Here is a 46,557-nt window from a genome sequence, read left to right as displayed (position 1 = left end):
TCATTTTGGTGCAAGCGTAATTCATGAGTAACGTAGCAATATTTTGCGCTTACCTTCAAACCGACTATAACAATATGCTTACAGCCATCATTGATCTACTTGACGGTGCTAAGTATCTGTGGGAAGGAGAACATCATGAAACAAAATAACCCTTGTTACCTGTTTAGCATGTATGAACCTGATACAGATTCCGTTATTGTTAATGCCATCAATGATACATATACTGGCACACCTCTTTCTATCAGTTGTAAAAAATATAATTCATCTGTCTTGCTTGATACGCCTGATGATATTGTGTATCTGTACCGACTGGCACATGAGAATCCTCTGCTATATGCTGAATTAGCTTGTAAACCTAATGGATTACAGGAATATGTGAACGCTATGAATGAATTCAATTAACACCTAAAACAGTCCTTTCACACAACTTTGTTAGGACTGTTTTTTACTCGCAAATTACTTTCTCATATTTATGATATGTAATTGAAACCCCTGTCATATTTTCTAAACTATATGTACCCTTTTTTAAAATAATTGTTTCGTCTTGTATTTCACAACTCATAACCACAAATTTACCATCATAATTTGATACTATAGCTCTATTCTGTTCAATAACCTCATACTCTTTCTTATCAGCAATTTCATAGTTAATTTTTATTGTAATCCCGATAGCTACATTTAAAACATATAGTATCAACGCTATTGCTAATATTATCTTTCCGCACACACTGTATTTCTTATTTTTCCAGAAGAAATTCCTTATGATTATAAAATAAGCTATCACTATGTCGACAATTAAAAACACGCCAATTGTTGCATAATTATCTATAAATCGTCTCAACCATGCCCAAGGAATAATTTCTATTAGGTTAATCGTATAAGAAAGATTTTGAAAGAACATAATATATACCGTTATAATAAATGTAAATATCACATATAATTTGCTATTCATTTTTTTATTTATGTATGAAAATATAAATGGGTAAGCAAACAATGCCAATGCACAAAAAATAAAAATCAATTTATTCTTGAACATTTCTGTTCCATCAAAGTATTTTCCATCTATTCCATAAAAATTCGAACACGAAACAGAAAAGTTTTTTGAAATTACCAAATTTATCATTTCTACTAAAGTTATACTTGTAGCCAAACCTGTACTCAAAATATTCCATATATTATCTTTCAAAAATTGTTTAGTCTTATTATCTTTTATACTTTTAATAACATTTCCTTGACTGTCAACTATGTCCCTGTTTTTTTTATCCTGCATATCTGCTCTTCCTTACACTTGCTTCATCATCCATAATAATACCCAAGAATATATGAATGTTATAAACAAATTTAACCAATTTCTTGAAATATCATCCCCGTTTCAATTCTATATCATAATAAATAATTTAACTTGAGACAAGGATATTCATTTCAATATTCTAATACTGTAAATTCACAAATCTTTGCTTTCTAACACAATGTTCTTTTACTTTTCATTCGATTTCTGTGATATTTTCTTATTCATTATCCATTGGCTATAAGTATAATAATTTTCTTTTCCAACAAGTTCCATTAAAAATTCTTTAAAAGTCTGATCTATAGGAATCGTCACAAAGAAAAATAACCGCTTTCTTGGTCTTGAACAACAAACATAAAACAAATTACGATTTCGTTCAAAAGAAATCTGCTTCCCACTCGGAATGGAAGCCTTTCCAGTTATCATAGGTGCATATGTTTCAAACTGGTACATATTCCAGCCCCTACTAATGACAAAAATAACATTGTCATATTCTTCTCCTTTGACTCCATGTTCTGTGGAAAATAACGCTTCAGGATATAAAAATTCTATTGCCGAAATGAATTGCGTATAATCCAACTCCAAAAATGCTTGAATTGACGCATTAGATGAATATATTGTTCCCGGTGCATTACGATACAAATGATACCATCCATCCAATTTAGGTGGAAAAGGAATTAATTTTGTTTCATTTATAACCTCAATAACATCAATTGCTCTTTTCTCTCTTGCTTCTCGTAATTTCTCTTGAAAAATTTTCCACTTCTCTTTCTCCGATTTTTTAGTAATTGGATATCTCTTAATTCCTAAAGTATCAAAAAGCAACTGCATATTTAATGTTTCTAATGCATGGTAAATTGGTTCAACGGTGTCCATAAAAAACAAAAGAAAGGGATCTTCCTTGTCACGTAAACCATCGTTAATGATACTTAAAAGTCGTTCATATCCCTGTTGTGCAGCCAATACTTTATGTGTAATCATTAAAATTTTTAATGTATCAGAATCCGCTGTATTTTGTTTTATTTCTTCGAAGATTTTATTTAAACGTATTTTTAACTCTTCTGGTGGCAATTCGCCTTGAAAATTACGATCAGTACGACGTTCTCCGTCATAATCCTCACATGTGATTACAACTACTTCACCCTGAAAGTTATCTATCGCAGATGTTTGTGGCAAATCTGGTCGTATATCATTCAAAAGTTGAACAATTCTTGGAGAAGATCTAAAATTTGCACCTTTTTTTATCACTTCTAAATTTTTATGTTCTATAATCCCACAAGCTTTATTTGACTGATAAATAGTTTGCCACGCATCTCCGAAAAAAGCAAATTGTGGAGATTTCTTTTCAGCAATAAAATATTTAATAAAGCGTTCGATAATCGGTTTATATGAGTCTTGATATTCATCAATCAGAATCAAAGGATATTTATCAGAAAATACACGTCTAAATTTCGCATTATCCAATAGTTTACAAAACAGCTTAAGAACATCATCATGATAAAGGTACTGAACTCCATTTTCCTTATATCGATGTCCTAAAGTATATGTAACTTCATTAACCTTAAAAAAGTCACTTTCATCTGGTAAAAAATCAGGGTCTGTTGTTACAACATCCACAAGATAGCTTTGATATTGTTTGATTGCATTCCAAGCAAACGAATGAATTGTAGATGGAATAATAAATGAATCTTTTGATAATCTTTCTGTGATTACCTCTACAGCAGCGTTCGTATATGTAATACAAACTACATTTTGCTTTTTTCGACTATATTTAGACCACATATTTTCTTGTATCCATTCAATGACTCTATTAAGCGAATAAGTCTTTCCTGACCCCGCACCTGCTTCAACACGAAAACTATGTCCATCCCGTAATGCTTCAATAATTTTCTCGTCTACTTTATCAGCTTCAGCTTTTGCTAATTCATAATTTGCACCATGATAATTTTCACACATAATCCATCATCCTTTTTATTCAAGTACCTTTTGGTTATTAAGCCATATTAATCCAGATCTAATGTATGTCGGAATGTTATAATCAGTACACTCATAAATAAGTTTAAGTGCAAAATCTGTTTTACATTTTCCAGAAAACTCCAGATCATCTTCGGTCGGGCTATCACTTAATCCATAATGTGAACGATTGACATTCCGAATAGCTTCTTCTAAAGAATGTCCACATAATTCATTCTCTTTTGTTTGGAATTCAATATGACATTTTCCTCTGGTTTTATCGTCAGAAGACATTGATATTATATCTGCCAAATCAATTTGGGTTTTGTCATCGTTCGACAACCCTTTATTCTTTCGAACCCACCATTTTAAAGTTTCATTAGATGTTGTTTCACCACACGAAACCGGAACAGATTTATAATATATTTGTCCATTTTTACCTTCTTGCCCCAATACAGAATCTACATCCGTAAGTATAAGACACGGAATACCTAAAAACTCAATAAATGGAATAAACTTATAAGCATACGCACCACCTATTTCAATTATAGTATAATATTGAGCTGGTAATTTATATTTCTGTGAACTAAAATCTCCTGACTTATTGCACTTATCTATCATATCAGGTATTAATAACCGTTCTGATGCTCCTTCAACCAAGATTGCTTTATCCGCAAAAAACAAATCACATTTGGTTAATGTAAGATATTTTCTAATAAAATCACTATTATCTGGATTTTCCTGTGCAAATGAATTTAAATTTCTATAAATAACTCCTTCTTTTGTTTTTTGTGCATATCGAACTTTTGAGAAAGCCATAGTATTAGCAACTTGAGCAGAATGTGAAGTTAAAAGAGTCTGAATTCCTACAGAAGTAATTTTCCCAAGAAACGCTTCTAAATATTCCGCAAAAGCATGCTGCATCTGTGGATGCATATGAGATTCCGGTTCCTCAATAAAAAGTAATGGTATACAAGCATTTCCGCACTTTTCTATCTTCTTCGCAAATGCCGCAAGAAGAAACTCCATTTTAATTAGATTTTTATAGCCCAATCCATTATATGTACCTGGAAGACATTCATTACTTGTACCTACTGTGTATGAAAGCTGAGTTTGATTTTTTATCTGATCATCAATACTTAATTGAGTAGTAACTCCTAGTTGAAGTTCTTCTCCGTTTGGATACCCAAACCCAACCGAATCATTTACAAGTGAACTTAAAATGCTATCACTTTGTTTCTGAACATTTTTATTTGCTTTCTCAACAATAGCACGCAACTCCTTGACTTTTTCTGCAACACTTGGATCCAGTTCTTCTTCATTCATTTCGAAAAATTCTGAAATAAGCGAAGAAAGAGAACTATTCTGTGTTCCATCCTCTCCAAGGAGACGTTCTGCCGGAATAATATGAAATGGGAAAAGTTCTTCCAATTCTTTATGTTTCTTTATTTGTGTTTCCTTTGGATTTTTAGGATTCACTGCATAAATTACTAATTCAAAAAGTTTTGAAAAATTAGTACTGATAACATCCCGAGCCTCATCTGATGGTACAAAAACACCATTTGGGTAATAGCTTTCTTCCAATGTTCTCCATAACACTTTTTCATCTGGCTTTAACCGAAATTCCACACGAATTAATGCAGTGGTAGTATCTACATCCACATCTATAATAAAAGGCGATAGTGCCCCTAAATTATCCTCTAAATCTTCTAAAGAATAATCTACAAAGAACTCTATAGATATTGGTTCTAATTGCTCACATAACGATTCAAAAGAAATTTCTTTTGCCATAAATGAAGCTATTATTTCATACAATGTTTTTCTTTTAACCAACGGATAGTCATCAAAGGAAAACGGATGTCCATTCAACACATTTTCTATACATGCCAAACATGATGTCTTAGCTGTATTATTTCGACCAACAATTAACGTAGTCTTAGCATCAACTTCTAATTCAGCATCTATAAGCAATCTGTAGTTTTTTATTTTTATTTTCGATATATACATATTTGCATCCTTTCCACTGATACACGCAGAAGTAATCTGTGTACTATCTTTATCCCGAAATACCTTTTATATCATTTACAAAAATATTTTTCTATTTACTCCATCCCTCTATGTAGTACTGATGAATGCAATCAATTTGACCATTAAAACTGCCATCCTGCACCAAATAATTTTCCAACACATTCCAAACTACAACAAATGCATTATGTGTAGGCGGAAAAATATCTGCCGTTGTATAACCAACATATCTTTTTACTTCAAAACCAAAATCATACACTAATGAATACATATAATCATTAGAATTTATTCGATATGTTATGTTGTTTACACCTGCACTTTTTGCGTTATACCAATCTAAAAATTCTGATGATAAATACGCACGTTCCCCATAATAATGTATTCTTCCTTCTTTTCCCCATGCCCCTTGATTATCATTACTTTCAAAGTGAAGTTCTATCAATCCTGAATCATTTATATTCCTATAATGCAACCTATTTGCCAAATACCCAAGAGCAAACGCAAATGCTTCCCATGAGCTGTATCTTATTCCTGAATGTTTCCAACGTGGATTATATGTTGTATAATCTAATGTAATCATAATATTTCTCCTATCATCATTTTTTATCTTCTACAATTTGTCTAAGTTCCTCTACTGAAACCATATAATTTCTAAACCTATGTAGCATCCTATGGCAATTTGAACATACACATATTAAATCTGTTGCAGGATTTACCACAACTTCTTCATTTAAATCGGAAAGCGGTTTAATATGATGAACTTCTATATACCCTTTGCCTAATTCTCCATATTTCTTTTCAAAATCGAAACCACATATCATGCATTTTGTTCCATGTATACGTATTGCTTCTTCTCGATTTTGAACACTTCGTTCATACTTTGTTGTGTAGTAAACAGTTTTCTTCCCCTCTGTGCGTGGCTGCGATTCTTCCTGCTTCGTTTCTTCTGTCAAATTAATATCATTTGCAGATATATTTCTCACTCTCTTAACTACTTCACAATTCCAATGATATCCTCGATAAAAATCTTTTTCATATTCTTTTGGCACTGTTCCCAAAACTTTTTCAAGAGACTCTTTGTATAACCATTTAGTAAAATCACTTCCTGTGGGATCAACTTCCTTGGTGAAATAATGATTTTCTTTTAGGTTTTTTACATATTTTGTTTCGCTAATTCTTCCATCTAAACTTGTCTCAAATGCTTTCATTAAGGGTTCTGGTATAGAACTAATATCCACATTTCTTAATAATAATCTCCCTTGTGGTGCCCATGCTCCAGATTTATCATTACTTTCCGTATAAACCCTTATATACTCTTCATCTTTTGCCAGAAATCCTAGTACTTCATAATACTCTCTCTCATCAGCAAATTTTAAAACATTACCCCAATCTAATTTCATAAACATACCTATCCTCTGATTCCTAATTCTTTTGCAATTCTCTTTACCTGCAATATGAAACTATCGCTTTTTCGTTCGTCTGTCATTTCTTTTGTTGTAGTCACCGACCATCTATAAATCTGTTCTATACTGCCATATCCCCTTTTAAATAACCTAGCATATTTCACACAATTTTCTTTTGTAGGTGCGTCAGACAAAATAATTTTCAGTTCTTCATCTGTCCATTTACTACCTTTATTGGAAGTATCACGCTTTTCTTCATTATCCTTTTCGTAATCCACTAATAAATTATGCACAAGTATCATTTTATCGTCATATGACATTCCATCCACAACATTATTCAATGTCTCAAACAATGTTTCCTTAAATTCTTTTCGTTTCATTTCGTATCCTCACTAATAATATTTTTCAATCTTATTTAGCAATCCGTCAAAATCCATCTCCTGCACTTCAAAGAATTCATCTGTTTCTAAGCCTGTATTCAATACATTTTGATACAGATAAAAATCGTATATTACAGGTTCATTCTTATGCCCAATTAAATTGTCTCTTATTGAACCAGTCTTTGCAATTAAACATAAATATTGGTATGCCCGATCAATATACTGAGTATTATTATTTGGATGCGCATAAGTAAAATGTTGTGTAGGAGTTAATGCAATCAGATTTTCTAAATAATCTGCAATCTGTGGATATTCATTGGCAGGAAAAATATGATGCATCTGAGTTGCCGGATCATCTATGTGTCGCTCATCATACACTTCCGTTTTACTATTACGATATACATCATTAAATCTACGAAGATTTCTCTTGGCTCTGTTTATACGATATGTGGTCATATAGTCTTCATCTGGTTTTGGCAATGTAACTTCATAATCTACTCTAGTCATATCTTTAGGCTTCTCCGATAATATATCTCGCCAATTTCTCTGGTTATACATAATTTTATCTTGAGTAATAATATCTTTTGAAATATGACCTCTTTCAGTTCCACACTTTTTGTATTTACATGCTAAGGGATTTAACACTTTTGTAAAAATACGCCCACATTCCTTTGCACCATTAATAGGTGTATTTTGTATAGTAAACGATGTATATGAATCTTTTAATTCTTTGAAACTATTCTTATCTTGTAAACGAAAAAAATACTCAAACATTCTATAAATCCCACTATCTCTGAGCACTTTTTCAATATAAAGACAAAGAAAATTATAGCAGTTTCGTTCTCTAAAGCTTATATATTCTAATAAATCCTGATTGACTATAGAATAAACATACCCATGTCCACTTTTCTCTCCATGAATTATTCCAGCAGCATCTAATAATTTTATCGGCTGACCAAAATACTTATCATATTCATTGGATGCCTTTTCTGTTGGATTTGGCTTGCTAAATATCTGTTGTACATTATCTACTGTATAATCATTGTACCAAATATCATTTACAGTAAAGCTTTTTCTGTTTCTACCACTTGTATATTCAACAATACAGTCTGATACCAGACACACAACGTCCATTGTGCATTTTTGATCTATCCAACGACCATTATGTGTCTTTCTAATATCATAATCATGTTCATCTAAAAACTCTTGTATAGTTGCATTATCCATTACAGCACTCCTTTAGTACACCATAGAAAAAAACACTTGTCGCATCTACATTTAAAGAACGTGTCTGGTAATTTCTCGCTATTTGATAAAATTTTCTATATTCATCAGACGAAAAATATTCCATCTGTTTCTCTGTTAAATGAATATCCTCTTTTGGAATTAACACAGCTACAGAACCATTTACAACAACATTCTTTGTATTACGCATTACTCTTGGTTTATATGTCATATTGGGTGTTAAATATACATTTTGATTACCAACATACTTATAAGCACTCAAAGCCTCCACTGTTTCCTTTTTAATATAAGAATCATATCCTGGTATATCAACTATTTCTTTTCCATCATCACTTATATTTCTTGACTTAATAACTCTTAGGCAATCAGCTTTTTTCTCCTGTGTTGTATTAGAATTTGTTATTTGACGATCTCTAAACACAGTAAACTTATCAAATTCAAGCCTTTGAGAGATATTATCAAAGAATTTATCTCTATAAATAATCCAATACGGATATTTCATATCTGTAATATATTTTTGTTTTTGTATTACAGACTGCTTCAATGTCAATGATTCTACTTTGGTTTCATTTGGTATTCCAACAGTATCAATAAACATACATATTGTCTCAACCAATACCCCTTTAAACCCATTTTCTCCGTAATCCTGAATACAATCTATCTTCTTATGTGAAAGAATTTCCCTTGTATCACTAAATTCTGGTGTGTTTAAAATCGCCTTTGGCATTATCATCGATACATAATCGGAAATAGCTAATGCTTTCTCTAAGAAAAACTCAAATGTATTGGTTGTATTCTTATTTATATTATTCTCCAAATACTTTTTTGCATCCTTTGCTTTCAGTTTTGAAAATGGTGGATTTCCTACAACCAAATCATATCTCTTCTTGAAATCGTACAATAATGTATCTGTGTTAATATAATTTATATTTACATTAGATGGCATCTTTTTCTTCTGCAACAATAACTGAAGAATCTGTAAATTCTTTTTATCAATATCAGCCACATCAATATTAACTCTTTTTACATTCTCATATTTTTTAAATAGAAATGGCAAAAAATTTCCCACTCCAACAGATGGTTCAAGTATGTTAATTTCCTCCTTTTCAAATTCAGGAAGTTGCTTATATATTTCATTCACTATGAACTTGTTTGTGTAATATGCAGCATTGTTCTCTCTTTTAGAATTTGTCAATTCAGCTATTCTAGCCAAAGAGGCACTTCCTAAATTAAGCGGATTGTTTACAATAAAATCAATTAAATTATCAGGACTATCCAACTGGTAATCTTCAATTGTTTTGTTAATCATAGAGTTATCAAAATGCTCCTGCTCCATAAAACCTCTGATATTACATGCAATTTGGAAAAAGATTTCTGTAGGTACAGCCTCTCCTATGCTTTGTCTTATCTTTATCTCTTCTTTTTTTAAAAGAGCTCTTTTATTCTTTTCTGGTAAAGCATTCAATTCCTCTAAAGTCTTATCAATCCACTTAAATTCCGGTGGAATTGTCATAATTTTCATAAGTTCACGAATTGAAAATACTCTGTCTTCTTCTGGATGTACAGTATTCTGACTTGCCAATTGGTCATTTCTTGTATGAATACAAGGTGCAACCTTATCCCAATATTGACGAGTATATTTATCTCCATTTTTTTGTTTATTAGGTACTACTACCCCGTCAACAATCTTATGTGGACGTTTCAATTCATCTTCATTATCAAATGCACTTTGTCCTTGCTTCAAATCATGAATCCAACAACGCATTTCTTCTGGATATGTTCTAAATGAGTGATAAAAATCTGTTGGGCAAATTTCACCCCACTCCAATTTAGGCATATCGCCTATTACATCTCTAAGAGTTCTCTCTTCTACATATGTTGGATACAACTCAATAGGTGCAACATATTCTGCTATATCCTTACTTACACCGATAACAACAGTTCGCGTTCTTGATGAATTTGAACCATAGTTTTTAAAATTAAGAATTCTACTGACAATAATATATTTATCACTCAATTCCTCATAAACCACATCACCTATCGCTTTAACTGTTCCATCAGGCGCTGTACAACCTGTTTTCATAAATGCAGCTACGTTTTCAAAGATAAAAAATCTAGGCGCTACTTTCTGTATTAAATGTACTGACTCAACAACCAAGCTATTACGAACTATTTCATTTTCTGCTTTTTTATGATTTGCAACAGACATTCCCTGACAAGGGGGTGTTGCAATTAAAACATCCACCCTGTCATTTCCAAGCTCTTTCCATCTGTCTATTTCTTTAAATATTTTATTTTTTGTCTCATCTGTAGTTATATCATCGCAAATATATCCTGATTCAAATCTACACTTATTATTATATTTTTGAACGTTTAATCTTCTTTCTATCAGCTCATTCGTAGCTATACACTCAAATCCAGCTTTTTTAAATCCAAAACACCCAACTCCAGCACAACTAAAAAGACTTATATATGTTAATGTTTTATCCTTTAGCATACCAATACACCTCGTTTACTATGATTGTTTTTTCTTGCATCTTCAGGCTTTTCTGCATCACATGGTATAAGCCATGTTTTTCCCTTTTTCACAACGCCATCTATTCGACCTTGCTCGCATAAAATTGCTATCCGTCTCGAGGTAATTCCCCATTTTTTTGACATTTCTATGGTAGTTAAATAGTTCATTGTATTCCTCCAATCATATATTCTATTATATTCACTTATCTGAATAATTACAAGTTTTTTTTGCCAAACATCCGTTCTTTTTATATCTTCCATATGGAAATCATCTGCCTTTTAATACCCTGTTCTTTTCTATAGGTTCTTCTCTATGCTTATCAGCATTTCTAATAACACTCTCATCATAAACCCTCTGAAACTCCTCATAAAGCTCATCTCCATCCAACTTTATGTCCAGCCTTTTCATTACATCCGAGAACAACCTTATGCTGCCGCTTACATCAGCAATATCAAATCCAAATACATCAACCTTAGCAGAATCGTCGACATTCTCATAACCACCAAGCTCTGATATTCTCCTGACAATCCAGCCAGCTTTGTCCACAGATTCAGTTTCTCTAGTTTCCACAAATTCACTTTTACCTGTTACATCAGCAATACTTTCGCCAACTCTTGCCACATTCGTATCCGATAGATTATGGATTTCCGAAATTCCTATACCCTCTAAATCAATCTGCTGTTTTCTAACTCCATCAGTTGGCTCTTTCTGTCTGCCTATTTCATTTTGATTATTGTTAGGATTCATCACCTCAACATTTGCATCAGGCTCAACAACTACTGCCACTATTTCCTCAACCGCAGTATCCTCTTCCATCCCCGGTATCTCAACATCCCTGTCAGCAACAATCTCCTCCTTTCCCGACACCGCATAATAAGCCGTATACAAATCTTCTTTTATAATGTCATCAGCAAGCTGTATCTGCCTCTTAATTTCCCTTTTCTCCTGCTTCAGTTCGTCCAGTTCTTCCTGCACTTCCACATGCCATATCTGATATTCCCGGTACTGCTCTTCATTCTTTATACTGCGTTTCCGACTAGAGCTTTCTCTGTATATCTCATGCTGTCTGTCCTCAATCTGCTGAATCTTTTCTTCATGCTCATTTATGAAATCCACAAGATCCACAACACTTTTGATGTCATTATTTACACTCAGCAGATATTCGTCCTGTAACTGATGAAATCTTTTCAAATCTTCCGTATACTTTGCTCCACCAACTACAAAACGCTTCTGTTCTACAACCCTTAATCTGTATAGCTTTGCATAAAACTTCTTCTGGAATGGTGACAGCTTCGCCCTGTGTAGTCCCCTGATATCCGACGAATAAAAGTAAGGCTTTGCCATCTAGGGCATATCCACATAATGCCGTAACATATCTTCTGAAAACATCTCGTCCAGCTTTGCCAGTTTATGATAATACCGAAATCCCGGTGCCTGCACCTCCATCCATGCGTCTTTCTTAAATACATATCCAAGTCTTTTCATCAGATATTTAAAATGCTCCACATTCCCGGCTGCATATGCACACATCTTGGCATCCCTTAGAATTATCTCTTTCATTGACATTTCCTTTTCCCACTTGTCCCTGCTGATATTTTTTGGATTCCTGCTGTACTCTGCCGGCATAATGGAAAGTCCAAGTTCATCACAATATTTATTTGTAATAGGCTGAAGATGATTCTTCCAGTTGCTTTTCGGTGAATTGTATTTCTTGCCGGTTGTCATGCTGACACTGTTCCAGATCAGATGTCCATGCATATGCTCCCTGTCAGTGTGAACCGCATACACAGCCTCATAATCATCACCAAGCACATCCTTCGCAAAATGCTCCAGCACATACATTGCCTGCTCTGATGTTACTTTTTCCTCCGGTGAAAACGATATGATCACATGATAGCCCTGCCTTTTACCCGTCTTATGAAAAATATTCTTTGTCTCTTCCATCTGCTCAAATGCTGTATCCGGCAGACAGTTAATACTGCCCACCAGTACGCATTCTTCTGTCTTATCCGGATTCTGGATATATTCCAAAGCATTCTTCAGGTGCGATGCCGGATTTCTGCCTTCCGATTCCATGATATTCAGGATCTTTGTAATCGCCATATTTCCAGCACCTCCCCAAATGTTTTCTTTATATCATCCAGACTGCTCTGCAGTTTATCAATATCGCTGTAATATAACTTTCCCTGTGAATTGCCAAGCTTTACTGCCTGATTAATATTATTTGCAATACCGGCAATAACACGGATTACTCTTGCCCTGTCCTCTGGATAACTTGTATCAATGTTGCCGCCTGTCCGGATCAATTCTCTTATATATGCACTTGCTGTCATTCCTGTTCGTTTAAGTGCTGCTTTTAGAATATCCATATCTTTCTCTGACAGCTTCACAGATATCTTATAATCTTTCCTGTCAAACTTGTATCTTCTCTTTCCATCTGCCATACATTTCTCCCCTTTCGTAGTTTTCTAATGCTGTATCAAACCAATCTCTTTTCATCTGTACCATTGCTTTTCCAACCTTTCTTAAAAATGTGTTCATAGGTTTTGCAAGATGCGGAAAAGGTCGGACCTTTTCCCGAAAAAATATAAACGCCATCAGCGTTTATATTTTTTCGTCTTGGCAGGAGCACCTGCACCCTGTATATGATATGTGGTGGTTAATATTCCACCACAATTACTGATATGGTGGCGCTTTTTGCCATCACTTTGCTGTTTTAGTGGCATTTTCCGCCACCACTTTTCCATTTTGATGGCACTTTCCGCCACCATGACTTTTTTCTCGCTTATCCGAGTGGTGGCGCTTTTTGCCGTCACTTTACTGTTTTGGTGGCGCTTTTTGCCCCCACTTTTGCATTTTGACGGCACTTTTTGCCCCCACACTTTTTCGGCTCTGATTTGTGCGGGGGCGCTTTCTGCCCCCACTTTGTGGTTTTGGGGGCGCTTTTTGCCCCCATTTTCACGTTTTGGTGGCGCTTTTTGCCCCCACACTAATGAAACTGCATCACCACATCCATAATAACGATTTCCTCTGCCATCATCCTGGTCTGTGTTCTTAGCTGTAACTGTTCCATAAAAGATTTCGGATTTTTCGGCTTATGCTTTTTCAGCCACTTAGCTTCAATATCATCAAGCAGCTCATATGCTGTTTCATTGACTTCATCTGCTCGCTCTTCAAGCTCCCCGAACCGCACCAGACTCTTATATCTCATTGGATATTCTTCCTTGATATATTTAATCCACATACGCCCATATTTTCCTACATCTATATCTGCCTTCTCTGTTCCTGCGACAAGCACCGGATAAAAGATTCCATCCCTTTCTTCATATGGGATGCCAAGCTTTTCAAATGTTGTCTTACTCATAATGATTACCGCCTTTCTCATCACTTTGCAGAATATCAAGCACATGCTTTAATGGAACCAGCAGTTCTTCAACATCTATACCTCTGTCTGCTTCATCTAATGTCTGTAATTCTTCCAGTATCGTATCAAGATGCACCTGTACTTTCTTTGCCACCTTCATTCCACCAACACCCCTGATTTCATGCTTCAGAAGACATTGGATGATATAATCCTGTTTTGAAAGTCCGCTGAGTGAAACCTTCACATTCAGCTCCTGTGCTTCCTCCGGTGACATACGAAACGCTACTACAACATTTCTCCATCTGTTCTTGGCATCCAGCCTTTTCTCGCTCATAATAATCTGCTCCCTCCGATATAAAATCTATTCTTTTAATTTCTGCTTCATATATCCAGCAAAACTTGTACACGCATTATCAGACTGCCTTGTACTTATCAATGCTTATAATCTTTTCCGCAGCCGCATCCATATCAATCATAGGTGCTGTTTCCTCTGTCTGCATGATTTCTACATCATCATCCTGCTCTTCACAATCCTCAAAGCTTGCATTGACAGCATCAAGTCTGTCCGCCATTGCCACCTGCTTTGACGGAAACAGATGCGAATAACGATATGTGATATCAATGCTCTCATGACCAACCCTGTCAGCTATTGCAACTGCGGAAAACCCGAGGTCGATCAGATGTGAAATGTGCGAATGCCTTAGATCATGGATTCTGATTTTCTTCACACCGGATAATTTGCAGCCACGCTCCATCTCATGATGAAGGAAGCTCTTTGTTACCAGAAAAATCCTGTCTGTTGGTGTCTGGTCATATAACATTGCAAAATATTCCTGCATTTCCTCTGCAAGGAACTTCGGCAGCTTGATTGTCCTGTTGCTCTTAGGTGTTTTCGGAGTTGTAATAACATCCTTCCCCTGCAGCCGCTGATACGATTTATTTATTCTGACTGTGTTCTTTTCAAAATCAAAATCTTCCATCGTAAGTGCAAGCAGCTCACCTAATCTCATTCCTGTCCAGTACAGCATTTCAAATGCATAAAATGAAACCGGCTTGTCAATCACCGCTTCTGAAAACTTCTTATATTCCTCAGTTGTCCAGAAAAGCATTTCCTTCTTTTCTTCCCTGCCCATATTTCCGGCCTGTCTTGCCGGATTTGATTTCAGATTATAAAACCTGCATGCATGATTGAATATCGCACTTAAAATGTTGTGCATTGTCTTCTTGTAAGTCTGGGAATAACTCTTCCCATTCTCATAACGAAATGCTACCATCTCATTCTGCCACTTGCGTACATCTCCCGGTGTAATCTCATTCATCTTAAGATTCTTAAAATATGGAAGTATCTTTGTATCCACAATGTGTTCTTTGGTAAGCCATGTGTTGAGTTTGACATAATTTTTCATATCCTCCGTATACAGCTTCCAGAACTCTCCAAATGTCATATCCAGATTATTCTCCTGCCGTATTTTGTAATTACGCTCATAATCCAACGCTTCTCTTTTTGTTGCAAATCCTCTCTTCTTTATCTGTTTATTTTCCCCAGTCCAGTCCTTACAATAGAATTTGACAAACCAGGTGCCTGTCTTACTGTCTTTATAAGCTGGCATATTCATCATCTCCTTCTTTCCATATGCAGAAGCAGATGCCTAAAACCATATAACTTTTGCACCTGCCTCTGTCTCAATCTTCTTACCTGTTGCTTACCCTGCATCACTCATACCATAAATGCGTTCTTCAAAATATTTTCTGCTTACTTTTCCTCGGATTACAATATAACCCTTCTTTTCAAGTTCACTGTTGATCTGTCTCATAAGCTTGTATGCTGCTGATCTTGAAATCCCAAGAATCTGCATCACATCTCCTACTTCTAAAAACTTTTCGTTCATGCCCTTTCACCACCTTTCCATTAAAATTTGTTTTGGCGTTTCTCCATACCAGTTCTGCTGATGTCACAACCAGCCTCCTTACCTGAGATAATCTCCTGTAATACCGCCCGCTCCTGCTCGAGGTACTCGGTCCGCTTGGGGGAGTGTCTACATTCGCTCGATTCCTATGAATGTCCTGGCAAATGCCTGTTAGATTTCTGATACCGCTCATTCAGTTGTTTTTCAATACAATATCGTATAGATAATTGAATTGATATTATTCTATACCGTATTGTATTGTCAAGAAGTTTTTCTAATGTTCTCGTATAGAAAAACTTCCATTTTCATTTTTTCCGTGTTATACTGTCTTTAACAATCCATCAGGGACAGATAAACGGAGGTGACTACACTATGACAATTGGTGAAAGAATAAAGAAAATACGGGTATTCCGTAAAATGACAATGGACGAGCTTGGCGGTGCACTTGGATTTGAGGGCAAAAATATGTCTGTCCGCATATCCCAGTATGAAACCGGTGCCCGCATTCCCGGTGAAGATATGATTCTAAAACTTGCTGATGCTTTGCACTGCAATTACAAGGCAATATCTGATTACAGCCTTGGTGCTGCTGAAGATATCATTGAAACACTTTTCTGGCTTGAAGAAAGTGCCACATCACTTCCTGCACGTGGAAAGGGCACAAGATTTCCAGAGTATACTGCACCAGGTAATCTGATTCACTTAACTGCAATGACACCTTCAAAGCCTTCTGAAACAGCAAAACCAACTTATTGCGAAGATGATTATGACTGCGCAGGTGCACCCATTGCATTAACTTTTGAATATGGATTGGTAAATGACTTCTTGTCAGACTGGTGTGAAATGAAAACGAAATTAAATAATGGAGAGATTTCTCCAAACGAATACTTTGAGTGGAAAATTACTTGGCCGCAAATATAAGGAGATATCTACTATGAATCTTAAAAAAACTCTTAAAAGAAAATTTTACCTTAAATATTTTACTTTAGTATTTTTATTACTACTATATGTACCTATAATCGGACTAATCGTTACTCAATTTGCTTATAAAGATTATTTTATGCATTTTTTCATTACTTTTATTGTAATGTTCGCTATTGCTATATTACTTAATATAATTTACGAAAAACGATTTGGATTACCTCAAATCAGCAACATACGCGATTTGACAAATTATTTAGAATATTTTTCTTCATCAACAATTTCTGATTTAGAATATACAGAAAGTATAACTTGGTTTTCACGAATAATCCATTCTGCCTATCTACAAAAAGCAGAAACACAAGACATATTTACCGAAATTATAAATAAATTACATTTAATACTTCGTCCACAAAATAATGATAGATTATGCATCGCCTTTAAGCACAAAAAGTCTTTTATTAAACTTTCACAAGACTTATGCAATTCATCTGATGATATGCAAACACTTGATTTTAATATAAATGCAATATTAGATGAAGAACCTGAAAAGTACAAATTCATAAAAATTACCTTAGACAAAAATATACTCTTTTACTTATTACTGTTTCCAATACACATCTTTGGATGCTTTTTACTTACAAAATCCGATAATAACACTTTCAACGTAACTGCTTTTGTAGCAAATCTTGCCCTATATATACCTGCGGACATATTAGCAATTCTAATATATACGGGTTTTATCAAAGATACAAAAGTTTAATATGTAGTACCATTTTAGTACCAATGAGCAAAAAACAAGCTCGCAAATGCCCATTTTACTAGGCTTTGCGAGCTTTTGAAAATTATTCAAACTCTACAAAGACTAACGCTTTTTGTTTAGGAATTATTCTCTGTAATGTTTCTCGTTCTTTTGATTATTTGATATATCCATATTATCCTGCCTATACGAGCTAATGTTATCATTTTGTTATCGGCATTGATAACACCTACTCGATAACTGTGGATAATAACTATATGTAGCATGTCAAATTATAAGCTATTTTGCTTAGAGATTCAACACAAAACTGAAATTTTACTTTTCCTTATATTCATCTGGTATTGCTATTTGAAATGTTTCACACAACAGCATCACATCATGCACATCATTTTTATCGTGTTCATATCCCAAATGAAGCATTACCTGACTCAATGGTTCAATACAAGAAACAGTTATATCTCCAACTTTTCCAATACCGGAAAAAGTTTTTGATGGAAATATATCTCCCTCATAAACAATTCCGTCATCTGTAAATTCAAAACAATGTAAATCAATGATTCTTTGTTTATCATCTTTCCAGACAGTATGACCATCCGTTGTATAATCAGTATTTACTTCCTCAAATCCATGCTGCTTAATCACATAAATATAATCATGATAATGTTTCAGTTCAACAAACAAATCAATATCATTGTGTATTCTTGATTCTCTTTTAAGAAGTGCATCAACACCCCATCCGCCATCTAAATATACTTTAATTTCGTTTTGCAAAGCATATTTTATAATTTCACATGCATCTTCTGTACGTACCATAATCTATCCTCCAAATTCAAATCTTTGTATGCTTTCCAACTCACTAAAAGCCTGAAATTTGTCAGTCTTTCATCCTTTTTGTTATCAATCACCAATTAGCTGTAATCCATTAGGATTTAGCTGATATATTTTATCGCACACCTCTTCAATATACTTTCTATCGTGAGAAATGCTAATGACAGCCCCCGGAAATTCTCGGAGCATTTTTCTTATTACCGGACCGGACAATGGTGAAAAATTTCTTGTCGGTTCATCCAGAATAAGAACATTTGCACCACTTAAGCTCATCCTCAAGAGAAGCACTTTCGCCTTTTGTCCGCCTGATAACTCCCGAATCGGATGCTCCATTTCATCTGGTGTGTATTTAAGTGAACCAAGGTATGTTCTAATTCTTGTACGCTCTTCTTTATCTCCTGTTTTATCAAGGTAATCAACCGGTGTAACATCCAAATCCAGCAGGTCTTCATAAGTTTGAGGCATATATTCTGCTTTAATGTCATTCCGATTTAGGAGTTCTTCCGCTATCTTTTTTAGAAGAGTCGTTTTTCCTGCCCCGTTGGCTCCTATCATACAGATTTTTTCTGAACCTTTTATTTTTAAATGAATTCCTTCTGCTAAAATTCTTTTGCCATCCGGAGTCACAAGCTTTGAAAGTTCATATTCTATGACCGTTTTTCCTGCGGGAATGTGTGAGTTTTCATCCCCTAATTTGACAAAGATTGCTTCTTCCTGTTCCGGCATCTGAGTCATATTTTCATCTTCTTTTTCAAATCTTCGTTCCATTGCCTTAACCGTATGCATTTTGTCCTTTAAGTTTTTGGCAACAGACGGTGCTTGTCTGGTACAACTTCTTAATGCACCTTGTACACTCTGCATAACTCTTTGATATTTTTCATCGCGAATCTTTTTCTCCCTACGGTCACTCAGTGCCCGCTGTTTTTGGATTTCAAATTTATGAAGCCGTTCTTCCACATAGCGTCTATAGGGAAGCTTTGCCACGGTATATCTCGCCTTTGTTTTTCGTATAATCTGCTCGATATGTATCACCATGTTGGCAGTACGCTCTATCAGCGTTTCATCGTGTGAAATAAAAAGCACAATGTGCTTCCAGTCATTTATGATTTTTTCCAGTAATGTAAGCGTCGCAATGTCGATGTCATTGGAAGGTTCGTCCAACAACAGCACAGAAACATCGCGAATGAAAAGCCTCATAAGTTGTGTCTTGACTTTTTCGCCTCCTGAAAGACTACCCATTGTCTGGTTACTGTAGAAAAAATCATTTTTCATTCCAAATTTTCCCGCAATAACAGACAATTCTTTAGGCGTTTTCTCCCAGAATATTTCCTCTTCAGAAAAATATTCGTATATTGTTTTTTCCTTATCTTCATCGAGCATCTCCTGCGGAAGATAACCAAGACGTTCGTGTCCCATTATCCTTTCCCCATCTGCTTCTATATAGTTTTCTACAAGCGACGGATTGTATATCCACTTCATTAATGTCGATTTCCCATTTCCCTCTTCTCCAATAATAACTGCCTTATCTCCATCATTTAGCACAAGGTTGAAATCATTAAGAATTATTCTCAGGTCTTTTTTATGTGTTAAATTTAATTTTTTTATCTGCAACATTAAAGTTTCTCCTTTTCGAAGTCTGAGCCAATTATTATTTTGAACACACAAAAACGAGTCTTTTTTGCATACGCAAAAATAGACTCGCTAAATAGACCCTTATTTCTTTTCCAAAAGGAAAACAAAGGAAATGCCTCTTGCGATAATCCAACTTAAGCGTACACAAAACAAACCTATTCTCTACAGGCTCAATAACTATATGTGTCTTACTTAAATCAAATTATCTATTAATCATTTCCTCACCTTACACAAAATGTGCCTTTCTTTCTTCTAATGGCAATACTATCATACTTTATTTTTTGTGTCAATACATTTCACCTTATGGAAGTGCAAATTAAAATTTTCACTTCCTAATTATACATCCAACCATTACGAAATTCAATCTTTCACAACCTCTTTACAACCACAACCACAGCACTCCAGCAAACGCAGGAGCACCATACCGTAAAACGCTTATGTGTAAATCAACTCCGTTCCTACAACTTCCCTCACACAAGCCTGAATATTATTCATTCTTCCAATCCATTCGTAGGGATTATCTTTCTTTAATTGTTCCGTCACATCTTGTCTGTCGGCATATTCCTTTACCAGTCGAAGAAACATATCCTCTGCTTGCTTATCGACTTCTGCAAGATAACTATGCAGCTTTCCGCTTGTCAGCAGGTTCATATATAACACTTTATAGTGTTCCTTTAAATGCCTTGCATGTCGTTTCCCCCATAAACCAATCGGCTCTATTTCTTCTTCGGCTGGTACTGTGATGTTCGGCAATAAATAATCACCCACCTGTCTATAAGTTCCGCCCATTTCTTCAAAAATTGTCTTTGTCATTTTCCTTTTCCTCCTGTGATTTTTGTCTATCGTGATCGTGTATTATCACGCTTGCGACCTTTAACTGTTCTTGCCTGCTCCAACAAATCATCTATCTGTTTGCGACCAAAAACCTTACGGAGCAGGCTGTAATCTTTATTTTCTGCTTTTAGGATTTTGTTTTCTTCGGTCAATCTTTCATTGACTTTCTCCAAACGCTGATTGGTGCGGTATAACTGTGCATTCGCTGTATTCAGCCTATGATAGTTGTCCCACCCCTCAAAGCAGCGGGCAAGCACCGTTTTGACAAGTTGCTTCAATTTCCCTACAACCGGCTCTGCCATTTTGGTTTTATATGCCTTTGCAGTCATAAATTTCTCTGGTTCTGGCAACTGATATTTCGGTGCAGTATCAAGCTCTATTTCAAGATTTGACAGCTCGTCTTTTGCCTTATCATAGTTCAATACTCGTTCCGACAACACATCAAATTCAATCTGTTTCTGCTCGATTTTCGCACCTAATGCCGCCACTTCTTTTTCTCTTTCCTGCTTTTTATAATCCAAAACAGAAAGATGTTTTTCGTGTGTGCCTAAATGTTCCCACTCAATCCCATAACGTTCCATCACCGCCGCAAGCTGTTCTTTTTCGGACTGTATCCATTGCGACCACTCCGTATCGCCACGACTGCCGCCCTTAAAACCTTGCGTTGCAAGAGCCTGCTTTAGTGACACTCTTGTATCAAGTCCACGCTTGCTGCCTGTGGTAAAAGGTACAAAATCTATGTGCAGATGTGGTGTAGCTTCATCCATATGCAGATGAGCCGAGAACACCCGAAGCTGTGGATTTCGCTCCTGAAAACCCTGATAGTATTCATCTAAAATCTGCTTTGCCAGTTCTCCGTTTTCCGTATCGGCGTTCATATTTCCCTTACCGCCCACCTGTAAAATGATTTCGTGGAACGGTTTTTCCTGCTTGGAACTTCGGATTTTTTCATAATAATCTTTTATCTTTCGGTCTGACCTTATCTGCTTGGCATTGTATCTTTCCAATGCTTCATCAAACAATTCGTGATAAACTGTCTTTATATTTTCATTGCAGTAGTCGATATTGAGATGAGTACGAGTTCCGTCTACATTTTCTGCTCGGAACTTTCGGCTATTGTGATTGACCGAGCCTTTACCGACCATTGCACTTATCGTTCTCTGCATTTTTTCATCTCCCATCTGTAAATTTCAACATTCTCAGGTTTTGTTACTTTTGTCAAAAGTAACGCAAAAGCACTTTTGACGGGTACACCCATCAAAAATGCGACCTGTAAACAGGTTTTGCGTTCTCCGAAGGCTCTCCGAGGGGTGAGCGTGTGCCGGTGGCACACACGCCTGCGAACCGACCGAGCCAGCAGGCGAGACCAAAGAGCCGCCTTTGAAAAGGCACTCTCTGCACACTCCCCTAAACTTTATCCGGTGTCAAAGTGTGACGATGGTGACAATGTTTTTCACAGCGTGCTGCTCTCAAAAACATTGACACCTTTGACACCGTTTGTCACGCCGTCTGCTCGGTTTCTTTCCAAAGTGAAACCTTTCTTCCGTCGTGTGTGCGGCTGTTCTGATAACGGATACCGTAATCACGAAACAGCCTGCTTGCGTTGATACTGAGCCTTAAAGAAAGTACATTCGGCTTTATATCCACCGCAAGCCTTTCGCAAAGTTCCGAAGCAGTTCCTTCCCATCTGTCACTTTCCGAAAAGAGCGTATCCGCTATCTTCTCAAGCAGAGGTTCGGGCGGTTCTTTCCACATCTCCGTTTCCGATTTTGCAAAGTTCCACACCAATCGCTCGCTGTCCCTTACAAGATGGATTTTCATATCCTGCTGGTCTCTGCCAGCAACATCAAGTGTGGCATTGTTGGAAGTACGCTTGTCCTTACTGAGAACAAATGCACCGTCTGCCGCACCCATCAGACCATTCGTGCCTGAAATCATATCGAATATATCTTCCGATTTTTGTTTGCGTGTATGATGAACAATAAGCATTGAAACCTTGTAACTGTCTGCCAACGCTTTCAGCCTTGCCACAACATCATAATCACTTGCGTAGCTGTAATCTGCTCCGCCTGCTTCACGCACACGCTTTAAGGTGTCTATGATAATCAAGCCTGTGTCTGGGTGTTCCCTCATAAACCCTCTTATCTGTTCTTCCAGTCCGCCATTGACCGTTTTACATTCCGTTGCGAAATACAGATTGCCTGTCTCCTTTGCACCGAACATCTGAAACAATCGCTTCTGCAAACGTGGGTAATCATCTTCAAGGGCAAAATAAAGCACCGTTGCCTTACGCACCTTATACTCCCAAAGCGGTGTGCCTGTGCTGATATGATAGGCAAGCTGTGCCATCATAAAGCTCTTTCCCACTTTCGGGGAACCTACGAAAAGGTAAGTTCCCCTTTGGAGCAGACCGTCGATAAGTGGTGTCTGAACCTCAAACACCGTATCATACAGCGTTGTCATTGATACTGTTTTCAGATAGGAAGGGTCTAACTGTCTGAGTATTTCCCTTTGCATTTCTTCAAAAGATTGCTCGTACCCCTTGAAATCCGTATCCTGATTGACTATACTATTGTCAGTACATTTGGAAAGTGACTGTTCCGCATCTGTTGCCGCAGATACATTTGGAATAGTCATTTCTTTTTTATTCTCCATTCGCATCCTCTCCTTTCAAACCGCCGAGAATAATGGAAATCAGTTCTATTACACTCAGCAGTTCATCATCCACACCTTTTCCTGCTTCAATCCTTTTCAGTTCCGCAAGGACTGTGGCAAATTCCGTTTTCAACGCCTTATACACTCTCGGATTGCCCTGTACCACCACATCCTGATTTAAGCAACGGCGGTAACAATACTCCTGTTTTGGCAATCCTGATAGAGCTACAGCTCTGTTAATGAGTTCGTTTTCTTCGGGCGATACTCGAAACCCTACTGTGATATTCCTCCAACGATTTTTGTTATCTCTGTTCTTAGCTGACATTTTCAAAATCTCCTTTCCCTAAATCATCTAATTTTTCTGCCATCTCAATCTGCTTTGACGGAAAGAGGTGTGCGTACTGATAAGTAATATCAATACTTTCGTGACCAACTCGGTCAGCAATCGCCACCGCAGAAAAGCCCATATCAATCAAGAGTGAAATGTGGCTGTGACGGAGATCGTGAATGCGGATACGCTTCACGCCTGCCGCCTTTGCCCCTCTGTCCATCTCGTGATGAAGATAGCTTTTCGTCACCGTAAAGATACGGTCTTTCTTCTTCAATCCGTAAAGCATACCGAGATATTCTTTCATTTCCTCACACAGAAACTTCGGCATTTTAATCGTGCGGTTGCTCTTTTTCGTTTTCGGAGAAGTAATCACATCCTGCCCTTTCAAACGCTGATAGGATTTATTGATTGTGACTGTTTCCTTATCAAAGTTGAAATCTGCCGGAGTCAAAGCTAACAGCTCGCCCTCTCGGATACCGCACCAGTAAAGCATTTCAAACGCATAAAAGGAAACAGGCTTGTCCATCATCTCAAAAGAGAATTTCTTGTATTCTTCCTTTGTCCAGAACAGCATTTCCTTGTGTTCCTCACGTCCCATATTTCCCACCTTTGCCGCAGGATTGGAACGCAGTTCATAGTAGCGGACAGCGTGATTGAAAATGGCGGACAACTGATTGTGCAGCGTTTTCAGATACGTCTGTGAATAAGGCTTTTTCTTCTCATCACGATAGGCAAGCATTTCATTCTGCCAAGTAATAATCTCCTTTGTGGAAATCTCGCTGATTTTCAGTTTCCCGAAATACGGAAGTATCTTTGTGCGTATGATATGCTCTTTGGTAAGCCACGTGTTTTCCTTCAAACGGTTCTTCACATCATTGATATAAAGCTCCGTAAAGGCTTCAAAACTCATATCAAGGTCTGAAGAAGTCTGCAATTTGAACATTCTTTCCCATTCCTGTGCTTCTCGTTTGGTAGCAAAGCCACGCTTGCATTTCTGCTTGCGTTCCCCTTTCCAGTTCACATACCTTGCCATCACATACCAAGTACCGTTATCTTCATTCTTAAATACCGGCATTTACATTTCCCCCTTTCCTGCTCCGTAGAGCCTTTCGTAAAAATACTGGCGATTTACACGCCCTGCAATCGTAATAAAGCCCTTTGCTTTCAATTCCTCATTTAATTGTCTGATGAGTTTATATGCATAAGGTTTTGATACGTTTAGTTCCTGAGCCACATCTTCGGCTCGGATAAATCTGTTTTCCATATCCTTTTTCTTCCTTTCTTAAAATAATTTTTTGCTTGCCGCTTTCTCCGTGTTAAAGTTCCAACAGGCACTCCTGCTTGTCGGCAGGCGCTGTGCTGTCCCAATGCACCGCAGTACATCAGGCGCTCGCTCGTATAGGGGTTCCCGAAAAGTCGGAGACTTTTGGGGAAGAGGAGGAGCAGTGCAGCGAATGAGCTTTTGTGCTTGCACACAAGCGAACGATACGGAACTTGCTCCGACGAGGTCTTGGCGGTTTGGCTTTTCGGACGGTCATTCAGTTGTCGCATTAAGCATATTTGTTTAATTCGTAATTTATTTTACTAAACATATTTGCTATTGTCAAGTGGTTGCAAAGAAAATATTAAACATTTTTGTTTCGGTTTTTCTTGACTTCCACTAAACATTTCTGCTATACTTATTTCACTAAATATAAAAGGAGCGTATCATTATGGCTATCAGCGAAAGAATACATTTTTTCAGACTAATGCGTGGTATGACACAAAAGTATCTCGGTACAGCAATCGGTTTTCCAGAAAAGAGTGCTGATGTGCGTTTGGCACAGTACGAAACTGGTACACGCAAACCGAAAGCAGACCTTACAAATGCATTGGCACAGGTGCTTGATGTTTCTCCACAGGCTCTTGATGTTCCTGACATAGACAGCTATATCGGTCTTATGCACACTCTGTTTACCCTTGAAGATATTTACGGTCTTACTGTCAGTGAAGCAGACGGAGAGGTATGCTTAAAGGTCAACAAGGACAAAGGCAGAGAAGCATATGAACTCCTCAAAATGCTGTATGCTTGGAAAGAACAGGCAGACAAGCTATCTTCCGAAGAAATCAACAGAGAAGAATACGATAACTGGCGTTACCATTATCCAGAGTTCGACACCACACAGCGTTGGGCAAAAGTTCCATCACAGGAATTAAGTGACGCTCTCGTGGAAGCATTCAAAGACCACTTGAAAGATAAATAAGCACCTACAGGACCTGCCACTGGCAGCTCCCTACAGATGCTTTGGCAACGACAAAAAAGCCCTTAACTATGGTTATTAACCACAGCTAAGGGCTTAGTTTATAATATGGAATTTGTTCAGAGCCAAGCTCCGAACTTTAGTCTGCAAGCCACCTGTTAATTGTTCCGTTACCCATAAACCACTGGATAACAAGAATAATGGCACTTGCTATGACTGTTATCAATTTGTTATCAAAAGACTAATCGAAATCGCTGAAACCCGCATAAACACTGGCTTTTTTAAGCAACTCGATTTATTCAAACTCGATGGTTGCCGGTGGTTTTCCTGTGCAATCATACATAACGCGATTGATGTGTTTTACTTCGTTTACAATTCTGCTCGTTGTTTTTCCGATGACATCCCACGGAATTTCTGCGCTTTCGGCTGTCATGAAATCGGTAGTGGTTACGGCACGGAGGGCAATGGCATAATCATACGTTCTTTCGTCTCCCATGACTCCAACAGAACGCATGTTGGTCAGTGCTGCGAAGTACTGGCCGATTTCGTGAGCGATTCCGGCTTTGTCAATTTCTTCACGCCAGATTGCGTCGGCATCCTGAACCATTTTCACTTTCTCGGCGGTTACTTCACCGATGATACGAATACCAAGACCCGGACCTGGGAATGGCTGACGGAATACAAGATATTCCGGAATTCCGAGCTCCAGACCGGCTTTTCTTACTTCATCTTTGAAGAGGTTGCGCAATGGCTCGATGATTTCTTTGAAATCTACGTAATCCGGCAGTCCTCCGACATTATGGTGAGATTTGATAACGGTGGATTCTCCGCCGACACCGCTCTCTACAACGTCCGGGTAGATGGTTCCCTGTACAAGGAAGTCTACGGCACCGATTTTCTTTGCCTCTTCTTCGAAGACACGGATAAATTCTTCACCGATAATTTTACGTTTTTTCTCCGGCTCTTCTACGCCTTTTAATTTGGCATAGAAACGCTCCTGTGCATTAACACGGATAAAATTCAGGTCATACGGACCCTCCGGTCCGAATACAGCCTCTACTTCATCGCCTTCGTTTTTACGCAGCAGACCGTGGTCAACAAAAACGCAGGTGAGCTGATTTCCAACTGCTTTGGAGAGCATAACGGCTGCAACAGAGGAATCAACGCCGCCGGAAAGGGCACAGAGTACTTTTCCGTTGCCAACTTTTTCGCGGATAGCTTTGATAGACTCTTCTACGAAGGAATCCATGTGCCAGTCACCGGCACATTTACATACATTGTATACAAAGTTGGAAAGCATCTTCTTTCCTTCTTTGGTATGAAGAACTTCCGGATGGAACTGGGTTGCATAGAGCTTTTTCTCTACGTTTGCAACGGCTGCTACCGGACAGTCCTCCGTATGGGCAATGATTTCAAAGCCCGGGGCTGCTTTGGAAATATAGTCGTTGTGGCTCATCCAGCAGATTGTTTTTTCAGATACATTTTCGAACAGTGCGGAACTGGTATCTACGGTTACCTCAATTTTTCCATATTCTCTGACCGGAGCTACTTCTACTTTTCCGCCCAGCAGATGCATCATCAGCTGTGATCCGTAGCAAATGCCGAGGATCGGAATTCCAAGTTCGAAAATTTCTTTTGTATAGGTCGGGGAATCCGGCAGATATGCGCTGTTCGGGCCGCCGGTAAAGATAATACCTTTCGGCTGAATTTCTTTAATCTTTTCAATATCTGTTTTGTAAGAATAAATCTCACAGTAAACGTTACACTCACGTACACGTCTTGCAATTAACTGATTGTACTGACCGCCAAAATCAAGTACGATAACCGTTTCTCTTTTCAAAAACGTTCCCTCCTGTTTTTTCTTCTGTGCATGCCAAACCACATGCGTTTTTGGGCTTGATGCTAATTATAGTAAAGAAACCGTAAAATTTCAACCCCCGAAGCATAGGAAACGTGTTCTTTTCCCCATACTTTAGAGTTTTTTCTCTTTTACCTGGTTTATTCTCCGATGGTGATGGTGTAGCTTGCCTGAAAACTTTCTCCTGCCTTCAGGTGCTGTTCACCATATTTGTCTTTTAATTCACCATCAAAGCCAACGTTGTCACAGCGGCCGATCCATGGCTCGAGACAAACAAACGGAGCGGCTGCTTTTGGCTTGGACCATACACCAACGCTTGGGAAGCCTTTACAGGTGAGGGTAACGTACGGTTTCCCATCTACTTCCACGCCAACGCGCTCTACCTGCGTATTGTCGAAGATCAGAGCATCCTCGTCGAAAAGGGTTCTGGTATATGGGATTTTTCCGTTGATTAATGCCAGTTTCCGTGGATGTGCAGCATCAACACCTGCTGTTTCCGGATCAATCAGAACATATTCAAGTTCTGTCTCGCCATGGTTCCGAAGATCTTTGTTGAAGACAATGTCGTACTGCTCCGGAATCATAAATGCCGGATGCCCTCCGACAGAAAAATAAAGGTCTTCCTCTCCGGTATTTTCTACCTCCCAGATAACAGTCACGGTTCTGCCTGAAAGTTTCTGGGTTACGGTAAAAGCAAAGTCGAACGGATAGACTTTTTTTGTCTCATCGGTCGATACCAGACGATGTACGGTTTTATTTTCTGTATTTTCCATGCACGCAAACTCTTTGTCACGTGCAAAGCCATGCTGGCCCATCGGGTATTTGATACCTTTGTGGGTATAGAATCCACCGTTTACTTTTCCGACAAACGGGAACAAAACCGGTGCGTGGCGGTTCCAGAAGGCCGGATCTCCGATCCAGACTGCCTCACGGTCAGCTTCCTTATCGTAGATACTGCAAAGTTCTGCACCGTGATCGCTGATCTGCACACGCAGTTTTTCGTTTTCCATGGTTCTCATACTCTGTTTCCCCCTGTTTTCTTTCATTTTTTGTAACTATTCAGAGCCATGCGAAATTGCATGGCGCTGAATAGTTACCATTTTTAGAATTTATTCCGGATAGACGAGACGGGAATCATCAATTCCGTACAAGACTTCATCCAGGTATTTTTTGCCGAGGTAGTTGGCCATGGGGAGGTTCATGTCCAGGTAGTTTCCGCAGTCTTTCGGAGATGCGCCCGGAACTTCGCCTTTGAAATCGCGGATGAATTCATACATTTCGGTGACGAGCGGGACGATGTCTCTGGAGGTGTAGTCTCCTGCCAGCAGCAGGTAGAAACCGGTGCGGCAGCCCATTGGACCGAAGTATACGGTTTTGTCTTTCCACTGCTCATGGTTACGGAGGAAGGTAGCTCCGAGGTGCTCGATGGTGTGGACTTCGGCGGTGTTCATGACGGGCTCATCGTTTGGTGAAGTCATTCTCAGGTCAAAGGTGGTGATGATGCTGTCACCTACGTGGTCTTTACGGGATACGTAGACGCCTGGTTTGAGTTTGATATGGTCGATGGTGAAGCTTGCGATTTTTTCCATGGTTAGTGGTTTCCTTTCTTTTTTAATAGCTTCGGAGTTCGTCATCGTCATCGGCGGTGTTTTCAATGCTTTTGATGAGGAGGTCGTAGCTGTAGGTGTCGCTTACTTTTACGGTGACGCGGTCGCCGACTTTATGGCCTAAGATGGCTTTTCCTAAGGGGGAGTCGATGCTGACGTAGCCTTTTAAGGAGTTGCCGCGGACGGTGGTGACGAGTTTGTAGGTTTCGATTTCGTCGTCTTCTTCGATGTAGACCTGGACGGTGTTGTTGATGCCGACTTCGTCATCTTTTGAATCATCAGAGATGACGTGAGCGGTTTTGATCATTTTTTCCAGATAGCGGATGCGGCTTTCGTTGCGGTTTTTGTCCTGTTTGGCAGCTTTGTACTCAAAGTTTTCGCTGAGATCGCCCTGGGCACGGGCTTCTTTTACAGCCTCGAGCTCTTTTGGACGGACAACCAGTTTGCGGTAGTCGATTTCTTCCTGCATTTTTTTAATATCGTTTTCGGTCAGTTTATCATACATGATTTTTCTACCTCTTTTCTTGTGAGGTTATTTTAGCACAGAATACGGTAAATTGGAAGTAGGAAGACAGCCACGGTAGAATCATGAGTAGAATCACTTTCTTACGCACCGGAACAGCAAATGTTCCGGTGCTGAATGAACTATAACGGTTCACTCAGCCGTGTCGCTTGGTTTTGAAGGCGGAGTTCCTTTGTTGTCGCTGTTATTTGGCATTTTTCCACCTTCGGGATCGCTCATCGTTTTAACAGACCGGGTTCCGGCGGTGGTGATGATGTCCGTGAGGGTGATCTCTTCGTTATCGGTACCGGCAGCCAGAGTATACGTTGCGTCCAGTTTCATTTCTGGGCAGGTCAAAACGATGCTGGCGTAGGCTTTTTCGGGTGTGACCGTGAAGAGGGCACTTCCATCGCTGTCTGTCAGTGTGATGGTAGTGTCAGCGGACTGGGTTTCCGTACAGTAATAGGTGATAACGGGCTGGGTGGAAGCTTCGTCGAAGCTTTCCGTCATGCCGGCACTGCCGATAGCAGCTAAGGTTCCGCCGGTCACAATTGCACTTCCGTCGTAATCGAGGGCACTGTCACCATCGCTGGTCGGCCCGTACACGATCGTAGTTCCGCCGGTCACGAGAAGACCGCCGTTGGAATCAAGACCATCACCATCGGCGGATACGGTCAGGGTTCCGCCGGTAATTTTAATGTAAAGCTCAGAGTTTCCCCCGCCGCCGGGGCCTCCCTGCATCATCTGTCGAGCATCGCCGTCAGAAGGAGCATTCCCCGGATCGAAGTCCTGCGGCGCATTTCCGCCAGACGGAGCGTTCTCCGGATCGAAGTCCTGCGATGGCTGCATATCGCTGCCGTTTTCTGTATCAGGCGGCATTTGCGGAGGTTCCTTTCCGTCTGCCGTACCGGATATGCTGCTATCATCACCGGAGTTTACGACAGCACTGCTATCGTCGTTTGAGCTTGCGGCATTGCTGTCATCGTCACCGGAACCGGCAGCATTGGCGCCATCGTCGCTGGCATTTACGGTAATGTCACCACCATTGACCACAACGCGTTTTCCTTCCAGTCCTTCGTAGCTTTTTTCAACAAGGATCGTTCCGCCATGAATGACGGTGTCGAGATCCGCATGGAAACCGTCATCACCGGAGTTTACGGTGATGGTTCCGTCATCGACAACAATGCTGCCGGTTGCATGGAAGCCGTCCTGTTCCGCCTCGATCGTAAAAATTCCACCGGCAATATAGATATTTCCAAGCTCTGCGTCATCCGTATTCTTCGCTTTGACCGCACTGTTTGCAGCATCAATGTCAAAGCTTCCGTTCAGAATTTTAATCTGATCTTTGGCTGTGATCCCGTTGTCCGCAGCGGCGATTTTGTAGGTTCCGCCGGTAATCACAAGATCATCTTTGGATACAATCCCGTGCTTGTAGTCTGCCTCGATGGTCAGACTTCCTGTCCCGTTGCAGACAAGATCTGATTTGGAGAAGATAACACTGTCTACCGTGTTGTCGTCAATCTGAGTGTACTCGTTTCCATCGCCAAGCGTGTTGCTGCTGTTTTCAGCAAGCGTGATGAAAACTTTGTCCGCTTCGCGAACGTAGATGGCAGCATTCGTCTCACAGTTGATATGGACTCCATCGAGTACGATCTGAACCTTGTCGGAATCGGATGCGTTTACGATAATCTGGCCATCCTCAAGTGTTCCTCTTACGATGTAAACGCCTTCTTCCGTGATGGTAATTGTGCTGCCGTCTGCTTTGGCTCCGCTGCCGGAGACGGTAGCTGTCGTCTTATTAAGTGTAATTTTTACGGCTTCTGATGCTTTATAGCTTCCGCTCTTCTCACGGTCTGTGAATTCGGTGTCGATAGTGGATTCGGTCAGTTCCAGGTCAAAATTAATATCGGAAGCACTTTCCATTGCATTTTCCGAATCTGTGCTCTCTGATGTGGTATCCGCGTTGTCGGCAGATGTTTCGCCGGTTGACTCTGTACGGGCAGATTCGGCATTCACAGAGCTGGAAGATGTCACTGCTGTGCCGCATCCGCCGAAGGCCAGCGATGATGCAAGAAGCAGGCTGACGACTGCGCCGGTCTCTTTTTTTCTGTTTTTTTTCTTTCTGTTTCGATTCATTATAATTCCTCCCTTCCAGTCTGCGCACGACTGCACAGGATTTCAAGGTTTCCGTTTCTGCAGCGGAGCTGGTCAATCATGTTTTTCTCTTCGCCTTCCTCGCGGAATACGATGCGATACTCCAGCTTGAAAAGACTTCCCATATTCGTGGTTTTTACCTGTACAAGCTCGCAACGGGTCAGATACCTGGCAAAGATATCGTCAAAAACACTGGTATAATCAAGGGACTCCGGTTCCAAGATTTCCATTGACGAGCATGATCACCCTCTGTACGATCACAGGCATCAGAACAAGCGTGACAGCAAAGCTTTTGGTGCATTCGCTTTTGTACCTGTAAACAGCAGCGATCAACAGTCCCAGAATCAGAGACACTGCTGTGCAGGCAAGGAACTGACCAAAGGTGAAGGCGGCGGTTGTTTCTGTAAAAACGGAACTGAATATTGCGTTAAGCATAGCAAATTCCTCCCAGAATTTTTTTATTTTCTTGTCTATTCAGAGCCCCATCTCGATTCCGCTTACGCTACATCGCGATGTTGCTTCTATTTTGCATGGCTCTGAATAGTTACATTTTCTTTTTTGTGAAGCAGATTATGTTTGAAAAAGGCTTTTCGCAAGCTGTGAGTCCACCCACTGCTTCTTGCTTTTCGCAATGGCCGCAGAGGACTTACCTGATTCAGCTAACGGAATGCTGTTTTTGATACGGTTTGCCGGATATCTGTGAATGGTATGAAAGCTTTTTCTTCTGATACTTTCTGATTTTCGATCTGATAGGCAAAGCCGTATTTAGAAAATGATGCCGGATAGATTGCAAGATCATCCAGAATTTTGCTGAACCATAGGGGCACAGCACCTGGTGATTTCACCTCCATGAGATACCAGCCTGGTTCTAAAAGCCTGGTTCCTTCCGTTGGACCGTCAAGACACAGATTGTCGGTACGCCATCGGATATTGGTGTCGAAGGTAACACGAAAGTTCCTGTCTTCCGTGCCGAAGCAGGCGATGCGGTCGTAGGCGATGTACATAGCGGGAGCAAGCCCCCGGTAGTAGTTGCGAAACCAAGTGATTTCGTGGAGAATCTGGCTGTCGAAGCCCGGTTCTGATTTTCCCGCAAGATAGGGAACCGCTTCTGATAATATCATGCGCTCGCGGCGTTTGTAGACGATTCCTTCATATTTTTTCTTTAATTCTACGTATATGGGGCTGGTCTCTTTGGCCGGACCATAACTGCGGAGTCGCAGTTTTTCTTTGTAGACGGTTTTTTCCAGCGAACGGCGGATGAGCTGGTGATCCGGGGTATCGTAATAGAGGCTGCAGATGGTATCAAGGCCGTATTCATCCATCTGCAGATGACCCGGAAGGCTCTTGCGAAGCTTGCGAGCCATGATCGGGGAAAGCATGTATTTTGTTTCATACCGTTGGAAGGTCATGGGAATCTGTTGGCTTTGCATTATAATCGATTGATCCTTTCGTTTGATTTACTTCCGGAAATGTTTTTTACACTTTTAAGTATAATGAGGAAACTTTAAAGGAACCTTAAAGAATGGACGGAAAATGTGAAAGGTTTGTGAAAAGACGGACCTCTGTAATCCGGATCGCTTTTTGAATACCATATAAAAAAAGAAAGAGCCCTTTTCCGGACAAATTCGTTGGAAGCGGATTTGTTCGGAACGGACTCTTGCAGCCGATATGCAACGTCATGAAACATATAAAATAGGAAAAGCGTCAAAAATCATCTTGGCCAGCGCTCTTTTCTGGACATGAGTGGCGCGAATGGTACATGAGGATGCGTCTGGTACCAGTAAGCTGTGGTAGCGACATCATCCTGACGTTCAAAGAGGCCTCCGTGACTGACACCAATCTGCTGAAGGGTTACCTTAAGATCCTTCTCAAAAAGGATAGGATCAAGAAGGTGCCAGCGGTAGAAGCTGCGCTGTGGCATCTGATCATCATTGTGGTAATCATTATGAAGGAAGGTATCGTGGGTAGAGTAGTAAGGATATCCAAGATACGGAGTGCAGTACTGATTTTCAACGGTTTGGCCATTTTGCTGTGTTGCAAAGCTCCAGGCACCACCGAAGTAATCTTCTGTTCCGGTTCCGCAGATGGTTGGATAATCCTTGTCTCCATCGATGTAGAATTTCATCTCACCTTCTCCGTACCAGTAGCGTTCGAGGCTGGTAAGTGCAAGATACGTTCCAACGTACTGGCCTTTCCCTTTGATGTTGTCGAGGACAACGTAGTCTTTTGCCTTTTCCGTTATGCGCTGACGACGCCACTGGGCATGGAAATAGGCAGCATCTTCCGGAACCGTTGTCAGGCAATAGTCGATCTGATAAAAGAAGGCCGGAATCGGCTCATCACACTGATTTTCAATGGTAATACGGGCGTTTTTACGGAACGGCATCGGGAAATAGCTGTTGAAACCACGGGTCGGATTGACAGCAATCGGGACTGAGTTTACCTGGTAGGAAACACCGAAGCCGCAGCAGAAGAAATCGCCAAGCGGGCATTCCACGGATGGATCTTCTTCGTCATCCCAGTACATGCGCAGAACAAGATCCCGCAGAACATAACGGTTACGTTCACTGGTACGGTCTGTGACGGTGATCCAGATGTGCTGAATGATGCCTTCTCCCTGGATCTCACCAAGTGTTACGGTCTCTCCTGCTTCTATTTTCGGGATACACGGGGAACCTTTTCTGGACGGACCAAGATCGCTGGATGCCATGCCGCCTTTTCCTTTTTCTCCATTCCGGTTTTCCCAGTTAATAGAACGGGACTGTCCGCTTTTCAGCTGGAAAATGTTTTGTAAACCACAATCAAACATCATATATTCCTCCTTTTGTTTTCTTTTGTTTTCTTTTGTTTTCTTTTGTTTTCTTTTGTTTTCTTTTGTTTTTTCTCTCTTGGAAGCTTTTGATTTCTGCTTTTTTGTGTGTCTGCCTTTCCTGCCCTGCCGTCATTTTTCCGTTTTTCCGGAATTTTGTTTCTTTCATCCTTTTGCCGGAAAGACTGCTTTAAAACAGATGCCATCTCGTGTCCGCTCTGCGGTGATTTTTCCCTTATGTGCCTTTACAATTGCAGCAGCCACGGAAAGGCCGATTCCATAGCCGCCTCTTTCCCCTGGCCCGCGACGCATCCGCACGGTAGAAGCGGCCAAAGAGGCGGTTGAGATCACCTTCCGGCAGGGTATCGCAGGTATTCTGCACCGAAAATTCTGCTTTTTTGCCGTTTTTTCGCCAGAAAATGTGGATTTTTCCACCCTCCGGAGTGTATTTAACGGCGTTATCCACAAGAAGAGAAACGAGCTGGTGGATTCTTGCGGCATCTCCTTCCATATGGAGTTCTTCTGCAATATCGCTCTGCAGCGCGATCCTGCCCGGATGTTTTTTGAATTTACAGGAAAATTCAAAAAACATCCGACCGGCACTTTTGCATGGGTGCTCGCAGCCGGATGTTCGGTTTGCATTCATTTTCTTTTTTTCTCTGCCCGTCTCCGCAGCAGCTCTTTTGCGCCTGCGTACAACAGAAAATATACCGTCAGAATCATGACAACTACAATCCTGTTATCTTTCAGGCTGAAAAAAGAGGTCACATTGACTGCCGCCAGAAACAGCAGCAGTGACACACTGAGATCAATTTTTTCTTTTCTGTCGGCCAGCACCATTCCTGCGGCCGCCAGAACCAGAAGAACGGCAATTCTTGCAATCAGATTTGCCATTTTGACGCCTCCTTACTGTTTCCGGAAGGTAATTTCCCCGGTTTTATCATCCATACCATCGACGATGGCAAGAGATTCCAGATGAATGCCGCGGTCACGCAGCAGTTTTCCTCCGATCTGGAACCCTTTTTCGATGACAACGCCTGCTCCTACGAGCTCTGCACCGGAATCCTGTACCAGGGTTGCCAGTCCTTCCAACGCTTTTCCGTTTGCCAGGAAATCATCGATCAGGAGAACTTTGTCTCCTTTTCCCAGAAATTCTTTGGAAACAATGATATCATAAACTCTTCCATGGGTGAAAGATTCTACTTTTGTGGTATAAACATCTCCGGCGATATTTTTGGTCTGTGTTTTCTTTGCAAACACAACCGGAACATTAAAAATTTCAGCCACAACACAGGCAATTCCGATTCCAGATGCCTCGATGGTCAGGATTTTCGTGATCTCCTCTCCCGCAAAACGACGCTGAAACTCTTTTCCGATTTCCCGGAACAGATTGACGTCCATCTGATGATTTAAAAAGCTGTCCACCTTCAGGACATTTCCCTCGCGTACTTTTCCGTCTTTGCGGATTCTGTCTTCCAATAACTGCATTTTTTTGAAGCCTCCCGAATTTTTATTATACCCATTGTACTTACTTCTCACTGGAAATGCAAGTCCAAATCCATCAAATTTCGCACTGTCTCAAATTTTATTCATGGCAGCCGCCGGTGTCTCTGCATCAGAGATCCTCTTTTCGATCCAGATCCTTTAATTCCCACGCGGCTTCGACCCGGAACGGAATTACCGATTCCCAGTGCCGTTTCAGCACCTTTTTCCCGCCGCAGTCGCCGGAAAGTTCTTTTAGTTCTGAAAAATAAGGTTTTGAGAACCACGCCGGATTGCCGCTCTCGCCGCCGCAGAAAACGCAGCCAAGTGGAGCCTTCTGCATCTCCATGGATTCCAGAAAGCGCTCCGCCGTCTCTTCCTTCAGGTACGGCTGATCCGCCACAAAACACGCACAGGCATCGGCATTTTGCTTCTCCGCTGCCTCGATTCCCGCGCGGATTGTATAGGAAATTCCTTTTTCGCTGTCCGGCGAAAACATCGTCTGCAGACGCCCGGCTTTTACCAGCGGCGCAAGCTCCTCCAGAATCCTTTCATACTGCGTCACAACCAGCAGTTCCCAGTTCTCATGCCTTCCGGCAATTTGGGCCAGCCGGTCCAGCAGATGGCGATACACCGCCTTTCCATCCAGCGGATAGAGCAGCTTATTTTCCCCGAACCGTCTGCTGTTCCCGGCTGCCAGATAAAGTATCGTTACTCGCATTCTTTTTCCGCAATTCCCATTGCAATCTGCTCGCTCGTGATCGGCAGTTCGCGGAACCACAGACCCGTCGCATTGTAGATTGCATGTGCCAGCGCCGGAGCCGGTGTGTTGATGACGATCTCGCCGATCGATTTTGCACCGAACGGACCGGTCGGCTCGTAGCTGCTCCGAAACTCGACGCGCAGCCTGCCCATATCGAGGCGGGTCGGCACTTTATACTGCATAAACGAATTATTGATCATCTGACCCTTGTCCGTGTACTGGATATTTTCAAACAGCGTCATGCCGATGCCCTGCACCAGACCGCCCTCGACCTGTACGCGCGCAAGGTTCGGGTTGATGACGGTTCCGCAGTCGACAACGGCGGCATAATCGAGAATCTTGACCTCGCCGGTCTCTTTATCCAGCTCGATCTCGACCGCACCAGCCATATAAGGCGGCGGCGATACCGGTGAGCAGTTGCTTTCCGTCGCTTCCAGCGCGATGCCGTTATTGCACATGGCCGCTGTTGCGATTTCTTCCATCGTCATGCTGCTTCCGCTCTTTTCATGCACGACGCCGGTACCGGTAAATTCTGTCTCATCTTCCGGCACGTTCATCCGCTCTGCCGCCAGGGCACAGATTCGTTTCCGAAGCGTCATGCAGGCTTTTTCCACCGCTTTTCCGGTAATATACGTCGTACTCGATGCATAGGAACCGGAGTCATACGGGGACGTATCGGTATCTGCGCCGACAACGGTAATGTCATCCACATCACACTCCAGACACTCTGCCGCCATCTGGGACAGAATCGTATCGCAGCCGGTTCCCATATCGGCCGCTGCGATCAGCATCGTATAGCCGCCGTCGTCGTTGACTTTGATCGTTGCCGATCCGACATCGAGATTGGAAATACAGGAACCCTGCATCGCCATCGCAATGCCGACGCTGCGCACCTTTCCATCTCCCATATCACGGCACGGATATTTCTCATCCCAGCCGATCATCTCTTTCGCACGCTCCACGCACTGGTCAAGCGCACAGCTGTTTGCCGTTTCGCCATAGTAAGCCGGCATGAACTGTCCCTCACGGACCATGTTCTGCTCCCGGATCCGGATCGGATCGATGCCAAGACGCGCTGCCATCTCACTGACAGCAGATTCTACGGCAAAGATACCCTGCGTCGCACCGTATCCGCGGTAAGCACCGGCTGACATTACGTTGGAATACACAACATCATACGCAAACCGGTAAGCCTCAAGAGATCCATACATCGGAATCGATTTGTGGCCGGAAAGGCCGACCGTTGTCGGTCCATGCTCGCCGTATGCACCCGTGTTGGAAAGTGTATACAGATCGATCGCACGGATTCTTCCATCCTTCATCGCACCGAGGCGGATCGTTACTTCCATCTCATGGCGCGGTGTGGATGCTGTCTGGGACTCTTCTCTCGTAAAGATCATTTTCGACGGTTTTCCGGTTTTCCAGGTTACAAACGCCGGGAAAATTTCGGCAACCACCGTCTGCTTCGCTCCGAATCCGCCGCCGATTCTCGGCTTGGAAACACGGATCTTCGATTTCGGAATGCCGAGTGCATTGGACAGAATGCGGCGCGCATGGTAAACGATCTGGGTCGAGCTCAGCACATTCAGCCGTCCGTAGGTATCCATAAAGCAGTATGTCCGGAACGTCTCCATCATCGCCTGCTGGGCTGCGCGTACATGATACGTATGCTCTACGACCTCATCGCACTCTGCGAGCACGGCTTCCACATCTCCGTTGTGATCTTCCGCACTTGCACAGAGATTTCTCTGATTGTCCGCACCGACCGGACAGAGCGATTTCCAGCTTTCCTCCGGATGCACCAGCAGTTCATTATCCTTGGACTGATGAAAATCCAGAATGGCCGGAAGCACTTCGTACTCTACTTTCAGGAGCTTCCGCGCACGGTCCACGCATTTTTCATCTTTTCCGGCAATAATCGCCACCGGATCTCCCACGTAGCGCACATGCTGATCGAGGATCAGACGGTCATACGGGCTTGGTTCCGGGTAGGTCTGTCCTGCCATTGTAAAACGCTGTTTCGGCACATCCTCCCAGGTATAAATCGCCTCAATGCCCGGAACACGCTCTGCTGCCGTCTTTTTCACGGATTTTACGATTGCATTGGCATGCGGACTCCGCAGTACCTTGACAATCAGACAATCCTTCGGCGCCAGATCATCTACATAAACCGGCTTTCCGGTTACCAGCGCGAGGGCATCCTTTTTGATCACCGGCTTATTCACACTGCAGAGCTGATCGGTTCTTCCCGACCAGTCCGGTTCATAGATATGATTTTCTCTGCTCATGACGCACCTCCCTGCTGCTTTTTCCAGGCAAGGAAATTCAAAATTCCCCGAAGCTGTCCTTCATATCCGGAACAGCGGCAGAGATTTCCCGCCAGATATTCTTTAATTTCTTCCTCACTCGGATCCGGATTTTCCCGGAACAGCGCAATCGCATTCATAATCATCCCCGGATTGCAGAACCCGCACTGCTCAGCGCCCTGTCCGGCAATAAAGGAACCAAATTCTTCTGCTTCCTCCTGCAGGCCTTCCAGCGTATCCACCTTACATCCATTCGCCCGCGCCGCAAGCACCGAACACGACAGCACCGGTTTTCCCTCCAGAAAAACCGTACACAGCCCGCAGTTCGACGTCTCACAGCCGCGCTTCACACTGTAGCATCCCTGGCTTCTCACAAAATCGATCAGGAGCATGTCTGCATCAATTTCCGCTTCCGTCTTCTTTCCATTTAAGATCATCGAAATCTTCATCACTGCTCCTCCTTCTTCTGAATTTCTTCCATACATCTGCGCAGCAGCACCCGTCCCAGATGATGACGATACTCTGCACTTCCGCGCATATTACTGCCATATGTAAACTGATCAGAAATCTCCGAAGCCGCCGCCTTCAGCTCCTCCGCAGATGCCTTTCCAGCCGCCAGCTTTTCCGCCAGCTCCGCCGGAAGCTCTACACGTGCCGCCTTCGCCGGTCTTGCCCCAAGCACCGCACATCCTTTTCCGTCTTCCACCCGCACCGCACACGTCAGCACCGGGAAATCCGTTCTGGAATTTCGATGACTCTGATAAACTGTAACACCCTCATGCTTCTTCACAATCAGCCTTACCAGCACATCCCTGTCTCTCTTTGAACAGGCAAACTCCGCCAGCGGCATCCGTCCCGCATGAACCAGCTCCACCTCCGTATCCAGCGCCAGAAACAGCGTCAGCACATCCGAAAATCCAAATCTGCCGAAAATACTGCCTCCCACCGTAGCCAGATTCCGGAACTGCACCCCGACAATACTCCGCACACTCTCCCGTGCCGCACCGTCGGTATAAGCATTCAGCCCCTCATTCTCCTCCATCTGCCGCAGCGTCACCATACATCCAATCGAAAACTCCTCCTCGGACTCTTCAATCTGATCCAGTCCCAGCCCGGACAAATCAATCGCCGTCTGCACCTGCCTCTGCCCCATCTTCGTCCAGAGCATCCCGCCCAGGATACAGGCGCTTCTCTTCTGATTCAGCTCATACGCCTCCTCCATCGACCCCACCCGGACATAATCCTTAATCTTAATCATACTTACCCTATATCCTCCATTTTTACTCAATATAGAAGCCCATATATTTGATATTATACCCGACCTGCTCCCCCCTTTCAACTTTTTTCTATTTTTTTCAAAAAAACCCTTGCATTTTCCCTCCACATCCAGTATAATCATTCAATGTCGGAAGTCATTCTGACACAAAACAAAATACATGGACGGATTCCCGAGTGGCCAAAGGGGACAGACTGTAAATCTGCTGCAAATTGCTTCGATGGTTCGAATCCATCTCCGTCCATATGCCGCAGTGGCGGAACTGGCAGACGCCCGGGACTTAAAATCCCGTGGGTAGTGATACCCGTACCGGTTCGATCCCGGTTTGCGGCACGATTAAGAGCTCTGATTCATACGAATCGGAGCTCTTTTTCCATTTCTATTTTTCAATCTCCCGTCCCCACTACCAGCCTCGCCGCCGCCCGTTCGGTCTTGCGTGATGCGGCGGCGAGGCGTCCGTCACTCCTCGCATCTATGCAGTACCACTCCCGATAACGGCAGCAAATCCATCTCCAGTATGCCCGCCGGTGCCTCGATTTCTTTCTCCTCCGAAGAAAATCCCACCGCATCCGTCGCAAACACCTGCGTCAGCTTCGCCACCGAACTCCGGTTAATCCCGGTAAGCCACACCGGAATCTCCACATGCACCCTCTCATTCCGGTTATTAATTATCACAATCACCTGCTCCTCCTGATTAAACCGTCCATAAGAAAGCACATTATAATCATGGTACAAAAATTTCAGCGATCCCATCGCCAGCACCGGAAATCTCCGATGCACCGCAATCATTTCTTTATAGAATCGGATCAGCTCCTGATCCTCCTGTCCCCAGGGATACGTCCTCCGGTTATCCGGATCCGTAAACCCGACCTGGCCGGCCTCATCCCCATAATACAGCGTCGGCGCCCCCGGCCACGTCATCTGAATCACAACCGCCTCGCGCAGCACCGCCTTATTCGTATTCTCCGCAGCCGCATACGGCCCAACATTCGCCACACGCCCCACACGATGATTCGTTCTCGTGAGGAACCGCGAATGATCATGATTATCCAGCTCATTCATCGCCGTATACAGCGAAGGCGCATAAAACGCCGGCATATGATACGTCATCGCCCCGATAAAACTCTCACTGTTTCCGAGAAGCCCCTGGTTAAACTCATCACTGTGCTTCTCCATACCCGTGAGGAACCAGGAAACCGGCTCCATAAACGCATCATAGTTCATCACCGTATCCCACTCGTCGCCCTGCAGCCAACTCATCGCATCGCCGTAGTGCTCCGCCAGAATAATCGCCTCCGGATTCGCCTCCTTCACAACGCGCCGGAACTCCTTCCAGAACTTGTGGTTAAACTCCGGGCTGTGTCCTAAGTCTGCGGCCACATCCAGCCGCCAGCCGTCCGCATTAAACGGCGGAGAAACCCACTTCGCGCCGATGCGCATAATATCCTCCATCAGCTTCTCCGAACCCTCGTAGTTCAGCTTCGGCAGCGTATCATGGCCCCACCAGCCGTCATAAAACTCATTGTACGGCCAGTTATGCTCATTATAAAACTTAAAAAACGTGTGATACGGACTGTCCTGCGCCACATACGCGCCCGGCTCATAGCCCTTTCCAGCCTCATAAATCCGCTCGCGGTCCAGCCACTTGTTAAACGAACCACAGTGGTTGAAAACGCCGTCCAGAATCACCTTCATGCCGCGCTTGTGCGCCTCCTCCACCAGGTGGATAAACTGTTCATTGCTCGCCTCTAGGTTCGCCTTGTTCGTCACACGGTCAATATACCGCGTTGCCCGCGTATTGTCCTTGTCGCCCGGCCAGAGCAGATCGCCTTCGTCGGAGACAATCTTTCCGAAATGCGGATCAATATAGTCATAATCCTGAATATCATACTTATGGTTCGACGGCGAAACAAACACCGGATTCAGATAAATGACCTGCACACCGAGATCCTGCAGATAATCCATCTTGTCAATGACGCCCTGCAGATCGCCGCCGTAGAAATTGCGGACATCCATCTGCTCCGGGAAGCGGTTCCAGTCATCCACCTTGTTGACCTGCTCACCGATGTAGCTGTACTCTCCCGTCAGCACATCGTTGGACGGATCTCCGTTGCAGAATCGATCCACAAAAATCTGATACATGACAGCGCCCTTCGCCCAGTCCGGCGTATGGAAGCCCGGGATAATGCCGAAAGAGTACATCTCCTGCAGCTCTCTTGTGACACCGAGCTTGTTGTAATAGCAGACCACGCGGCCTGCCTGAATCTCAAAAAAATAGCGGATCGGCTCATTTCCGACCGGAATCTCGATCTCGTAATAATCAAAACCGTTCCGGACCAAACCGACCTGCATCTGTGCACGGATGGAACCGCTGATGAAATAAACCGCATCTACATTATTTTTCAGGGTACGGAACCGGATCTTCACCGTGTCGCCCGGGTTCGGCTCAAACGGAATCTGATACTGCGGGGATTCATCGCTGTAGAGCGCATGCTTGTTGAACATCGCCCGCATCTGTGACATATACTGCTGCATTCTTGTTTTATCCATGAACTAACGCCTCTGTCTTTCTCAATCATTCATTCCTTATATTTTACCCCACACTGCCATGTAATACAACCTTTTTCTGAACACATGTAACGATTGTGTTTATTGGATTTTTATATAGTAAAAGAGCCAGCGGGGTACGCTGGCTCTTTTGGAGAAGGTATTTCTCTTATGGGGTGTAGCAAAAACTATATAATGTATTGGGGGGTTTTTACAGTTATTATAGTACCATACGTCCCTCGAAAAGTCTGCACAAATCGCGATTTTTTTTCATTTGATTCTTATTCAAAATAACGATGAATTTTTCCGGCGTTTCGGATTTTCTGTTTTAATTTGCACAAACGCCCGTAAAATCGCAGAAAAAAACCTGCAAAAAACTTTTTTTGTTCTCTGCAGGTTTTCTATTGCAAATAAAAAGATATCAGATTTCTCCAGAAACTTCCGGTGCTGTTCCTGTCATCTGTGCTTCCTGCTCAAAAATGGCTTCGAATTCAGCACGGCTCAGCTTCTCTTTTTCCATCAGCTGCTTTGCACACTCATGCAGCACATAGGAATGCTCCAGAATAATCTGTTTCGCCTGATCGTGGCATTTCTCGATCATCTGGCGGACTTCCTCGTCGATGGCTGCGGCTACATTCTCGCTGTAGCTCTTCGTATGGCCCCAGTCGCGGCCGATGAAGACCTCATCCGAGTCGGAATCGTAAGCGACAAGACCAAGGTTCTCAGACATACCGTACTTCGTAATCATGGAACGCGCGGTAGCCGTCGCCTGTTTGATATCCTGGGATGCGCCCGTTGTGATATCGTCGAAGATCAGCTCCTCTGCCACACGGCCGCCGAGGCATACGGTGATGTACTGCATCATTTTGCCTCTCGTCTGGAACATATCATCGTTCTCCGGCTGCGGCATCGTGTAGCCCGCTGCGCCAGGACCTGTCGGGATAATGGAGATCGTATAGACCGCCTCCATATCCGGCAGCATATGGAACAGGATCGCATGGCCTGTCTCATGGTATGCGGTGATCCGTTTTTCTTTATCCGAAATGACTTTACTGCGCTTCTCCGCACCGATGCCCACTTTGATGAAAGCAGACTTGATATCGGACTGGCGCACAAATCTTCTGCGGTCCTTTGCCGCCATAATCGCTGCCTCGTTCAGCAGGTTCTCCAGCTCTGCGCCGGTGAAGCCTGCGGTCGTCTGCGCGATCTGTTTCAGATCCACATCCTCGGCCAGCGGTTTGTTCTTTGCATGGACTTTCAGGATTTCCTCACGGCCCATGACATCCGGCGGTCCTACAACCACGCGGCGGTCAAAACGGCCCGGACGGAGAATCGCCGGATCCAGGATATCGACACGGTTCGTCGCTGCCATCACGATGATGCCCTCATTGACGCCGAAACCATCCATCTCAACGAGAAGCTGGTTTAAGGTCTGCTCTCTCTCATCGTGGCCGCCGCCCATGCCGGTGCCTCTTCGTCTTGCCACGGCGTCGATCTCATCGATGAAGATGATGCACGGCGCATGTTTTTTTCCTTCCTCAAACAGGTCGCGGACACGGGAAGCGCCGACGCCGACGAACATTTCCACGAAATCCGATCCGGAAATGCTGAAGAACGGCACGCCTGCCTCTCCTGCAACAGCTTTCGCCAGAAGGGTTTTACCGGTTCCAGGAGGGCCCACAAGAAGAACTCCTTTCGGGATTCTCGCACCGACCTGTGTATATTTCTCCGGTGCTTTCAGGAAATCGACCACCTCAACAAGGTCTTCTTTTTCCTCTTTTAAGCCCGCAACATCGCGGAACAGGACTTTTTTGTCTTTGTCGGTGGACATATGGGCGTTGCTTTTTCCAAAATTCATCATTTTGTTTCCGCCGCCTCCACCGCCGCCCATGGAGCGGTTCATCATCGACATGCCGAAAAGAAGGATCATACCGAGCAGCAGGGCCGGCAGGACGGATGTCATGAAAATGCTGTCTCTCTGGACATTCTGCACGGTGTACGTTACATCAGCATCCTCCAGAAGGCTGATAGCTGCGTTTACGTCGGTCACGTTGACCGTATAACTGTCACCGCCCTGCTCCTGTACCACGACGGAGCCGGTCGGCACTTCTTTGTTCTGGACAATCTGCGCGGATGTCACTTTGCCGTCTTTTACGGCGGTTTCAAATTTCTGCTGACTTGGGCTGCTGCCTGCGCTGATTTTTCCGGTGATATAGAACATGGCAAGCACGATAATCACCATAAACGCCGCGTAGAGTCCAAATCCACTGCGCTGTCTGTTCATATTTTCTTTTTACTCCTCGTCTTCGTGAAACTCCACTACTCCGATGTATGGAAGATTCCGATATTTCTGTGCGTAATCCAGACCGTAGCCTACGACGAACTCGTCCGGGATATTAAAGCAGGTATAATCTACTTTGACATCGCGCACTCTGCGCTCCGGCTTGTCGAGCAGAGTACACAGGTGTACGGATTTCGGATTTCTCTTTTTCAGGATGTCGATCAGATAGTAAAGCGTTCTTCCGGAATCGATGATATCCTCCACGATCAGAACGTCTTTTCCTTCCAGCGGCTGATCCAGGTCTTTTACAATACGGACAACTCCGCTGGACTTGGTGTCATCGCCGTAACTTGATACGGACATAAAGTCAAGGCTTACCGGCACTGTGATGCGTTTTGCCAGCTCGCACATAAAGAATACGCCGCCTTTTAAAACGCAGATCAGGTGCACTTCTTTTCCTGCGTAATCGCGGTTGATCTGGTCTGCTACTTCTTTAATTCGTCTGTCTACTTCTTCTTCGCTTAATAATACTCTGATTGTCTCTTTCATCTGTTTTCCTCCTTACCAACGCCAATCTGTATCTGCAGAACTGCTTTCGTGTCTTCCCCGACACGGCCGCTCTCTCCTCTGCGATACCCCACGACCCACCAGATCTCCGGTCCGTCGGCGAGCAGCAGAATGGAATCCC

General features: G+C 42.3%; 50 protein-coding genes and 2 tRNA genes (1 of these 52 cut by a window edge). 6 read left to right on the top strand and 46 right to left on the bottom strand.

What is annotated here, in order from left to right; all coding sequences use genetic code 11:
* The first annotated feature begins 135 nt into the window (after positions 1-135).
* Positions 136-402 (top strand): hypothetical protein, encoded by a 267-nt coding sequence (locus DWZ44_RS02720; RefSeq protein ID WP_117804162.1) that lies wholly within the window; start codon positions 136-138, stop codon positions 400-402.
* A 43-nt stretch (positions 403-445) separates the two neighbouring features.
* On the opposite strand, the gene DWZ44_RS02715 is transcribed toward DWZ44_RS02720, so the two are convergent.
* The 17 genes from DWZ44_RS02715 to DWZ44_RS02640 all read right to left on the bottom strand — a co-directional run bounded on the left by DWZ44_RS02715 (position 446) and on the right by DWZ44_RS02640 (position 16,065).
* Positions 446-1,270 (bottom strand): hypothetical protein, encoded by an 825-nt coding sequence (locus DWZ44_RS02715; RefSeq protein ID WP_117804161.1) that lies wholly within the window; start codon positions 1,268-1,270, stop codon positions 446-448.
* Positions 1,271-1,477: 207 nt separating this feature from the next.
* Positions 1,478-3,244, bottom strand: a complete 1,767-nt coding sequence (locus tag DWZ44_RS02710) for a UvrD-helicase domain-containing protein (RefSeq protein WP_117804160.1) — start codon at positions 3,242-3,244, stop codon at positions 1,478-1,480.
* Positions 3,245-3,259: 15 nt separating this feature from the next.
* A complete protein-coding gene (locus DWZ44_RS02705) occupies positions 3,260-5,248 on the bottom strand; it encodes an ATP-dependent nuclease (protein WP_117804159.1) in 1,989 nt (662 codons plus the stop codon).
* A 91-nt stretch (positions 5,249-5,339) separates the two neighbouring features.
* Complete coding sequence (locus DWZ44_RS02700; RefSeq protein WP_055280112.1) at positions 5,340-5,846, bottom strand: hypothetical protein; 507 nt, start codon at positions 5,844-5,846, stop codon at positions 5,340-5,342.
* Positions 5,847-5,862: 16 nt separating this feature from the next.
* Positions 5,863-6,666, bottom strand: a complete 804-nt coding sequence (locus DWZ44_RS02695) for an HNH endonuclease (RefSeq protein ID WP_227094043.1) — start codon at positions 6,664-6,666, stop codon at positions 5,863-5,865.
* Between the two features lie 8 nt (positions 6,667-6,674).
* Positions 6,675-7,049 carry a hypothetical protein gene (locus DWZ44_RS02690; protein ID WP_055280113.1) on the bottom strand — a complete coding sequence of 125 codons (375 nt, stop codon included), beginning with the start codon at positions 7,047-7,049 and terminating at the stop codon, positions 6,675-6,677.
* Positions 7,050-7,061: 12 nt separating this feature from the next.
* Positions 7,062-8,276, bottom strand: a complete 1,215-nt coding sequence (locus DWZ44_RS02685) for a restriction endonuclease (RefSeq protein WP_117804158.1) — start codon at positions 8,274-8,276, stop codon at positions 7,062-7,064.
* Positions 8,269-10,791, bottom strand: coding sequence for a DNA cytosine methyltransferase (locus tag DWZ44_RS02680; RefSeq protein WP_117804157.1), 2,523 nt, complete (start codon positions 10,789-10,791; stop codon positions 8,269-8,271). The genes DWZ44_RS02685 and DWZ44_RS02680 overlap by 8 nt, the downstream gene beginning before the upstream one ends.
* A complete protein-coding gene (locus DWZ44_RS02675; RefSeq protein WP_330411335.1) occupies positions 10,785-11,072 on the bottom strand; it encodes a DNA-binding protein in 288 nt (95 codons plus the stop codon). The genes DWZ44_RS02680 and DWZ44_RS02675 overlap by 7 nt, the downstream gene beginning before the upstream one ends.
* Before the next feature lie 7 nt (positions 11,073-11,079).
* Entirely contained in the window at positions 11,080-12,156 is a 1,077-nt protein-coding gene (locus tag DWZ44_RS18590) for a hypothetical protein (RefSeq protein ID WP_227094044.1), read from the bottom strand.
* Positions 12,157-12,915 carry a relaxase/mobilization nuclease domain-containing protein gene (locus tag DWZ44_RS18585; protein ID WP_242998631.1) on the bottom strand — a complete coding sequence of 253 codons (759 nt, stop codon included), beginning with the start codon at positions 12,913-12,915 and terminating at the stop codon, positions 12,157-12,159.
* On the bottom strand, positions 12,894-13,256 hold the full coding sequence (locus DWZ44_RS02665; RefSeq protein ID WP_117804156.1) for a plasmid mobilization protein: 363 nt from the start codon (positions 13,254-13,256) through the stop codon (positions 12,894-12,896). Before DWZ44_RS02665 ends, DWZ44_RS18585 begins: the two co-directional genes overlap by 22 nt.
* Positions 13,257-13,409: 153 nt before the next feature.
* A complete protein-coding gene (locus tag DWZ44_RS18120; RefSeq protein WP_158565819.1) occupies positions 13,410-13,802 on the bottom strand; it encodes a hypothetical protein in 393 nt (130 codons plus the stop codon).
* The gene (locus DWZ44_RS02655) at positions 13,802-14,176 is read right to left on the bottom strand and encodes a TnpV protein (RefSeq protein WP_117804154.1); all 375 of its coding nucleotides are present in this window, start codon (positions 14,174-14,176) and stop codon (positions 13,802-13,804) included. Before DWZ44_RS02655 ends, DWZ44_RS18120 begins: the two co-directional genes overlap by 1 nt.
* Positions 14,169-14,510, bottom strand: a complete 342-nt coding sequence (locus DWZ44_RS02650) for a plasmid mobilization protein (RefSeq protein ID WP_117804153.1) — start codon at positions 14,508-14,510, stop codon at positions 14,169-14,171. Before DWZ44_RS02650 ends, DWZ44_RS02655 begins: the two co-directional genes overlap by 8 nt.
* 79 nt (positions 14,511-14,589) lie before the next feature.
* The gene (locus tag DWZ44_RS02645; protein WP_117804152.1) at positions 14,590-15,786 is read right to left on the bottom strand and encodes a site-specific integrase; all 1,197 of its coding nucleotides are present in this window, start codon (positions 15,784-15,786) and stop codon (positions 14,590-14,592) included.
* Between the two features lie 93 nt (positions 15,787-15,879).
* Entirely contained in the window at positions 15,880-16,065 is a 186-nt protein-coding gene (locus DWZ44_RS02640) for an AlpA family phage regulatory protein (protein ID WP_015560978.1), read from the bottom strand.
* 390 nt (positions 16,066-16,455) lie between these two features.
* On the opposite strand from DWZ44_RS02640, the gene DWZ44_RS02635 reads away from it, so the two are divergent.
* A complete protein-coding gene (locus DWZ44_RS02635) occupies positions 16,456-17,004 on the top strand; it encodes a helix-turn-helix domain-containing protein (protein WP_117804151.1) in 549 nt (182 codons plus the stop codon).
* A 13-nt stretch (positions 17,005-17,017) separates the two neighbouring features.
* On the top strand, positions 17,018-17,767 hold the full coding sequence (locus tag DWZ44_RS02630; protein WP_117804150.1) for a hypothetical protein: 750 nt from the start codon (positions 17,018-17,020) through the stop codon (positions 17,765-17,767).
* A gap of 312 nt (positions 17,768-18,079) precedes the next feature.
* Here DWZ44_RS02630 and DWZ44_RS02625 read toward each other — a convergent pair whose 3' ends face one another.
* The 8 genes from DWZ44_RS02625 to DWZ44_RS02590 all read right to left on the bottom strand — a co-directional run bounded on the left by DWZ44_RS02625 (position 18,080) and on the right by DWZ44_RS02590 (position 25,308).
* On the bottom strand, positions 18,080-18,577 hold the full coding sequence (locus tag DWZ44_RS02625; RefSeq protein ID WP_009247521.1) for a nucleotidyltransferase domain-containing protein: 498 nt from the start codon (positions 18,575-18,577) through the stop codon (positions 18,080-18,082).
* Between the two features lie 84 nt (positions 18,578-18,661).
* On the bottom strand, positions 18,662-20,206 hold the full coding sequence (locus tag DWZ44_RS02620; RefSeq protein ID WP_009247522.1) for an ATP-binding cassette domain-containing protein: 1,545 nt from the start codon (positions 20,204-20,206) through the stop codon (positions 18,662-18,664).
* A gap of 453 nt (positions 20,207-20,659) precedes the next feature.
* Positions 20,660-21,037, bottom strand: a complete 378-nt coding sequence (locus DWZ44_RS02615) for a TnpV protein (protein ID WP_009247523.1) — start codon at positions 21,035-21,037, stop codon at positions 20,660-20,662.
* A 26-nt stretch (positions 21,038-21,063) separates the two neighbouring features.
* Positions 21,064-22,203 (bottom strand): plasmid recombination protein, encoded by a 1,140-nt coding sequence (locus DWZ44_RS02610; RefSeq protein ID WP_117804174.1) that lies wholly within the window; start codon positions 22,201-22,203, stop codon positions 21,064-21,066.
* Between the two features lie 355 nt (positions 22,204-22,558).
* Positions 22,559-23,713: an AAA family ATPase gene (locus tag DWZ44_RS02605; protein ID WP_009247525.1), complete on the bottom strand. Its 1,155-nt coding sequence runs from the start codon at positions 23,711-23,713 to the stop codon at positions 22,559-22,561.
* Positions 23,703-24,038 carry a plasmid mobilization protein gene (locus DWZ44_RS02600; protein ID WP_009247526.1) on the bottom strand — a complete coding sequence of 112 codons (336 nt, stop codon included), beginning with the start codon at positions 24,036-24,038 and terminating at the stop codon, positions 23,703-23,705. Before DWZ44_RS02600 ends, DWZ44_RS02605 begins: the two co-directional genes overlap by 11 nt.
* A complete protein-coding gene (locus DWZ44_RS02595; RefSeq protein WP_009247527.1) occupies positions 24,028-25,119 on the bottom strand; it encodes a site-specific integrase in 1,092 nt (363 codons plus the stop codon). Before DWZ44_RS02595 ends, DWZ44_RS02600 begins: the two co-directional genes overlap by 11 nt.
* On the bottom strand, positions 25,120-25,308 hold the full coding sequence (locus DWZ44_RS02590) for a transcriptional regulator (RefSeq protein WP_009247528.1): 189 nt from the start codon (positions 25,306-25,308) through the stop codon (positions 25,120-25,122). It lies immediately after the preceding gene.
* A 448-nt stretch (positions 25,309-25,756) separates the two neighbouring features.
* Here DWZ44_RS02590 and DWZ44_RS02585 point away from each other — a divergent pair, with 448 nt between their 5' ends.
* On the top strand, positions 25,757-26,287 hold the full coding sequence (locus DWZ44_RS02585) for a helix-turn-helix domain-containing protein (RefSeq protein ID WP_009247529.1): 531 nt from the start codon (positions 25,757-25,759) through the stop codon (positions 26,285-26,287).
* A 292-nt stretch (positions 26,288-26,579) separates the two neighbouring features.
* Here DWZ44_RS02585 and guaA read toward each other — a convergent pair whose 3' ends face one another.
* From guaA to DWZ44_RS02510, 17 genes are all read right to left on the bottom strand, one after another.
* Positions 26,580-28,124, bottom strand: coding sequence for a glutamine-hydrolyzing GMP synthase (gene guaA / locus DWZ44_RS02580; RefSeq protein WP_117804149.1), 1,545 nt, complete (start codon positions 28,122-28,124; stop codon positions 26,580-26,582).
* A gap of 158 nt (positions 28,125-28,282) precedes the next feature.
* Positions 28,283-29,161, bottom strand: coding sequence for an aldose 1-epimerase family protein (locus DWZ44_RS02575; RefSeq protein WP_117804148.1), 879 nt, complete (start codon positions 29,159-29,161; stop codon positions 28,283-28,285).
* Positions 29,162-29,251: 90 nt separating this feature from the next.
* Positions 29,252-29,731 (bottom strand): S-ribosylhomocysteine lyase, encoded by a 480-nt coding sequence (locus DWZ44_RS02570; RefSeq protein ID WP_117804147.1) that lies wholly within the window; start codon positions 29,729-29,731, stop codon positions 29,252-29,254.
* A 22-nt stretch (positions 29,732-29,753) separates the two neighbouring features.
* Entirely contained in the window at positions 29,754-30,254 is a 501-nt protein-coding gene (locus DWZ44_RS02565) for a GreA/GreB family elongation factor (protein WP_117804146.1), read from the bottom strand.
* A 150-nt stretch (positions 30,255-30,404) separates the two neighbouring features.
* The gene (locus DWZ44_RS02560) at positions 30,405-32,387 is read right to left on the bottom strand and encodes a carbohydrate-binding domain-containing protein (RefSeq protein WP_117804145.1); all 1,983 of its coding nucleotides are present in this window, start codon (positions 32,385-32,387) and stop codon (positions 30,405-30,407) included.
* Positions 32,387-32,635, bottom strand: a complete 249-nt coding sequence (locus DWZ44_RS19440) for a hypothetical protein (protein WP_330410107.1) — start codon at positions 32,633-32,635, stop codon at positions 32,387-32,389. Before DWZ44_RS19440 ends, DWZ44_RS02560 begins: the two co-directional genes overlap by 1 nt.
* A complete protein-coding gene (locus DWZ44_RS19435) occupies positions 32,607-32,840 on the bottom strand; it encodes a hypothetical protein (protein WP_330410108.1) in 234 nt (77 codons plus the stop codon). Before DWZ44_RS19435 ends, DWZ44_RS19440 begins: the two co-directional genes overlap by 29 nt.
* 224 nt (positions 32,841-33,064) lie before the next feature.
* Positions 33,065-33,835 (bottom strand): polyphosphate polymerase domain-containing protein, encoded by a 771-nt coding sequence (locus DWZ44_RS02550; RefSeq protein ID WP_243002020.1) that lies wholly within the window; start codon positions 33,833-33,835, stop codon positions 33,065-33,067.
* Between the two features lie 281 nt (positions 33,836-34,116).
* A complete protein-coding gene (locus DWZ44_RS02545) occupies positions 34,117-35,214 on the bottom strand; it encodes a glycoside hydrolase family 172 protein (RefSeq protein ID WP_055227238.1) in 1,098 nt (365 codons plus the stop codon).
* A complete protein-coding gene (locus DWZ44_RS18115; RefSeq protein WP_158565818.1) occupies positions 35,207-35,350 on the bottom strand; it encodes a hypothetical protein in 144 nt (47 codons plus the stop codon). Before DWZ44_RS18115 ends, DWZ44_RS02545 begins: the two co-directional genes overlap by 8 nt.
* A 99-nt stretch (positions 35,351-35,449) precedes the next feature.
* Positions 35,450-35,860 carry an ATP-binding protein gene (locus DWZ44_RS02540; protein ID WP_117804143.1) on the bottom strand — a complete coding sequence of 137 codons (411 nt, stop codon included), beginning with the start codon at positions 35,858-35,860 and terminating at the stop codon, positions 35,450-35,452.
* Positions 35,857-36,108, bottom strand: a complete 252-nt coding sequence (locus DWZ44_RS02535; RefSeq protein WP_022462118.1) for a hypothetical protein — start codon at positions 36,106-36,108, stop codon at positions 35,857-35,859. Before DWZ44_RS02535 ends, DWZ44_RS02540 begins: the two co-directional genes overlap by 4 nt.
* A 12-nt stretch (positions 36,109-36,120) precedes the next feature.
* Positions 36,121-36,702 (bottom strand): xanthine phosphoribosyltransferase, encoded by a 582-nt coding sequence (locus DWZ44_RS02530; RefSeq protein ID WP_055218716.1) that lies wholly within the window; start codon positions 36,700-36,702, stop codon positions 36,121-36,123.
* Positions 36,703-36,829: 127 nt separating this feature from the next.
* A complete protein-coding gene (locus DWZ44_RS02525) occupies positions 36,830-37,417 on the bottom strand; it encodes a nucleotidyltransferase family protein (protein WP_117804142.1) in 588 nt (195 codons plus the stop codon).
* Complete coding sequence (locus DWZ44_RS02520; RefSeq protein WP_117804141.1) at positions 37,408-39,747, bottom strand: xanthine dehydrogenase family protein molybdopterin-binding subunit; 2,340 nt, start codon at positions 39,745-39,747, stop codon at positions 37,408-37,410. Before DWZ44_RS02520 ends, DWZ44_RS02525 begins: the two co-directional genes overlap by 10 nt.
* Positions 39,744-40,214 carry a (2Fe-2S)-binding protein gene (locus DWZ44_RS02515; RefSeq protein WP_022462114.1) on the bottom strand — a complete coding sequence of 157 codons (471 nt, stop codon included), beginning with the start codon at positions 40,212-40,214 and terminating at the stop codon, positions 39,744-39,746. Before DWZ44_RS02515 ends, DWZ44_RS02520 begins: the two co-directional genes overlap by 4 nt.
* On the bottom strand, positions 40,214-41,023 hold the full coding sequence (locus DWZ44_RS02510; RefSeq protein ID WP_055264832.1) for an FAD binding domain-containing protein: 810 nt from the start codon (positions 41,021-41,023) through the stop codon (positions 40,214-40,216). The genes DWZ44_RS02515 and DWZ44_RS02510 overlap by 1 nt, the downstream gene beginning before the upstream one ends.
* 180 nt (positions 41,024-41,203) lie before the next feature.
* On the opposite strand from DWZ44_RS02510, the gene DWZ44_RS02505 reads away from it, so the two are divergent.
* A tRNA-Tyr gene (locus DWZ44_RS02505) sits at positions 41,204-41,285 on the top strand.
* A gap of 3 nt (positions 41,286-41,288) precedes the next feature.
* Positions 41,289-41,374, top strand: a tRNA-Leu gene (locus tag DWZ44_RS02500).
* Between the two features lie 126 nt (positions 41,375-41,500).
* Here the strand turns inward: DWZ44_RS02500 and DWZ44_RS02495 are convergent.
* The 4 genes from DWZ44_RS02495 to tilS form a co-directional block, all read right to left on the bottom strand.
* Positions 41,501-43,591, bottom strand: coding sequence for a glycoside hydrolase family 13 protein (locus DWZ44_RS02495; protein ID WP_117804140.1), 2,091 nt, complete (start codon positions 43,589-43,591; stop codon positions 41,501-41,503).
* 418 nt (positions 43,592-44,009) lie between these two features.
* Positions 44,010-45,872, bottom strand: a complete 1,863-nt coding sequence (ftsH, locus tag DWZ44_RS02490) for an ATP-dependent zinc metalloprotease FtsH (RefSeq protein ID WP_055227250.1) — start codon at positions 45,870-45,872, stop codon at positions 44,010-44,012.
* Between the two features lie 9 nt (positions 45,873-45,881).
* On the bottom strand, positions 45,882-46,418 hold the full coding sequence (gene hpt, locus DWZ44_RS02485) for a hypoxanthine phosphoribosyltransferase (protein WP_022462110.1): 537 nt from the start codon (positions 46,416-46,418) through the stop codon (positions 45,882-45,884).
* A protein-coding gene (gene tilS / locus DWZ44_RS02480; RefSeq protein ID WP_117804139.1) for a tRNA lysidine(34) synthetase TilS crosses the window boundary here: on the bottom strand, positions 46,415-46,557 show its 3' end. The gene runs 1,279 nt beyond the window's last position; only the last 143 of its 1,422 coding nucleotides appear in the window; its start codon lies off the right edge, out of view; the stop codon is at positions 46,415-46,417. Before tilS ends, hpt begins: the two co-directional genes overlap by 4 nt.

Origin of the sequence: Blautia sp. AF32-4BH, from assembly GCF_003460565.1 — a bacterium.
In the GTDB taxonomy this organism is placed as follows: Bacteria; Bacillota; Clostridia; order Lachnospirales; family Lachnospiraceae; genus Fusicatenibacter; species Fusicatenibacter saccharivorans.
Note: the sequence above shows the minus strand (reverse complement) of the source record. Positions and strands in the feature narration are given on the sequence as shown.

Bases quoted from the DNA above. Each gene is read 5' to 3' on its own strand.
- DWZ44_RS02720 (WP_117804162.1), top strand. From the start codon at position 136: ATGAAACAAAATAACCCTTGTTACCTGTTTAGCATGTATGAACCTGAT.
- DWZ44_RS02715 (WP_117804161.1), bottom strand. From the start codon at position 1,270: ATGCAGGATAAAAAAAACAGGGACATAGTTGACAGTCAAGGAAATGTT.
- DWZ44_RS02710 (WP_117804160.1), bottom strand. From the start codon at position 3,244: ATGTGTGAAAATTATCATGGTGCAAATTATGAATTAGCAAAAGCTGAA.
- DWZ44_RS02705 (WP_117804159.1), bottom strand. From the start codon at position 5,248: ATGTATATATCGAAAATAAAAATAAAAAACTACAGATTGCTTATAGAT.
- DWZ44_RS02700 (WP_055280112.1), bottom strand. From the start codon at position 5,846: ATGATTACATTAGATTATACAACATATAATCCACGTTGGAAACATTCA.
- DWZ44_RS02695 (WP_227094043.1), bottom strand. From the start codon at position 6,666: ATGAAATTAGATTGGGGTAATGTTTTAAAATTTGCTGATGAGAGAGAG.
- DWZ44_RS02690 (WP_055280113.1), bottom strand. From the start codon at position 7,049: ATGAAACGAAAAGAATTTAAGGAAACATTGTTTGAGACATTGAATAAT.
- DWZ44_RS02685 (WP_117804158.1), bottom strand. From the start codon at position 8,276: ATGGATAATGCAACTATACAAGAGTTTTTAGATGAACATGATTATGAT.
- DWZ44_RS02680 (WP_117804157.1), bottom strand. From the start codon at position 10,791: ATGCTAAAGGATAAAACATTAACATATATAAGTCTTTTTAGTTGTGCT.
- DWZ44_RS02675 (WP_330411335.1), bottom strand. From the start codon at position 11,072: ATGGAAGATATAAAAAGAACGGATGTTTGGCAAAAAAAACTTGTAATT.
- DWZ44_RS18590 (WP_227094044.1), bottom strand. From the start codon at position 12,156: ATGGCAAAGCCTTACTTTTATTCGTCGGATATCAGGGGACTACACAGG.
- DWZ44_RS18585 (WP_242998631.1), bottom strand. From the start codon at position 12,915: ATGGCGATTACAAAGATCCTGAATATCATGGAATCGGAAGGCAGAAAT.
- DWZ44_RS02665 (WP_117804156.1), bottom strand. From the start codon at position 13,256: ATGGCAGATGGAAAGAGAAGATACAAGTTTGACAGGAAAGATTATAAG.
- DWZ44_RS02655 (WP_117804154.1), bottom strand. From the start codon at position 14,176: ATGAGTAAGACAACATTTGAAAAGCTTGGCATCCCATATGAAGAAAGG.
- DWZ44_RS02650 (WP_117804153.1), bottom strand. From the start codon at position 14,510: ATGAGCGAGAAAAGGCTGGATGCCAAGAACAGATGGAGAAATGTTGTA.
- DWZ44_RS02645 (WP_117804152.1), bottom strand. From the start codon at position 15,786: ATGCCAGCTTATAAAGACAGTAAGACAGGCACCTGGTTTGTCAAATTC.
- DWZ44_RS02640 (WP_015560978.1), bottom strand. From the start codon at position 16,065: ATGAACGAAAAGTTTTTAGAAGTAGGAGATGTGATGCAGATTCTTGGG.
- DWZ44_RS02635 (WP_117804151.1), top strand. From the start codon at position 16,456: ATGACAATTGGTGAAAGAATAAAGAAAATACGGGTATTCCGTAAAATG.
- DWZ44_RS02630 (WP_117804150.1), top strand. From the start codon at position 17,018: ATGAATCTTAAAAAAACTCTTAAAAGAAAATTTTACCTTAAATATTTT.
- DWZ44_RS02625 (WP_009247521.1), bottom strand. From the start codon at position 18,577: ATGGTACGTACAGAAGATGCATGTGAAATTATAAAATATGCTTTGCAA.
- DWZ44_RS02620 (WP_009247522.1), bottom strand. From the start codon at position 20,206: ATGTTGCAGATAAAAAAATTAAATTTAACACATAAAAAAGACCTGAGA.
- DWZ44_RS02615 (WP_009247523.1), bottom strand. From the start codon at position 21,037: ATGACAAAGACAATTTTTGAAGAAATGGGCGGAACTTATAGACAGGTG.
- DWZ44_RS02610 (WP_117804174.1), bottom strand. From the start codon at position 22,203: ATGGTCGGTAAAGGCTCGGTCAATCACAATAGCCGAAAGTTCCGAGCA.
- DWZ44_RS02605 (WP_009247525.1), bottom strand. From the start codon at position 23,713: ATGGAGAATAAAAAAGAAATGACTATTCCAAATGTATCTGCGGCAACA.
- DWZ44_RS02600 (WP_009247526.1), bottom strand. From the start codon at position 24,038: ATGTCAGCTAAGAACAGAGATAACAAAAATCGTTGGAGGAATATCACA.
- DWZ44_RS02595 (WP_009247527.1), bottom strand. From the start codon at position 25,119: ATGCCGGTATTTAAGAATGAAGATAACGGTACTTGGTATGTGATGGCA.
- DWZ44_RS02590 (WP_009247528.1), bottom strand. From the start codon at position 25,308: ATGGAAAACAGATTTATCCGAGCCGAAGATGTGGCTCAGGAACTAAAC.
- DWZ44_RS02585 (WP_009247529.1), top strand. From the start codon at position 25,757: ATGGCTATCAGCGAAAGAATACATTTTTTCAGACTAATGCGTGGTATG.
- DWZ44_RS02575 (WP_117804148.1), bottom strand. From the start codon at position 29,161: ATGAGAACCATGGAAAACGAAAAACTGCGTGTGCAGATCAGCGATCAC.
- DWZ44_RS02570 (WP_117804147.1), bottom strand. From the start codon at position 29,731: ATGGAAAAAATCGCAAGCTTCACCATCGACCATATCAAACTCAAACCA.
- DWZ44_RS02565 (WP_117804146.1), bottom strand. From the start codon at position 30,254: ATGTATGATAAACTGACCGAAAACGATATTAAAAAAATGCAGGAAGAA.
- DWZ44_RS02560 (WP_117804145.1), bottom strand. From the start codon at position 32,387: ATGAATCGAAACAGAAAGAAAAAAAACAGAAAAAAAGAGACCGGCGCA.
- DWZ44_RS19440 (WP_330410107.1), bottom strand. From the start codon at position 32,635: ATGGAAATCTTGGAACCGGAGTCCCTTGATTATACCAGTGTTTTTGAC.
- DWZ44_RS19435 (WP_330410108.1), bottom strand. From the start codon at position 32,840: ATGCTTAACGCAATATTCAGTTCCGTTTTTACAGAAACAACCGCCGCC.
- DWZ44_RS02550 (WP_243002020.1), bottom strand. From the start codon at position 33,835: ATGCAAAGCCAACAGATTCCCATGACCTTCCAACGGTATGAAACAAAA.
- DWZ44_RS02545 (WP_055227238.1), bottom strand. From the start codon at position 35,214: ATGTTTGATTGTGGTTTACAAAACATTTTCCAGCTGAAAAGCGGACAG.
- DWZ44_RS18115 (WP_158565818.1), bottom strand. From the start codon at position 35,350: ATGACGGCAGGGCAGGAAAGGCAGACACACAAAAAAGCAGAAATCAAA.
- DWZ44_RS02540 (WP_117804143.1), bottom strand. From the start codon at position 35,860: ATGAATGCAAACCGAACATCCGGCTGCGAGCACCCATGCAAAAGTGCC.
- DWZ44_RS02535 (WP_022462118.1), bottom strand. From the start codon at position 36,108: ATGGCAAATCTGATTGCAAGAATTGCCGTTCTTCTGGTTCTGGCGGCC.
- DWZ44_RS02530 (WP_055218716.1), bottom strand. From the start codon at position 36,702: ATGCAGTTATTGGAAGACAGAATCCGCAAAGACGGAAAAGTACGCGAG.
- DWZ44_RS02525 (WP_117804142.1), bottom strand. From the start codon at position 37,417: ATGCGAGTAACGATACTTTATCTGGCAGCCGGGAACAGCAGACGGTTC.
- DWZ44_RS02520 (WP_117804141.1), bottom strand. From the start codon at position 39,747: ATGAGCAGAGAAAATCATATCTATGAACCGGACTGGTCGGGAAGAACC.
- DWZ44_RS02515 (WP_022462114.1), bottom strand. From the start codon at position 40,214: ATGAAGATTTCGATGATCTTAAATGGAAAGAAGACGGAAGCGGAAATT.
- DWZ44_RS02510 (WP_055264832.1), bottom strand. From the start codon at position 41,023: ATGATTAAGATTAAGGATTATGTCCGGGTGGGGTCGATGGAGGAGGCG.
- DWZ44_RS02495 (WP_117804140.1), bottom strand. From the start codon at position 43,591: ATGGATAAAACAAGAATGCAGCAGTATATGTCACAGATGCGGGCGATG.
- ftsH (WP_055227250.1), bottom strand. From the start codon at position 45,872: ATGAACAGACAGCGCAGTGGATTTGGACTCTACGCGGCGTTTATGGTG.
- hpt (WP_022462110.1), bottom strand. From the start codon at position 46,418: ATGAAAGAGACAATCAGAGTATTATTAAGCGAAGAAGAAGTAGACAGA.